The 57564-nt window shown below is 54.0% G+C and carries 56 protein-coding genes, 1 tRNA gene and 1 pseudogene; 33 read left to right on the top strand and 25 right to left on the bottom strand.

The window, feature by feature from the left end; all coding sequences use genetic code 11:
• Positions 1 to 73 (top strand): annotated as a pseudogene (locus tag JUF21_RS07125) (phage gp6-like head-tail connector protein); the annotation flags it as partial.
• 336 nt (positions 74 to 409) lie between these two features.
• On the opposite strand, the gene JUF21_RS07120 reads toward JUF21_RS07125, so the two are convergent.
• The 5 genes from JUF21_RS07120 to JUF21_RS07100 form a co-directional block, all read right to left on the bottom strand.
• On the bottom strand, positions 410 to 550 hold the full coding sequence (locus JUF21_RS07120; RefSeq protein WP_125580446.1) for a hypothetical protein: 141 nt from the start codon (positions 548 to 550) through the stop codon (positions 410 to 412).
• A 14-nt stretch (positions 551 to 564) separates the two neighbouring features.
• The gene (locus JUF21_RS07115) at positions 565 to 813 is read right to left on the bottom strand and encodes a GlsB/YeaQ/YmgE family stress response membrane protein (protein WP_125580448.1); all 249 of its coding nucleotides are present in this window, start codon (positions 811 to 813) and stop codon (positions 565 to 567) included.
• Between the two features lie 108 nt (positions 814 to 921).
• On the bottom strand, positions 922 to 1290 hold the full coding sequence (mscL, locus tag JUF21_RS07110; RefSeq protein ID WP_125580450.1) for a large-conductance mechanosensitive channel protein MscL: 369 nt from the start codon (positions 1288 to 1290) through the stop codon (positions 922 to 924).
• Between the two features lie 242 nt (positions 1291 to 1532).
• Positions 1533 to 1605: transfer RNA gene (locus JUF21_RS07105), tRNA-Lys, on the bottom strand.
• A 166-nt stretch (positions 1606 to 1771) separates the two neighbouring features.
• Positions 1772 to 2713: a ribose-phosphate pyrophosphokinase gene (locus JUF21_RS07100; RefSeq protein ID WP_125756827.1), complete on the bottom strand. Its 942-nt coding sequence runs from the start codon at positions 2711 to 2713 to the stop codon at positions 1772 to 1774.
• Between the two features lie 202 nt (positions 2714 to 2915).
• Here JUF21_RS07100 and JUF21_RS07095 point away from each other — a divergent pair, with 202 nt between their 5' ends.
• From JUF21_RS07095 to JUF21_RS07070, 6 genes are all read left to right on the top strand, one after another.
• Positions 2916 to 3698: a tyrosine-protein phosphatase gene (locus tag JUF21_RS07095; protein WP_203663704.1), complete on the top strand. Its 783-nt coding sequence runs from the start codon at positions 2916 to 2918 to the stop codon at positions 3696 to 3698.
• A gap of 148 nt (positions 3699 to 3846) precedes the next feature.
• Positions 3847 to 4554, top strand: a complete 708-nt coding sequence (nagB, locus tag JUF21_RS07090; protein ID WP_125756831.1) for a glucosamine-6-phosphate deaminase — start codon at positions 3847 to 3849, stop codon at positions 4552 to 4554.
• A 90-nt stretch (positions 4555 to 4644) separates the two neighbouring features.
• Entirely contained in the window at positions 4645 to 5430 is a 786-nt protein-coding gene (locus JUF21_RS07085) for a Cof-type HAD-IIB family hydrolase (RefSeq protein ID WP_203624161.1), read from the top strand.
• A gap of 606 nt (positions 5431 to 6036) precedes the next feature.
• The gene (locus tag JUF21_RS07080; RefSeq protein WP_125756836.1) at positions 6037 to 6294 is read left to right on the top strand and encodes a hypothetical protein; all 258 of its coding nucleotides are present in this window, start codon (positions 6037 to 6039) and stop codon (positions 6292 to 6294) included.
• 16 nt (positions 6295 to 6310) lie between these two features.
• Complete coding sequence (locus JUF21_RS07075; RefSeq protein WP_203624162.1) at positions 6311 to 6487, top strand: hypothetical protein; 177 nt, start codon at positions 6311 to 6313, stop codon at positions 6485 to 6487.
• Positions 6488 to 6718: 231 nt separating this feature from the next.
• A complete protein-coding gene (locus JUF21_RS07070) occupies positions 6719 to 7423 on the top strand; it encodes a deoxynucleoside kinase (RefSeq protein ID WP_203624163.1) in 705 nt (234 codons plus the stop codon).
• A 58-nt stretch (positions 7424 to 7481) separates the two neighbouring features.
• On the opposite strand, the gene mnmG is transcribed toward JUF21_RS07070, so the two are convergent.
• The 6 genes from mnmG to rpmH form a co-directional block, all read right to left on the bottom strand.
• Positions 7482 to 9398, bottom strand: coding sequence for a tRNA uridine-5-carboxymethylaminomethyl(34) synthesis enzyme MnmG (mnmG, locus tag JUF21_RS07065; protein ID WP_203624164.1), 1917 nt, complete (start codon positions 9396 to 9398; stop codon positions 7482 to 7484).
• Between the two features lie 38 nt (positions 9399 to 9436).
• The gene (gene mnmE / locus JUF21_RS07060; protein ID WP_203663702.1) at positions 9437 to 10825 is read right to left on the bottom strand and encodes a tRNA uridine-5-carboxymethylaminomethyl(34) synthesis GTPase MnmE; all 1389 of its coding nucleotides are present in this window, start codon (positions 10823 to 10825) and stop codon (positions 9437 to 9439) included.
• A 392-nt stretch (positions 10826 to 11217) separates the two neighbouring features.
• Entirely contained in the window at positions 11218 to 11955 is a 738-nt protein-coding gene (gene jag / locus JUF21_RS07055) for an RNA-binding cell elongation regulator Jag/EloR (protein ID WP_203624166.1), read from the bottom strand.
• A gap of 13 nt (positions 11956 to 11968) precedes the next feature.
• Positions 11969 to 12796 (bottom strand): membrane protein insertase YidC, encoded by an 828-nt coding sequence (gene yidC, locus JUF21_RS07050; RefSeq protein ID WP_239061372.1) that lies wholly within the window; start codon positions 12794 to 12796, stop codon positions 11969 to 11971.
• 29 nt (positions 12797 to 12825) lie between these two features.
• Positions 12826 to 13185: a ribonuclease P protein component gene (rnpA, locus tag JUF21_RS07045; protein ID WP_125756848.1), complete on the bottom strand. Its 360-nt coding sequence runs from the start codon at positions 13183 to 13185 to the stop codon at positions 12826 to 12828.
• Positions 13186 to 13626: 441 nt separating this feature from the next.
• A complete protein-coding gene (gene rpmH / locus JUF21_RS07040) occupies positions 13627 to 13767 on the bottom strand; it encodes a 50S ribosomal protein L34 (protein ID WP_003568442.1) in 141 nt (46 codons plus the stop codon).
• A 583-nt stretch (positions 13768 to 14350) separates the two neighbouring features.
• Here rpmH and dnaA point away from each other — a divergent pair.
• From dnaA to JUF21_RS06965, 15 genes are all read left to right on the top strand, one after another.
• Positions 14351 to 15712: a chromosomal replication initiator protein DnaA gene (dnaA, locus tag JUF21_RS07035; protein ID WP_203624167.1), complete on the top strand. Its 1362-nt coding sequence runs from the start codon at positions 14351 to 14353 to the stop codon at positions 15710 to 15712.
• Positions 15713 to 15882: 170 nt separating this feature from the next.
• Positions 15883 to 17022 carry a DNA polymerase III subunit beta gene (gene dnaN, locus JUF21_RS07030; protein ID WP_203624168.1) on the top strand — a complete coding sequence of 380 codons (1140 nt, stop codon included), beginning with the start codon at positions 15883 to 15885 and terminating at the stop codon, positions 17020 to 17022.
• 83 nt (positions 17023 to 17105) lie between these two features.
• Positions 17106 to 18488, top strand: a complete 1383-nt coding sequence (locus JUF21_RS07025) for a hypothetical protein (RefSeq protein WP_203624169.1) — start codon at positions 17106 to 17108, stop codon at positions 18486 to 18488.
• A gap of 216 nt (positions 18489 to 18704) precedes the next feature.
• A complete protein-coding gene (gene yaaA, locus JUF21_RS07020) occupies positions 18705 to 18932 on the top strand; it encodes a S4 domain-containing protein YaaA (RefSeq protein WP_203663699.1) in 228 nt (75 codons plus the stop codon).
• Positions 18929 to 20056 (top strand): DNA replication/repair protein RecF, encoded by a 1128-nt coding sequence (gene recF, locus JUF21_RS07015; RefSeq protein WP_203663685.1) that lies wholly within the window; start codon positions 18929 to 18931, stop codon positions 20054 to 20056. The genes yaaA and recF overlap by 4 nt, the downstream gene beginning before the upstream one ends.
• A gap of 12 nt (positions 20057 to 20068) precedes the next feature.
• A complete protein-coding gene (gene gyrB, locus JUF21_RS07010; protein ID WP_203624172.1) occupies positions 20069 to 22042 on the top strand; it encodes a DNA topoisomerase (ATP-hydrolyzing) subunit B in 1974 nt (657 codons plus the stop codon).
• A gap of 316 nt (positions 22043 to 22358) precedes the next feature.
• Positions 22359 to 25031, top strand: coding sequence for a DNA gyrase subunit A (gene gyrA / locus JUF21_RS07005; protein WP_203624173.1), 2673 nt, complete (start codon positions 22359 to 22361; stop codon positions 25029 to 25031).
• A gap of 73 nt (positions 25032 to 25104) precedes the next feature.
• Positions 25105 to 25809: an MgtC/SapB family protein gene (locus JUF21_RS07000; RefSeq protein ID WP_203624174.1), complete on the top strand. Its 705-nt coding sequence runs from the start codon at positions 25105 to 25107 to the stop codon at positions 25807 to 25809.
• Positions 25810 to 26174: 365 nt separating this feature from the next.
• The gene (gene rpsF, locus JUF21_RS06995) at positions 26175 to 26471 is read left to right on the top strand and encodes a 30S ribosomal protein S6 (protein WP_054662810.1); all 297 of its coding nucleotides are present in this window, start codon (positions 26175 to 26177) and stop codon (positions 26469 to 26471) included.
• A 23-nt stretch (positions 26472 to 26494) separates the two neighbouring features.
• Positions 26495 to 27073: a single-stranded DNA-binding protein gene (gene ssb / locus JUF21_RS06990; RefSeq protein WP_203624175.1), complete on the top strand. Its 579-nt coding sequence runs from the start codon at positions 26495 to 26497 to the stop codon at positions 27071 to 27073.
• Positions 27074 to 27131: 58 nt separating this feature from the next.
• Positions 27132 to 27368 (top strand): 30S ribosomal protein S18, encoded by a 237-nt coding sequence (gene rpsR, locus JUF21_RS06985; protein ID WP_054662813.1) that lies wholly within the window; start codon positions 27132 to 27134, stop codon positions 27366 to 27368.
• Between the two features lie 213 nt (positions 27369 to 27581).
• Entirely contained in the window at positions 27582 to 28115 is a 534-nt protein-coding gene (locus JUF21_RS06980) for a ClbS/DfsB family four-helix bundle protein (RefSeq protein ID WP_203663683.1), read from the top strand.
• A 53-nt stretch (positions 28116 to 28168) separates the two neighbouring features.
• Entirely contained in the window at positions 28169 to 28903 is a 735-nt protein-coding gene (locus tag JUF21_RS06975; protein ID WP_203624177.1) for a hypothetical protein, read from the top strand.
• A gap of 227 nt (positions 28904 to 29130) precedes the next feature.
• Positions 29131 to 29445: a helix-turn-helix domain-containing protein gene (locus JUF21_RS06970; RefSeq protein WP_203624178.1), complete on the top strand. Its 315-nt coding sequence runs from the start codon at positions 29131 to 29133 to the stop codon at positions 29443 to 29445.
• A 64-nt stretch (positions 29446 to 29509) separates the two neighbouring features.
• Positions 29510 to 30061: an AAA family ATPase gene (locus tag JUF21_RS06965; protein ID WP_203624179.1), complete on the top strand. Its 552-nt coding sequence runs from the start codon at positions 29510 to 29512 to the stop codon at positions 30059 to 30061.
• Between the two features lie 97 nt (positions 30062 to 30158).
• Here the strand turns inward: JUF21_RS06965 and JUF21_RS06960 are convergent, their stop codons facing one another.
• The 3 genes from JUF21_RS06960 to JUF21_RS06950 form a co-directional block, all read right to left on the bottom strand.
• Positions 30159 to 30650 (bottom strand): GNAT family N-acetyltransferase, encoded by a 492-nt coding sequence (locus JUF21_RS06960; protein ID WP_203624180.1) that lies wholly within the window; start codon positions 30648 to 30650, stop codon positions 30159 to 30161.
• Entirely contained in the window at positions 30637 to 31767 is a 1131-nt protein-coding gene (locus JUF21_RS06955) for an Mbeg1-like protein (RefSeq protein ID WP_203663681.1), read from the bottom strand. Before JUF21_RS06955 ends, JUF21_RS06960 begins: the two co-directional genes overlap by 14 nt.
• 87 nt (positions 31768 to 31854) lie before the next feature.
• Complete coding sequence (locus tag JUF21_RS06950) at positions 31855 to 32031, bottom strand: hypothetical protein (RefSeq protein WP_203624182.1); 177 nt, start codon at positions 32029 to 32031, stop codon at positions 31855 to 31857.
• A 134-nt stretch (positions 32032 to 32165) separates the two neighbouring features.
• On the opposite strand from JUF21_RS06950, the gene JUF21_RS06945 reads away from it, so the two are divergent.
• Positions 32166 to 33704 (top strand): multicopper oxidase family protein, encoded by a 1539-nt coding sequence (locus JUF21_RS06945; RefSeq protein WP_203624183.1) that lies wholly within the window; start codon positions 32166 to 32168, stop codon positions 33702 to 33704.
• A gap of 75 nt (positions 33705 to 33779) precedes the next feature.
• On the opposite strand, the gene JUF21_RS06940 is transcribed toward JUF21_RS06945, so the two are convergent.
• Entirely contained in the window at positions 33780 to 34241 is a 462-nt protein-coding gene (locus JUF21_RS06940; protein ID WP_203663679.1) for a hypothetical protein, read from the bottom strand.
• Between the two features lie 189 nt (positions 34242 to 34430).
• On the opposite strand from JUF21_RS06940, the gene JUF21_RS06935 reads away from it, so the two are divergent.
• Both JUF21_RS06935 and JUF21_RS06930 read left to right on the top strand, forming a co-directional pair.
• Positions 34431 to 34754, top strand: a complete 324-nt coding sequence (locus JUF21_RS06935) for a cupin domain-containing protein (protein WP_203624185.1) — start codon at positions 34431 to 34433, stop codon at positions 34752 to 34754.
• Positions 34751 to 35092 (top strand): cupin domain-containing protein, encoded by a 342-nt coding sequence (locus JUF21_RS06930; protein WP_203624186.1) that lies wholly within the window; start codon positions 34751 to 34753, stop codon positions 35090 to 35092. The genes JUF21_RS06935 and JUF21_RS06930 overlap by 4 nt, the downstream gene beginning before the upstream one ends.
• 74 nt (positions 35093 to 35166) lie before the next feature.
• Here JUF21_RS06930 and JUF21_RS06925 read toward each other — a convergent pair whose 3' ends face one another.
• On the bottom strand, positions 35167 to 35823 hold the full coding sequence (locus tag JUF21_RS06925; RefSeq protein ID WP_203663677.1) for a MarR family transcriptional regulator: 657 nt from the start codon (positions 35821 to 35823) through the stop codon (positions 35167 to 35169).
• Positions 35824 to 36066: 243 nt separating this feature from the next.
• Here JUF21_RS06925 and JUF21_RS06920 point away from each other — a divergent pair, with 243 nt between their 5' ends.
• The 5 genes from JUF21_RS06920 (at position 36067) to JUF21_RS06900 (ending at position 41071) form a co-directional block, all read left to right on the top strand.
• Positions 36067 to 37989, top strand: a complete 1923-nt coding sequence (locus tag JUF21_RS06920) for a heavy metal translocating P-type ATPase (protein ID WP_203624188.1) — start codon at positions 36067 to 36069, stop codon at positions 37987 to 37989.
• A 48-nt stretch (positions 37990 to 38037) separates the two neighbouring features.
• Positions 38038 to 38271: a heavy-metal-associated domain-containing protein gene (locus tag JUF21_RS06915; RefSeq protein ID WP_125757636.1), complete on the top strand. Its 234-nt coding sequence runs from the start codon at positions 38038 to 38040 to the stop codon at positions 38269 to 38271.
• 12 nt (positions 38272 to 38283) lie between these two features.
• Complete coding sequence (locus JUF21_RS06910) at positions 38284 to 38832, top strand: ferritin-like domain-containing protein (RefSeq protein WP_203624189.1); 549 nt, start codon at positions 38284 to 38286, stop codon at positions 38830 to 38832.
• 164 nt (positions 38833 to 38996) lie between these two features.
• Positions 38997 to 39578: a hypothetical protein gene (locus tag JUF21_RS06905; protein ID WP_203663675.1), complete on the top strand. Its 582-nt coding sequence runs from the start codon at positions 38997 to 38999 to the stop codon at positions 39576 to 39578.
• 461 nt (positions 39579 to 40039) lie between these two features.
• Positions 40040 to 41071 (top strand): hypothetical protein, encoded by a 1032-nt coding sequence (locus tag JUF21_RS06900; RefSeq protein ID WP_203624191.1) that lies wholly within the window; start codon positions 40040 to 40042, stop codon positions 41069 to 41071.
• Between the two features lie 78 nt (positions 41072 to 41149).
• On the opposite strand, the gene JUF21_RS06895 is transcribed toward JUF21_RS06900, so the two are convergent.
• The 9 genes from JUF21_RS06895 to JUF21_RS06855 form a co-directional block, all read right to left on the bottom strand.
• Positions 41150 to 41677: a TetR/AcrR family transcriptional regulator gene (locus tag JUF21_RS06895; RefSeq protein ID WP_203624192.1), complete on the bottom strand. Its 528-nt coding sequence runs from the start codon at positions 41675 to 41677 to the stop codon at positions 41150 to 41152.
• A 184-nt stretch (positions 41678 to 41861) separates the two neighbouring features.
• Positions 41862 to 43316, bottom strand: a complete 1455-nt coding sequence (locus JUF21_RS06890; protein ID WP_203663673.1) for a glycoside hydrolase family 1 protein — start codon at positions 43314 to 43316, stop codon at positions 41862 to 41864.
• Between the two features lie 176 nt (positions 43317 to 43492).
• Entirely contained in the window at positions 43493 to 45859 is a 2367-nt protein-coding gene (locus JUF21_RS06885; protein ID WP_203663671.1) for a phosphoketolase, read from the bottom strand.
• Positions 45860 to 46065: 206 nt separating this feature from the next.
• Positions 46066 to 47550 (bottom strand): glycoside hydrolase family 1 protein, encoded by a 1485-nt coding sequence (locus JUF21_RS06880; protein WP_203663669.1) that lies wholly within the window; start codon positions 47548 to 47550, stop codon positions 46066 to 46068.
• Positions 47551 to 49020 carry a glycoside hydrolase family 1 protein gene (locus tag JUF21_RS06875; protein WP_203663667.1) on the bottom strand — a complete coding sequence of 490 codons (1470 nt, stop codon included), beginning with the start codon at positions 49018 to 49020 and terminating at the stop codon, positions 47551 to 47553. It abuts the gene before it with no gap.
• A gap of 29 nt (positions 49021 to 49049) precedes the next feature.
• Entirely contained in the window at positions 49050 to 50504 is a 1455-nt protein-coding gene (locus JUF21_RS06870; RefSeq protein WP_203624196.1) for a PTS transporter subunit EIIC, read from the bottom strand.
• A gap of 100 nt (positions 50505 to 50604) precedes the next feature.
• A complete protein-coding gene (locus JUF21_RS06865; protein WP_203663665.1) occupies positions 50605 to 51435 on the bottom strand; it encodes a PRD domain-containing protein in 831 nt (276 codons plus the stop codon).
• Positions 51436 to 51451: 16 nt separating this feature from the next.
• On the bottom strand, positions 51452 to 51937 hold the full coding sequence (locus JUF21_RS06860; RefSeq protein WP_203663658.1) for a PTS glucose transporter subunit IIA: 486 nt from the start codon (positions 51935 to 51937) through the stop codon (positions 51452 to 51454).
• A gap of 243 nt (positions 51938 to 52180) precedes the next feature.
• Positions 52181 to 53188: an AraC family transcriptional regulator gene (locus JUF21_RS06855; protein ID WP_203663656.1), complete on the bottom strand. Its 1008-nt coding sequence runs from the start codon at positions 53186 to 53188 to the stop codon at positions 52181 to 52183.
• Between the two features lie 189 nt (positions 53189 to 53377).
• Here JUF21_RS06855 and JUF21_RS06850 point away from each other — a divergent pair, with 189 nt between their 5' ends.
• The 3 genes from JUF21_RS06850 to JUF21_RS06840 are packed head-to-tail and all read left to right on the top strand — an operon-like array spanning position 53378 to position 57511.
• The gene (locus JUF21_RS06850; RefSeq protein WP_203663654.1) at positions 53378 to 54949 is read left to right on the top strand and encodes an alpha-rhamnosidase; all 1572 of its coding nucleotides are present in this window, start codon (positions 53378 to 53380) and stop codon (positions 54947 to 54949) included.
• A gap of 31 nt (positions 54950 to 54980) precedes the next feature.
• Positions 54981 to 56306 carry a PTS sugar transporter subunit IIC gene (locus JUF21_RS06845; protein ID WP_203663652.1) on the top strand — a complete coding sequence of 442 codons (1326 nt, stop codon included), beginning with the start codon at positions 54981 to 54983 and terminating at the stop codon, positions 56304 to 56306.
• Positions 56303 to 57511, top strand: a complete 1209-nt coding sequence (locus JUF21_RS06840) for a glycoside hydrolase family 1 protein (RefSeq protein ID WP_203663650.1) — start codon at positions 56303 to 56305, stop codon at positions 57509 to 57511. The genes JUF21_RS06845 and JUF21_RS06840 overlap by 4 nt, the downstream gene beginning before the upstream one ends.
• Positions 57512 to 57564: the final 53 nt, after the last annotated feature.

The following is a 57564-nucleotide window of genomic DNA, read 5'->3' as shown; positions in this document are numbered from 1 at the left end:
GAGTCAAGAACCACCGTATTCAGTGGTCAGCATGATCCAGCAGCTACGTGGCTTGTTCGCAGCAGACGTATAGTATCTATAACCAATAGATTATGATATAATTAAGATAGTCCTAGGCGATAAGCGGGTAGATCCGTTTTAACCGACGCACGGCATAGCTAACCGGTGGCGCATTTTATAGACCAGGTTACTTTTTGCCTCGCTGAAATCCAGGCAGTGTTTAAATCATTTACACAAGTTTTGTCATGAGGCGGGCAGAGATGCCCGTTTTTTTGTGCTGACAGACACGTTCTAACACAATTTCAACGACTGCTCCTTGAGGTACGGTCGTGGCTGCACTAGACAACGAATATCAGAACCAGTTACTGGCACAAAAATAGCCGTCCATGATGGACGGCCAGAACACCTATCAATCGTGAATCGAATCTTGCAATTTATCTCCAGCCTTGTCGATCCCCTTAGCTGCCCAAATTGTACCAGCTACCAAGACACCACCAACAAGAAAAGTGCTTGCTACCATGAACTTAAAAACCGATTTTAATGCGTCCATAGTCCGACCTCCCGTCAGTCTTTAGATCTGCCAACAAAGAAAGATACAACAGCGACAATAATAACTGCTCCGACTATCGATGGAATTATGGCCATTCCAGCCAACTGAGGACCCCAGTGCCCAAGGAGTGCTTCCCCTAAAGAGGAACCGACAAGGCCAGCAACGATATTTGCAATCCAGCCCATAGACTTGCCCTTGCTTGTAATCGCACCTGCAATAGCGCCGATTATTGCGCCAACAATTAGTGACCAAATGAAGTGCATATAAATCCCTCCTATAAAAGATAGACTCTGTTACTGATTATAAGTGTACAGGTTCAATGAAGAAAAGAAAAGAAAAAAACCTCAGCCGCATCAGACCAGCCGCCCGGACTAATGCTGTTCACGTAACAAGTCGCGAATTTGAGTGAGCAAAAGTTCCTCTTTTGACACAACAGGCAAATCGGACTTCTTTGGTGGCATAATTTTGTTTACCGCCTTGACGATAAGAAAGACAACAAAAGCAGTAATCAAGAAGTTAATGACGTCGTTGAGAAAGCTACCATACGTAAATTTTGCGTTCAAAATTGTGAAATATAGCTTACTTAAGTCGGCCTTACCTACAAACATAGAAATAATTGGGTTGATTAAGTTTTTGGTAAGGGAAGTAACAACAGCGGTGAACGCGCCGCCAATAATGACACCAACAGCCAGATCCAGAACATTACCACGCATAATAAAGTCACGAAACTCTTTAATCATTTTGTTCGCCTCCATAAAGTGTGAAACGCACCATATTATAGCAGACAGCCCGATTTTCTGAAAGCAAAAAATAGCCACCTCATATTGAAGTGGCCACCGCCTGCCTAGCAGAATGAATCTCGTGGTTTTCTCGTGGTTTTCTTTTATTGATAATCTATAACAACCAGTGACACTCAAGAAAAAACAAAAACCAGTAACGACGCTGTTTTGACAACGTTTGCTACTGGTTGATAACGCTATTCTGGGTGGTCAGGGGATCGAACCCTGGACCCACGGATTAAGAGTCCGTTGCTCTGCCAGCTGAGCTAACCACCCATGAATCGCTGTCGTCATCACTTGACGACTTAAATATATTATCATGCAAGCCTTACTGGCGCAACACCTTTTGCCAAAAAAGTCCAAATAATGCGCGAAAGCCAGCGATAAATGCCCGCGCCCACATAAAAACGCCAGACATCTTTGCCTGACGTTTCGCATTCATTTAGTCGTTATGAACTTCGAAGAGCGGGTGGATCGACTGGTTCGTCGAGATCAGCTTGATAGCCTCGGCCAGCATCGGACCCACAGACAGGATCTTCATGTTCGGCAGGTGCTTTTCGGCCGGCAAATTAATGGTGTCGGTCAACACGATCTGCTTGAGATCCAGCTTGCTGAGCTTGGTGGCTGCGCCGCGCGAGAGCACCGCGTGCGTTGCGGCCGCGTAAACATCGAGGGCCCCTGCTTTACGCAGTGCCTCAGTCGCGTCGATCACGCGCTCGCCGGTGTCGATCATGTCATCGATGATGATGGTGTGCTGGCCGCGCACATGGCCGATGACCCCGACTTCGCCGTTATCCGTCCGCTTGTCGACGATGGCGATCGGCGTGTTGAGCAGCTCGGCCAGCGCGCGGGCGTGCTTCGTGCCGCTGTGGTCAGGCGCGACCACGACAACGTTTTCCGCACCAAGGTTCAAACCCTTGAAGTACTTAGCAAAAAGCGTCATGGCGCGCAGGTGGTCAACTGGCAGGTCGAAGAATCCCTGCAGCTGATCGGCGTGCAGGTCGATGGCAACGAAGCGGTCAATGCCGTCCATTGTCAAGAGGTTTGCCACCAGCTTAGCCGTGATCGGCTCGCGCGACCGCGCCTTGCGATCCGCGCGCGCATAGCCGTAGTATGGCACGACAACGTTAATCGCGTGTGCCGAAGCCCGGCGCAGTGCATCAACCATGATGAGCAGTTCCATCAGGTTCTCGTTGACCGGATCGGAAATCGGCTGGATCACGTAGACATCCGCCCCACGGACAGAATCGTCAAGGTCGATCGCGATTTCGCCGTCGGCAAAGTGCTTCACAGACGCAGGCGCCAGCGGCACCCCGAGTTCTTGAGAGATTTTTTGCGCCAGCGGCACATTGCCGTTGAGCGTGAACAGTTTGATTCCTGCCATGATTCGCTCCTTTATTTGCGTGCTTGTCGCCTTCGATTATACGCGAAATCCGCGGTTCTGGCTATTCTTAGGCCACGGGGTTTCAGAAAATCACTCGAGTAATGATGAAAACGCCTCAACCCCGGCGTTTACCCGGCCTTTTCGCCCGGCGCCGGCCTCACTGGTCTATAATGAAGGCAACGTGTTGAACGGAGGCGGTATCATGGTCGAGCGTTTGCTCTCTTTGAAAAATAGTGTCAACTTGCGCGAGCTCGGCGATTACCCGGCAGCGGACGGCAAGGTCATTGCCCCGCACAAACTGCTGCGCTCCGGCAGTCTGTCGGAGCTGACACCGGAAAATGCCGTCTGGCTGCGCAACTACGGGCTCAATGTCGTCGTCGACCTGCGTTCGGACAGCGAGGTCGCCATGAGCCCGGACGTGCTGGCACCGGGGGTCACATACAAGCACCTGTCCGTTTATCCCCTCGACAACAATGGTCTGGTCCAAAAAATCGGTCGGCACCTGCGCGCGCATTTTGATCACCGCATGGATCCGATGGCAGAAGTTTACCTGAAAATGCTCACGGATCCGCACGCCAACAACGTATACCGCGAACTGTTCAGCCTGCTGCTGGGCAATCCGGAGCCCGGCCGCTCAGTCCTGTTTCACTGTGCGGCGGGCAAGGACCGCACGGGCATCGGCGCGATGATGATCGAAGGCGCACTGGGTGTGCCTGAGGCCACCATCCGCGAGGACTACCTGCTGACTAACGCCGTGTTCTTCGCACCGACGGAAGAGGTCCAGGCAGCGCTGAAAACCGGCGCGAGTGCCCTGGTCGACCGGATGAATCAAAATGCCGCCGAGGCTTCCTGCTATGTGGCCGTGAAAGATCTGATCGACAACGACTACGGCGACTGGCCGCATTACGTCATGCAGCAGCTGGGCTTTTCGGCGACAGACCTCAAAGATTTGCGCCGGCTGTATCTGACCGATTCGCATCAGTAGGCAAAACACCCCTATCTTCGTATAATGAAAGCGGTTCTAAGGCATCTACGCCGGCGCCGCTTTTTTTGGTGGAAAATCTGTATAGACCGGTTGACATTTTCTCCTGTACGTTCGATAATGGACTAGACCAAAACAAGGAGGAACAGACATGAAAGTCATTACTGTTAAAGATAAAAACGAGGGCGGCAAAAAGGCCTTCGAGCTGATCAAGCAAGGCATCGACAACGGTGCCAAGGTGCTGGGGCTGGCGACCGGCTCCACGCCGATCCCGCTGTACCAAGAAATGATCGCCAGCGACCTCGACTTTTCGAACATGACCTCTGTCAACCTCGACGAGTATGTGGGCCTGCCGGAAGACAACCCGCAAAGCTACCACCAGTTCATGAAGGACAACCTGTTCAATAAGAAGCCGTTCAAGCACTCCTATGTGCCAAATGGTAACGCGGCAGACATCGAGCAGGCAGCCAAGGACTACGACCAAATCATCGCGGACAACCCGATCGACATTCAGATCCTGGGTATCGGCCGCAACGGTCACATCGGCTTCAACGAGCCGGGCTCAAGCTTTGACTCCACCACGCACAAGGTGCAGCTGACCGAATCCACGATCGAAGCCAACAAGCGTTTCTTCGATGATGAAAAGGACGTGCCGCGGTACGCCATCTCCATGGGCATCGGCTCGATCATGAAGGGCAAGCAGATCATCCTGATGGCTTACGGCGAAAACAAGGCCGACGCCATCAAGGCCACGATCGAAGGCCCGGTCACCGACCACGTGCCGGCTTCCGTGCTGCAGAACCACAAGGACGCCATCATCATCATTGATGAAGCGGCCGCTTCCAAGCTCAGCAAGTAATTCCCGTTTGACGGCCGCGAGCACGAGCTCGCGGCCGTTTTTGTATGCAGCTATGGTAGAATAGCCCTATTAAGCTTGTTGGAGGATCACATGACCAAAGCAGTTTGTTTTTTTGATCTCGATGGCACGTTGCTGAACAAAGAAAAGCAGGTCCCTAAGGAAAACCTGGACGCAATCAAACGCATGCAAGCCAACGATGTCCTGCCGGTGATTTGCACCGGCCGCAACCGCTGGGAACTCGCCGATCTGGTCGCGCAAACCGGCGTTGACACCCTGATCTGCGGCAACGGCGCGGATGTCTTTTATAAGGGTCAGCACCTGTTCCAAAGCCCGATCGGCGCCCCGCAGCTCGCCCGGTTTGTCGCCCAAGCAGACAAAGACAACGTGGCAATCAGCTTTTATAACGACTTGCACGTCGCGGCCACACACCATGACGATAACATCGAAGGCAATTACAAGCTCGTACATCAAGCCAAGCCGCAGGTCGATCATGACTTCTACCGGCGCGAGCCGACGGTGATGATGTTGCTGTTCACCCCGAACACAGACGCAGGACGGGCAGTGGGTGCCCAGTACGTGGCCGCCTTTCCAGAACTGGCCTTTTTCCGCAATGGCCCCTTTGCGCTGGACGTAGTGAACGCCGGCATTAATAAGGCCACTGGTATCGATATTCTGACCGACCGGCCCGAATTTGCCCGCATCCCCACTTACGCGTTTGGCGACGGCAACAACGACATCCCGATGCTTAAGCGCGCCACTGTAGGTGTCGCAATGGGCAACGCGCTGCCACAAGTGGCGGCCATTGCCGACTACCAAACGACCGACTATCAAAAAGGCGGAATCGTCGACGCCTTGACCCACTTCAACCTGATCTAACATCACCCGGGAAATAATTGAACTTAGCGGTCCGCGTCACTGGCGCGGACTTTTTCTTGCCTCACTTGACGACAGTAAAATAACACGGTCAGCAGAATCGGTGCTGACCGCTTTGGAGAAAACACCGGATCCACACCGCCCAGACGATACCCTCACTCCGTTGGCCTAAATCCGAGACGATTCAACTAGAAAGTCGCTCTTTGCCCGCCATTAGGAAACTTATTTTCGACTGCCGTGTATTCAGCGTTGACTTTGCAAACGTGTGTTCGTATACTTGGTGTCAGTGAGAGAAGTAGCACCGACTTTGTGAAATTTACGTCTGTGAGTGGCCAAGTAAAAATATTTTTTTCGTGGCTGGTCAGAGCGTACCATGATATGCTTTCATCCTTGTTTCAATGCTGGTTCGCCGATTTTGGGACTTGACAGCCTGCCCCTTACGGCCACGCCAAATTGGACGCTTGTGAAAGTTGGTTCACGAAATTTCACGAACTAATTTTACCTGGCCGGCGGCCCTTACTCTGCTATAATTAATGTCACAGCGATTACCTGTTTGCACATTCCGGAAGGCAGGCCATCGGCTCGATCTGGAATTTGGAGGAAATGGCAATGTTGGATCAATCTGTTGTTAAACCGATCGTCGCGCTTGACGATCACAGGTACATCGCAATCATCCCAGACGCCGAATACAATCTCGAGGTGTGGGAGAAAAAGAACGGCCGGTCGCACCGGATGGGCCGGATGGACTACAAATTTCACCGTGACACGTTTGCCGGTTTCATCTACCGACTGATGCCGTCGGTTAATTTGGTCCAGATCCACGACCTGCAAAAGCAGATCAATCCCTACTTTGATTTAGAAGTTTAACTTGCGGAGGCGGCTTATGGATGCATTGGTAACCAAATTACTGATCATGGGGATCGTGGCGCTAGTGGCAACGCTCTGCCTGATCTTCGCAGAATGGCGGACGAAACAGCTCTCCTGGCGTGCGACTGGCCCGAAAGGCATCGTTGCAGTCATTGTTACCGGCGTCATCATTAGCCTGCTGACGGTACGTTAGAGGCCGTCTCTTGCTTGCTTAAAAATGACTAGACCCAGTGCCGGGTGATGCGGATCGCCGCGGTGCTGGGTTTTCTTTTTGGCCAATCACCAGGCCTGACGCCTATCTTGTGGGTGCTTTGCAAACGGCCACCCACATCTGGCCCATTTTGAGCTGTTAAGCCGGCTGATTTCGCGTATAATGTAAAACGTTATTGTTTTGACACTACTGGTCACAGAAAGAAGCAGACGCATGATCTATATCCTCGGAAGTATCGGTGCGGGTAAAACCTCCCTCACAAAAATCCTGTCACAGGATCTCAATTCCTCGGCCTTTTATGAGGACGTCGAAGGCAACGGCATGATCGCCAACATGTTGCAGAAGTTCTACTCCGCCGGCGAAGATAGTCGCAAAACCACTGGCACCATTTTGCAGATTGCCTTTCTGACGTTCCGTTATCAGCAGCTCAAGAAAGCCATCCTGCAAGAAAACGCCGTGATGGACTCCTCACTGGAATCCGATTTCGTCATGGCCAGCCAGCTGCACAAACACGGCGAGATCGATGACATCGACTTCAACGTCTACGTCACTTTGTCCCAGGAAATGCAGGCCAACGTCAACGGCAGTCCCTGGAATGGCATGCCCGACCTGGCTGTCTACCTGAAGATCGACCCGGAGCATGAGATTGACGAGATCCAGGGCCGTGGCCGCGAAATGGAAGACATTCGCCAAAAGCCGGAACTGATTGACTACTACCACCGCGTCAACCAAGCCTACCGCGACTGGTCCAAGGGTTACACCCGCTCCACGCTGCTGACCATTGACCGCGACAAGTACGATTTTGTCAACGATCATGACGATCGCAACGCCGTGCTGGACCAAATTGAAAGCAAGCTGGTCGAACTGGGCAAGCTCCCACCGGCCGAATACAAGCAGATTCAGCAAAAGCGTGCCTAACGTGCGCTGCCCGAAACGCAAACCGGCACTGACCGCAATGGTCAGTGCCGGTTTTTCGTTAGGCGCCAGGCGCCACTTTCGCGATTCGGCCTTGCTCGACATAAACGGACAGGATTGCCACATCGGCGGGGTTAACCCCGCTGATGCGGCTGGCCTGAGCCAGCGTCTGCGGCTGGATCTTGGTTAGCTTCTGCCGCGCCTCGGTGGCCAGTCCGTTGATGGCACTGTAGTCGATCCGCTCCGGGATCTTCTTGGCTTCCATCCGCTCTAACTTGGCGATGCTTTGGTTTTCCTTTTCGATGTAGCCGGCGTACTTCAGGGAGATTTCCACTTCCTCAGTAATGTAGTGATCCAGCGGCATTTCCCGGGGAATAAATTGCATCAAGTCCTGATAGGACACTTCCGGCCGCCGCAGGAAGTCGCTCGCCAGCACACCGTCCTTCAAAGGCGCGGCATTGATGCTGGCTAGCCAGTCGTTGACCTGGCTCGGCTTAAGGCGAGTCGTCTCGAGGCGCTTGATCTCCTCCTCGATCGCCGCCTTCTTAGCCTGGAACTTGGCGTAGCGAGCGTCAGAGATGAGACCCAGTTGGTGCCCCATTTCGGTCAGGCGCAGATCTGCGTTATCGTGGCGCAGAATCAGGCGGTACTCGGCGCGGCTTGTCAGCAGCCGATACGGCTCATTGGTGCCCTTGGTGACCAAGTCGTCGATCATCACCCCGATATAGGCGTCGGAGCGCTTCAGGGTGAAGCCAGGCTTGTCCTGGGCGCGCAAAGCGGCATTGATGCCCGCCATGATGCCCTGACCGGCTGCCTCTTCGTAGCCGCTGGTGCCGTTCATCTGGCCGGCGGTGAAGAGATTCTTGACGATTTTCGTCTCCATGGTTGCGGTCAGCTGCCACGGCTCGATCACGTCGTACTCGATGGCGTAACCGGGGCGCATCAGTTCGGCGTGCTGCAGGCCGGCGACGGAATGCAGCATTTTCAGCTGGATCTCTTCGGGCATGGACGTCGAAAAGTCACCGACGTAATATTCCTCGGTGTCGCGGCCCTCGGGCTCCAGGAACAGCTGGTGGCGCGGCTTATCGGCAAAGCGCACGACCTTGTCCTCGATGGACGGGCAGTAGCGCGGACCGACGCCCTTGATCACGCCGGAGAACATCGGCGCGCGGTCGAGGTTCGCGCGAATGATCGTGTGCGTCGTCTCGTTGGTGTAAGTCATCCAGCAAGACATCTGGTCCTTCAGATACACAGAATCCGGCGTTTCGTAGGAAAAAGCGTGCGGCGTGGTGTCGCCCGGCTGCTCCTCGGTTTGAGAAAAGTCGATCGAGTTGCCATCCACGCGCGGCGGCGTGCCGGTCTTGAAGCGGCGCAGCTTGAAGCCCTGGCGCTCCAGGTCTTCCGACAACTTGATGGAAGGCAGCGAGTTGTTCGGCCCTGACGAGTACATCAGCTCGCCGATGATGATCTTGCCGCGGGAAGACGTGCCGGCAGTCAGCACGACGCTCTTAGCGCGGTAACGCGCACCGGTGGCCGCAACGACACCCACGCAGGTGCCATCTTCGACCAACAGGCGCTCAACCAGTCCCTGACGCAGGTCGAGGTTGTCCTCTTTTTCAATCGTGTCCTTCATTGAGCGGTGGTAGGCAGCCTTGTCTGCCTGCGCTCGCAGCGCCCGAACGGCCGGACCCTTGCCAGTGTTCAGCATCCGCATCTGGACGTAGGTCTTGTCGATGTTGCGGCCCATTTCGCCGCCCAGCGCGTCGATTTCGCGCACCACGACACCCTTGGCCGGCCCGCCGACCGAGGGGTTGCACGGCATGAAGGCGAGCATTTCCAGGCTGATGGTGATCAGCAGCGTCTTTTGCCCCATCCGCGCGGCGGCTAACGCGGCCTCGCAGCCGGCATGCCCGGCGCCGACGACCACGACGTCGTAGGTGCCGGCCTCGTATTCACGTACTTTTGGATCTGCAGTCATAGTTGTGCCCCTTTTTAATTGAAAATTGCGTTCCTCGGTTACTTGCCAAGGCAGAATTGCGAAAACAGCTGGGTGATCAGCTCGTCCGGAGCGGCATCCCCAGTGATTTCACCGAGCTTGTCCCAGGCGGCGGTCATGTCGATCTGAACCAGATCGATCGGCATCCCCGCATCGATCCCGGCCAGCACACTTTTGAGGCTGGCCTTGGCCTGGCGCAGCAACCCGCTCTGCCGGGCGTTGGTGACCATCACGGTGCTTTGGCTGTTTTCAATGCCGCCGAAGAACAGGTTCTTGATCTGCTTGTCCAGTGCGTCCACCCCAGACACGTCCAGCATGCTGGTGCGGATGAGTTGCGCTTCCGGCACCAGGTTGGCCAGCTCCGCCATGTCGAGCTGTTGCGGCAGGTCCTGCTTGTTGAGCACGACAATGCGCTTTTTATCCTTGGTCAGGGTGATCAGCTCGCGGTCCTCAGCGGTCAGCGGCTGGCTGGCGTCCAGCACCAGCAGCACCAGGTCGGCCTGGGTGATCGCCTTGCGCGAGCGTTCAACGCCGATTTTTTCGACCTTGTCCTCAGTCTTGCGAATGCCGGCGGTGTCGACCAGCTTCAGCGGCACGCCGCGCACGTTGACGTACTCTTCCAACACGTCGCGCGTGGTCCCTGGCACGTCGGTGACGATGGCTTTATCCTCCTGCAGCATGTGGTTCAGCAGCGAGGATTTACCGACATTGGGCCTGCCGACGATGGCCGTCGCCAGGCCGTCGCGCAGCACCTTGCCCTGGTTGGCCGTCTGCAGCAGTTCATCGACGCGGCCGAGTACCAACTCCGCCTTTTCGCGAAGCATTTTGGTGGTCATCTCGTCGGTGTCGTACTCCGGATAATCGATGTTGACCTCAACTTGGGCGAGCACCTCGAGAATCTCCTGGCGCAAGTTGGTGATCAGCTTGCGCAGGTCACCGTCCAGCTGATCGACCGCCACCTGCATGGCCCGGTCCGTTTTGGCGCGGATCAGATCCATGACGGACTCAGCCTCGGTCAGATCAACTCGCCCGTTCAAAAAGGCGCGCTTGGTGAACTCGCCTGGCTCGGCCATGCGGGCGCCGGCGCCCAGCACCAGCTGCAGCACACGGTTAGTGCCGACGATGCCGCCGTGACAGTTGATCTCGACGATGTCCTCGCAGGTGTAAGTGCGCGGCGCACGCATCACCGAAGCCATCACTTCATCGACCACCTCACCGGAATCCGGGTCGATGATGTGCCCGTAATTAATGGTGTTGGTCGCGACCTTCGTCAGGTCCTTGCCCTTGAAGAGCTTGTTGGCGGTCTGAACCGCCGTCTCGCCTGACAGGCGCACGATGGAAATCGCCCCTTCGCCAGGCGGTGTTGAAATGGCCGCGATTGTATCGTATTCAGTGACTGTTTGTGCCACGTTAATCGTCCTTTCCTAATCAGGCTCCGGCTTGGCAACGCCCGAGCATCTAGCTACGCCTAACGCCTCGCCGCCAAAACCCAGCGGCAACGCGTCAGGCTAGGCTAGCTGTCGGGCTAAAACCGCCAGCCTGCGCACCTTGACTTAATCGGGCTCCGAGTTCGCAACGCCCGAGCGCTCAGCTACGCCTGAAGGCTCGCCGCCAAAAATCGGCGGCAAACCTTCAAGCTAGGCTGATCGTCGGACTAAGACCGCGAACTCTGCGCACCTTGCACATAAAAAAAGTGCGTCGCCACACTGGTCCCCGGTCTGGGGATCAGTATGGACAAAGCACTTTGACTACTTTATCGCTTATTGAATTGCCTGTATCATACAAAATTGCGGGTGATCTGTCAAAACGTTGGGCGTTTGGGCGTGATCACGACGTAGCGCCGCGGGTCAAGGCCCTCGGAATGGGTGTCAACGTATTCGTTGTCCGCCAAGGTCTGGTGAATCGCCTTGCGTTCAAACGACGGCATCGGATCGAGGTAAATCGCGGTGCCGCGCGCGATTACTTCGCGCGCGGATTTTTCGGCCAGCCGGCGCACTGCGGCGTCGCGGCGTTCACGGTAGTCGCCCACGTTGAGCATGATGGTCCATTTACTTTTACCATAGTGGTTGAACTCGGTTTGGGCCAGGTACTGAATCGCGTTGATGATCTTGCCGTGCTTGCCGATGAGCAGCGCGTCTTTCGGCGTCGTCATCGCATACCAGACGGTGTCACCGCGGCGCTCGCTGTCGATCGTTGTGGGAATCTGCAGCTGGGTGGTGATGTCTTCCAAATAGCTCTGCACCAGCGCAATGGCCGTCTGGTCGTCGCGCACCGGCTGATCGCGGCGCAGGACCTCGGGCAGCTTAGGCTTTGGTAGTGGTGGCCGGTGGTGCGTTTTTGGTTTTGGTTCCGGTTTAGGCGTGGGGCTGGGCTCCGGGTTGATCTGCAGGTTCACGATCGCCGGCTTTTTGCCGATGCCTAAGACGCCCTTTTTGCCTTCTTGCACGACCTCAACAGACACGGCGGCGCGCTCCTGCTTCATTGCTTTCAGACCGGCGTCGATCGCTTTTTGGATCGTGGCTCCTTGGAAAGTGGGCATGATTACCTCCCGATTACTTCTTCAGTGCGCGCTTGTAGGCCTTGCGAACGGCTCTTTCGTGTTCTTTCTCGGCCCGGGCTTTTTCTTCCCGCTCCTTCTTCATCTTGAAGGGGTTTTGAAGCAGGAAGGTCTGAGCCAGTGAAAAGGCGTTGGTGACAACCCAGTAAATCGACAGGGCACTTGGGAAGCTGAACGCCACGACCAAAATCATCAGCGGCGATACCGCGGCCATGATCCAGTTCGTTGAAGTCCGCGTCGGCTGGGCCAGCGTGGAAACGACAGATGTGGCCAGGGTGAACAGCGCAGCCAGGATTGGCATGATGAAGTACGGATCAGGCTTGCCCAGGTTCATCCACAGGAACTGGCCGACTTTCAGGGCCGGGGTGCGGTAAATCGCCTGGTACAGGGCCAGCAGGAACGGCATTTGAACCAGCAGCGGCAGGCAGCCCATGACCGGGTTGACGCCCGCTTCGGCTTGCAGCTTCTGCGTTTCTTCGCGGAGCTTCTGCTGGGTCTCAGTGTCCTTGGAGCTGTATTTCTTCTGCAGTTCCTTGAGCTGCGGCGCGATGGCCTGCGTCTTGCTCATGCTCTTGATCTGGTAGTAACTCAGCGGGAAGATCAGCACCCGGATAATCAGGGTGAAGAGGATGATGCCGACCCCGACGTTGCCGCCGGAGATCTTCGCCAGCCACAAAACAAACTGCGCCGCGTTGTAAATGACGTAGCGGTCCCACGGGTTCGTCGATGCTTTAGTGACGGTCGACGTCCCGCAAGCGCTTAAAACTAGTACCAACGTAATAATGCCAAGACTCAGTAGGAGCCGTTTGGTCGATTTTTTCACGAATAAGTCCTCCAACACAAAACCGTATTCTAGATTGTTGTAACGTCTGACTCAGCGAGCAGGCCAGCCAGCTTCATGACATGGACCAGATTCTTCTTGGTTCCGGCCATATCGAGCTGGTTGGCGCTGCGCCGCGCGATCACGAGAAAATCCGCCTGTGGGTCGATGTCGGGCTTGAGCTCAAGCAGGCTCTGGCGGATGTAACGCTTGATCTGGTTACGCATCACCGCGGTGTGGCCGACTTTCTTGCCGACGCTGATGCCGACGCGAAAATGCTTCTGGTCACGCTTAAGCGTGTAGATCACAAAATTGCGGTTCGCGACTGATGCGCCGTTTTCAAACACGTCTTGAAATTCTGATTCCTTTTTAATGCGGTATGACTTTCGCAAAGCGCTCCCTCACAATCTGCTTACTAGTATACAAGACCAAGCCGCGCCACGCACGGGTTTTTCTGGGGGTGGGGCGGAATCTAACTATAAAAGGCGCGCGGCAGCTAATCGGGCTTTGCAGTCGCAACGCAGGAGTGGCTAGCTACGCTTAGGGCCTCGCCGCCAAAGAGCGACGGCAATGCCCTAAGCTATGATCAGACTGTAGCCGTTCACGGCGTACAGTCTGACATGCGTAGCGGCTACCCATCTCGCTAAGAACGCGAAACCGAAGCACCTTGTTATAATCGGGCTCCGGCTTCGCAACGCGGGAGTGGCTAGCTACGCCCAGGGCCTCGCCGCCAAAGCCCAGCGGCAATGCCCTGGGCTAGGCTACCCATCCCGCTAAAACCGCGAAACCGGAGCACCTTACAAAAAAAACCACCGACAGCGGTCAGTGGTTGGTTAGGCAGATAATACTTTACGTCCCTTAGCGCGGCGACGTGCTAACACTTTGCGGCCGTTCTTTGTGCTCATCCGCTTCATGAAGCCGTGTACGCGTTCGCGGTGACGCTTCTTCGGTTGGAAAGTCCGTTTGGTGGTCATAGGAACACCTCCTGTTATAGTTTGCTTTTTTATGCGTATTGCTACGCCGATTAACTGATTGTCAGTAAACAACTTTTCATTATACGGACTGCCCCGCATCACGTCAAGGATTCCATGAAAAAAATCGCCGCGTGAATTGTCCACAAATTGGCCACTTTGCGCACAAAACTGTGGACAACCTGTCGGCCAATTTTGGCCCAAATGCGATTATCCCCAGGCTAATGACCGGCTTATCTGCAAAATCACAGCCTGTCGAGAAACTTATCCACAGGCGGTTCGCAACCTGTTTAAAACTTGTGAAACACGCACCACGTCAGGCCCCACGTTTCACATTTCCGTGTGCATAACTTGCTTAAACGCTGATTTTTCGCGGTTTATTCACGTGTTGGGGACAAGGTTTTCCCGGCGCTGGGGAAAATTGCTTTACGTGGACGGTCAACATGTGGAAAACTTCTGATTCTGTGGAAAACTCTCCAGGGCAATGCTAAACTGAAAAGTGCGATGTCGCGAATCGATCATCCCCGGGGTAATCAGTTGGCGGCTTGATTTCGACTACATTTTTTCGGTTGCGGAGGGGCAATACGTGCCAAATATCGATGAGTTATGGGCATATTTAGAAGAGAAATTCCGGGCAGAAATGACCCCGGTCAGCTTTAATACCTGGGTCGGGGCGGTCAAACCGCTGACTTTGACCCAAACGACGATCACCGTGGGAGTGCCGTCGCAGCTGCACAAAACCTACTGGGAACAGAACTTAGTGACGAAGGTCGTCGAATGGTGTTACGAGTTCGGCAACCTAGAGATTTCGCCGGTCGTCAAGATCATGGGCGATGACTCGAGCGCCTCGAGCACCCAAGCAGCCGGGGCGCAGCCTGCCCAAGCGCAGCCCAACGCACCGATCCCGACCTACAAGGAGACGTCTCACCTCAATAGTAAGTACACCTTCGAGACCTTCGTCACCGGCAAGGGTAACCAGATGGCCCACGCCGCGGCGCTGGTCGTTTCCGAAGAACCCGGTGTGCTCTACAACCCGCTATTTTTGTACGGCGGAGTGGGGCTGGGCAAGACTCACCTGATGCAGGCAATCGGCCACCAGCTGCTGGAGTATAACCCGCAGGCCAACGTGAAGTATGTAACCTCCGAGGCGTTTGCCAACGACTTCATCAACTCCATCCAGACCAAGAAGCAGGAGGAGTTCCGGCAGGAGTACCGCAATGTTGACCTGCTGCTCGTCGATGATATTCAGTTCTTCGGCGACAAGGAAGCCACCCAGGAAGAGTTCTTCCACACGTTCAACGCTTTATATGAAAACAAAAAGCAGATCGTTCTGACCTCCGACCGCCTGCCCAACGAGATTCCAAAGCTCCAGGAGCGGTTGGTTTCTCGCTTCAAGTGGGGCCTGTCCGTCGATGTGACGCCGCCGGATCTGGAAACCCGGATCGCCATTTTGCGCAACAAGGCGAATGCCGAACACCTCGTCATCCCCGATGATACATTGTCTTACATCGCCGGGCAGATCGATTCCAACGTCCGCGAGCTGGAAGGCGCGCTGGTGCGGGTTCAGGCTTACGCCACCATGGCGCACGAGGACATCACCACCAGCATGGCGGCCGAGGCGCTCAAGAGCTTGAAGCTGTCGGGCAAGGATTCCGAGCTGTCGATTGCCAAAATTCAGGATATCGTCGCCAAATATTACCAAGTCTCCGTTAGCGATCTGAAGGGCAAAAAGCGCGTCAAGCAAATCGTCATGCCGCGGCAAATCGCGATGTACCTGGCCCGCGAAATGACGGACAGCAGTCTGCCGAAAATCGGGCAGGAGTTTGGCGGCAAGGATCACACGACCGTCATTCACGCCCACGAGAAAATCGAGCAGGCCATCAACGATGATTCAACGCTGAAGGATCAGGTCATTGAATTAAAGAACCGGCTGCGCAACCGCGGTTAGGGCTTGTGGAAAACTCTCGGGAAGCACACCGACTTTTGCGCCGAGTTATCCACAGGTGGAAAACTTATCTGTTCGGGTTTCTCAGCATTTTCCCCAAGGTCCACAGCCTCTACTACTATTACTTAAAAAGCGTATTATATAGATAACGCTACGCTTGGGAGGACAGAAAAATGAAATTCACGATCACACGTGCCACGTTCATCAAATCGCTGAATGATGTGTCCAGGGCTATTACCAGCAAGACCACCATTCCAATTCTGACGAACCTGAAGATGGACTTGACTGACAATGCCTTAGTCCTGACCGGCAGTGATGCCGACATCTCCATCGAAAGTAAAATCGACGCCACTAGTGAGCAAAACGACTTGCAGATCGAAGACCCTGGCAGCATTACCGTGCCTGCGCGCTTTTTCACCGAAATCGTTAAGCGTCTGCCGGAAAAAACGATGACCGTGGACGTTCAGGACAACTACCAGACCGTCATCACCAGCGGCAAGTCTGAATTTAAGATCAACGGCTTGGACGCGAACAACTACCCACGCCTGCCGGAAGTATCCGGTGAAGACGCCTTGACCGTGCCGGCCGACGTGCTACGGCAGCTGATCGCCCAAACCGTCATCGCCGTGTCCACGCAGGAAAGCCGGCCCATTCTCACCGGCGTCCACATTCAAATTGAAAAAGGCAAGCTGATTGCCGTGGCGACTGATTCTCATCGCCTGGCGCAGCGCACCCTGGACCTGCCGAGCGCTGGGGATGCCAGCTACGACGTGATTATCCCAGGCAAGAGCCTGACCGAACTTGGCCGGACACTGACTGATGACATCGACAACGTGGAGATTCGTTTTGCGTCAAATCAGGTCCTGTTCATCGCCGGCAACACATTGTTCTATTCCCGGCTGCTGGAAGGCAACTACCCAGACACCAGCCGCCTAATCCCAACCACCAGCACCACGACCATCGAGTTCGATGCGCCAACCCTGCTGTCCGCTATCGGCCGGGCCAGTCTTTTGTCGCACGAAAGCTCCAACAACGTCGTGCGCCTGGACCTGAACACTGCCAAGCAAACCGCGACCATCTACGGCAACTCGCCTGACGTCGGGAATGTCGAAGAAGCGCTCCAGTTCCAGAAGCTGGAAGGCGACGACCTGGAGATTTCCTTCAATCCGGACTACATGAAGGATGCGCTGCAAGGCGTCGGTGCGACCTCGATTGTGCTGGCCTTCACCGCGCCGCTGCGCCCATTCACCCTGGTGCCGACTGAAGACAAAGAACACTTTGTCCAGCTGATCACGCCAGTGCGGACGTTCTAACTGAAATCACCTATTTGCCCCTGCAGCCGATCCTGCAGGGGCTTTTCGTTTGCGTAATCTACGGCTAGAAAGGGGGCCGCAAGATGCGCAAGTGGTGGTTTGCGTTGGCGGTAGTCGTCGGTTTGTGGTGGGGCGGGGGCCAGCGAGTGGAAGCGGCACTGCCGTATCAGGATCTGTTGTTTGAGAATGTAACTTGGTCGCCGGGACAAACTCAGAAAGGAATATTATTTGCACCACCTACTGAATTGTGGGTCAAGGTTGACACGACACTGCCGGTCTATTTTTTCGGAACGGACAATCTTCGCTACGGTACGACAGCTGGATATACAGTGCATGTTAAACGGACTGATAACGACGAGAATGATCCGTCAGTTAAGGATGAGATATCAGGACCAAGGCCTGATTCAGCAATTCTTATCGATGTTAAAACGCTTGGCATCCAGAAGTACGATATCAGTCTTAGCTTCAATGGTGCCATTCTACCAAATCTTACAATGAAACTGATCTTGCACGTCGTGTCTGCACTTCCGCCTAATTTAAAACTGAACGCAGATGACTCACAAATATTTGACTTTGTCCCACTCCAGTTATTTCCGGTTGATGAATATGGGCATAAGTATATTGTGCAAATGTATAACGCGAAGGAAGCAAATCGCGTGGAGCCTCAATACGTTCAGCCAATAGTGACGCAGTCTGGTCGTCAACCCTCGCTGGAAAACAAATCGGTAGCTGTTTATATCAATTACGACTCTGGACCAGGCGTCGCAGGCGGTGTAAGGAGGCAGATTGGAACCTATACAATCGTCCATAAACCTGGCCCAATTACTGTGAATCAACAGGGGTCAGCGAGAGTCAAATTGCCCGTGATTATTCCACCAACCGCGTCGACGTACGTTCAATTCAGGTGGTTGAACCCAGCTAATGAGGCCACAGTATTACCGATTGAAGCAGACGGGACTGTTCAGTTTCAGGATTTGAAACCATCCAGTTTCCCCATGAAATGGCAGATCCAATATAAAAATAGCCCGTTCGCTTCTGTCTCAGATAATGTCTTGCCTAGCAACTTATTCGAGTACGCAGGTGTTCAAGGAAAATTTATTACCTCACAGAATTTAGACTTACCTGCCATCCCACTCCCGCCGCTGTTCTCTGGCACTTATACCCTCTCTCAAATCGCCAATGGCCCGATCGCGGTCGCCCCTGCCTGGCAGCAGTTGGACATCAGCGCAACCGGCCCATGGACACTGCAAATGAGCATCAAGGCGCCGCCAGCTCTGCCGATGCGATTAAGGTTAGGCGTGCAAGACACGGGGACGGGTGAGGCACCAATCGCGATTACTGGCACAGACAGTCAAGCCTTGTCCCTGGCTGAAAGCCGGCTGATGATTCCGAAAATGCGGCTACTTTCACCTGGTGAATATGCGGCAGATATTACCTTTAACCTAATTCGAGGGCCGACGCCCTAAAAAGGTGGCCATTTTCGCCGTAAAACGCGAGAATGGCCATTTTTCGCGTTTTGACCGTTTTGGTCATATTTGTGACCCCTTGACCAGCGTTGATTAAATCCGCCGCAGAACCGCTTAAAACGCCAAATTGGATTGAAGCCAATGCATTATTACGGTATAATATATAGGTAGTAAATTCGCTTATTGCGATAATCCTAACGTCAAAGGAGTGGCAGCATGACGACTGTGACGATCACAACCGCCTTCATCACACTGGGGCAGCTTTTAAAAGATGCCGGTGTCGTGGATAGCGGCGGTGCGGCAAAGTATTTTCTGAAAGAAAATGCGGTGCTGGTCAATGACCAGCCTGAAGACCGGCGCGGGCGCAAGCTTGAAGCCGGCGATACCGTGATTTTGCCGGATCAAACCAGCTTCACCGTGGCGCGCGCGGTGGCGCGCGCGTGAAGCTCGAACACCTAACGCTGCATAATTATCGCAATTATGCGGATGTCGATACCGATTTTTCGCCGCAGATCAACGTGCTGATTGGCGAAAACGCGCAAGGCAAAACCAACTTGCTCGAGGCGGTGTACGTGTTGGCGTTAGCACGGAGCCACCGCACCAATAATGACCGCGAACTGATTCGCTTCGGCGAGGACTTTGCCCGCGTGAATGGGCGCATCGGTCGCAGTAGTGGGCCAATGCAGCTCGAGCTGGTGATCTCGACGCAGGGTAAGCGCGCGCGGGTCAACCAGATTGAGCAACCAAAGCTTTCTCAGTACCTTGGCAAGTTCAACGTCGTGCTGTTTGCGCCGGAAGACCTTGCCATCGTTAAAGGAAGTCCGGCCAATCGCCGCCGCTTCATCAATATGGAATTCGGGCAGATGAGTCCTAAGTACCTGTACAATCTCACCCAGTACCGCACCATGTTGAAGCAGCGCAACGCCTACCTCAAGCAGCTGAAGTATCACCAGGCCAAAGACCTGGTGTACCTATCCGTTTTGTCGGATCAGCTGGCGGCGTACGGCGCTGAGCTGACTGCCGCGCGCGAGCAGTTGCTGCACCAAATGGCGGACTTTGCCGAAGTGATTCATAGCGGCATCACCAAGGGCCAGGAGGAGCTGACGTTCGAGTACCGGACGCAGGTGCCGTCAAGTGCCCGGGGGGATGTTCAAACGGCGTACACGGCGCTTCAGGACCTTTACAGCGAGCACCAAAGTCGAGAGATCGACCAAGGCACTTCGCTGGTCGGCGCCCACCGCGATGACGTCGCGTTCATTGTGAACGGCAAGGACGTGGCCAATTTTGGCAGTCAGGGTCAGCAGCGCACCACCGCGCTGGCCGTGAAGCTCGCCGAAATCGACCTGATGAAGGCTCAAACCGGGGAGTACCCGGTGCTGCTGCTTGACGATGTGCTGTCCGAACTGGATGACACGCGCCAGACTCATTTACTTAAGGCCATCCAAAACAAGGTGCAGACTTTTCTCACTACCACTAGTCTGGATGGTATTGCCCAGGAAATAATTGAGACCCCGGCCGTGTACCACGTGCAAAATGGGGTCCTGACCGCAGACTCTGCGGAAGCGTAAGGAGGAGCATGAATGGCAGAAGATAAAGAAACCAAAGAAGAGCTCGTCAAGGAGAAAGAGGAAAAAGCGGCGGAGTATGATGCCAGCCAGATCCAAGTCCTTGAAGGCCTCGAAGCGGTCCGCAAGCGGCCAGGGATGTACATTGGCACGACCTCGAGTCAAGGCCTGCACCACCTGGTGTGGGAAATTATCGACAACGGGATCGACGAAGCCCTTGCCGGGTTTGCGAGCGAGATCGATGTCGTCGTTGAACCCGACAATTCCATCACCGTCACCGATGACGGCCGTGGCATTCCAGTCGACATTCAAAAGAAAACCGGTCGACCAGCGCTGGAGACCGTTTACACCATCCTGCACGCCGGCGGTAAGTTTGGCGGCGGCGGATACAAGGTGTCCGGCGGCCTGCACGGGGTTGGCGCGTCTGTCGTCAACGCCCTGTCGACCGAGCTGGACGTCGTGGTCACTCGCGGCGGCAAGCGCTACTACATCGACTTCACTCGCGGCAAAGTGAAGACTCCAATGAAAATTATTGGGGATGCGCCGGAGCACGAACACGGCACCAAGGTTCATTTTGTGCCGGATCCGGATATTTTCACCGAGACCACGACCTACGACGACAAAATTCTGGTGCAGCGGATTCGTGAGCTGGCCTTCCTGAACAAGGGCCTGCAGCTGAACTTTACCGACAAGCGCAAGGACACCGCCGAAAAGCTGTCGTTCAAGGCGGAAGGCGGCATTCGTGAGTACGTTGAATTCCTTGATAAGGGGAAGGACAACCTGCTGGAAGAGCCGATTTACGTCGAAGGCCAGTACAAGGGCATCACAGTTGAAGTCGCGCTGCAGTACGCGACCAACGGTTATGCCACCAACCTCCTGACCTTCGCCAACAACATTCACACCATCGAAGGCGGGACCCATGAAACTGGGTTCAAGGCTGCCCTGACGCGCGTGATCAATGACTACGCCCACAAGTCCGGCGCCTTGAAGGAAAATGACGAGCCGCTGTCTGGCGAAGACGTGCGTGAAGGCATGACAGCCGTGGTTTCCGTCAAGCACCCAGATCCGCAGTTTGAGGGCCAGACCAAGACCAAACTCGGCAATGCCGATGCGCGGACGGCCGTGGACCGCATGTTCTCCGAGCACTTCTCCAAGTTCTTGATGGAGCACCCGGCAGAAGGCAAGCAGCTGATCGACAAGGCAATGCTGGCCAACAAGGCCCGCGCCGCTGCCAAGCGCGCACGTGAAGTGACACGCAAAAAGTCAGGACTGGAAATTTCCAACCTGCCAGGCAAGCTGGCGGATAACTCCAGCAAGGACCCGGAAATCTCCGAGCTGTTCATCGTCGAAGGGGATTCCGCGGGCGGTTCCGCGAAGTCCGGCCGCAGTCGTCTGACTCAAGCCATCCTGCCCATTCGGGGGAAGATCCTGAACGTTGAAAAAGCCAGCATGGAGCGGATTTTGGCTAACGAAGAAATTCGAACCTTGTTTACCGCCATGGGCACCGGGTTTGGCGATGACTTCGACGTTTCCAAGGCGCGCTACCACAAGCTGATCATCATGACTGATGCCGATGTCGATGGCGCGCACATTCGCACGCTGCTTCTGACGCTGATTTATCGTTACATGCGGCCGCTGTTGGATGCCGGCTACGTCTACATCGCCCAGCCGCCGCTGTATCGGGTGCGCCAAGGCAAAATGATGAAGTACATCGACTCCGATGAAGAGTTGGAAGAAGTACTGGGACAGCTGCCACCATCACCAAAGCCAGAGATTCAGCGCTACAAAGGGCTTGGTGAAATGGATGCCAGCCAGCTCTGGGAAACTACCATGGATCCGGACAAGCGCCGGCTCCTGCGGGTCTCCCCAGAAGACGCCGAAAACGCCGATGGCATTTTCGAAATGCTGATGGGCGATTCGGTCGGCCCACGCCGCCAATTCATCGAAGACAACGCGGTTTACGTCGACAGCAAGAACATCGACGCTTAATCGGGGGGCCTTGTGACCTACGCCGGGAATGGCTGGAACGTAGCGGACACCGCTTCGAGCCTCGCAAGCGAGTCTCTCAGTCGGGTCTTCTGCTAGGCGGTAAACCGCCAAGCAGAATTTCGCTACTGAGCCATTCCCGGCTCCGGCCACAAGGCGGTATCACCGACGGTTGAGTGTGGCTCAAAGGTGTGCGTACTGCTCTATGAATGCGGCGTCCCGTTGAGTTCTATGAAGGTCGCCCCCGCTGTATCAGTAAATTTTTTAAGTAAAAAGAAGCATCACTAAACAGCACCACTGAGAGGAGCTAAGAATTCACATGGATGATCGTCAAGAAAGCCGGATCACCACCGTTAATCTGGCAAAAACCATGAAGACCTCATTCCTGGAGTACGCGATGAGTGTCATCGTGGCGCGGGCCTTGCCCGATGTCAGAGACGGCCTCAAGCCGGTCCAGCGCCGGATCTTGTACGGCATGAATGAACTCGGGGTCACCCCGGACAAGCCATACAAGAAGTCCGCGCGTATCGTTGGGGATGTCATGGGGAAATACCACCCGCATGGTGACTCATCGATTTACGAAGGCATGGTCCGCATGGCACAGGACTTTTCCTACCGCTACATGCTGGTCGACGGGCACGGGAACTTTGGCTCCGTCGACGGCGACGGCGCTGCCGCGATGCGGTACACCGAAGCCCGCATGAGTAAGATCACGATGGAAATGCTCCGCGACATCAACAAAGACACCATCGACTACCAGGACAACTACGATGGCACCGAAAAAGAGCCGACCGTGCTGCCGGCGCGCTTCCCGAACCTGCTGGTCAACGGCGCGACCGGGATCGCCGTGGGGATGACCACCAACATTCCGCCGCACAACCTGGCGGAAGTCATTTCCGCGCTGCACATCCTGATGGATAATCCGGATGCGACGACGGCGGACTTGATGTCTGCGCTGCCTGGGCCCGATTTTCCGACTGGCGGCCTGGTCATCGGCAAGTCTGGCATTCGTCGGGCTTACGAAACCGGCAAGGGCACGATCATCGTGCGCGCCAAGACGGAGATTCAAACCTCGAAAAACGGTAAGGAACGCATCATCGTCACCGAAATTCCGTACATGGTCAACAAGGCGAAAATGGTTGAACGCATCGCCGAGCTGGCTCGCGAAAAGAAGATCGATGGCATCACCGACCTGAACGATGAGTCCGACCGTGACGGGATGCGCATCGTCATCGATGTGCGCCGCGACATGAGTGCCTCGGTCGTGCTGAACAACCTGTTCAAGCTGACGCCGATGCAGACCGGTTTTTCCTTCAACATGGTCGCCATCGTCAATGGGGCCCCGAAGACCCTCAGCCTGAAAGAGATTCTGCAGTACTACCTGCAGCATCAGGAAGAGGTCATTCGCCGGCGGACCGAGTTCGATCTGAAAAAGGCTCAGGCGCGGGAGCACATCCTGGCCGGGTTGAAGATCGCGCTGGATCACATCGACGAGATCATCAGCATCATCCGCGGCAGTGAAACCGGGGATAAGGCTAAGGTCATCCTGATGGATAAGTTCGGCCTGTCTGATAAGCAAAGCCAGGCCATTCTCGACATGCGGCTGGTTCGCCTGACCGGACTGGAACGCGAGAAGGTCGAAAACGAGTACAAGGACGTGCTGGCTGCCATTGCTGACTACAAGGACATTTTGGCCAAGCCTGAGCGCATCCACCAGATCATTTACGACGAATTGCTCGACATCCAAAAGAAGTTCGGCGACAAGCGCCGCACTGAGCTTTTGGTCGGTGAAGACCTGACCATCGAAGACGAGGACCTCATCGAAGAGGAAAACGTCGTGATCACCCTTACGCACAACGGCTACATCAAGCGTCTCCCAAGCGATGAGTTCAAGGCGCAAAACCGCGGCGGCCGCGGGGTTCAAGGGACCGGCGTGCACGACGATGACTTTGTCGAGCACCTGGTGACGACCTCGACCCACGACATGCTGCTGTTCTTCACCAACACCGGTAAGGTTTACCGGATGAAGGGTTACGAGGTGCCTGAATACAGCCGTACGGCCAAGGGCATCCCGATCATCAACCTGCTGGGCATCGACAACAACGAAAAGATTCAGACGGTGTTGAACGTCAAACGCCATGACACAGACGCGGATGAGGACGCCGAGGCGGCCAGTGATGACTACCTGTTCTTCGTCACCCGCAACGGGGTCGTTAAGCGCACGCCAACGCGGGAGTTCTACAACATCCGCAAGAATGGCCTGATCGCCTTGAACATGAAAGACGGCGATGAGCTGAGCAACGTCATTTCGACCACCGGCGAAAACACTATCTTCATCGGCACGCACCTGGGCTATTCTGTGACCTTTAAGGAACAGGACGTCCGCAGCATGGGCCGTTCTGCCACTGGGGTGCGCGGTGTCCGTCTGCGCGACGGGGACTACGTGGTTGGCTCTGACATTCTCAAGCCGGATTCAGAAGTCTTCGTGATTTCCGAAAAAGGCTACGGGAAGCGGACTGCCGCCTCCGAGTACCCAATTAAAGGGCGCGGTGGTAAAGGCATCAAGACCGCCAACATCACGGAAAAGAACGGGCCGCTGGCCGGCGTCACCACTGTTGATGGCACTGAAGACATCATGGTGATCACCGATGCCGGGGTCATGATCCGCTTCAACATTGACACGGTTTCGCAAACTGGGCGTTCCACGCTTGGCGTGCGGCTGATCAAGGTCGACGATGGCGCCAAGGTCGCCACCATGGCAAAGCTGGCCCCAGAGCCAGATGAGCCGGAACCAACCGATAGCGCGGCAAGTGTTGACGGCAGTGCCGCAGCGACCGGTGACCAGCCTGCAGGCAGTGAAGTAGCAAGCGCCGGCTCCTACGCTGGGGATGCTGATTCACAGGTCAACGAGCTGCTGAAGCGCGCCGAGGACGATCAGAACAATCAATCTGACGGGGATAGCGATAGCGACAACAGTTCAGACGATCAATAATCGTCAGCTTAGATTCGGACCGGGCGGGGTACTTCACCTTCCCGGTCCTTTTTGAAAGAAGTGGGTAAAAACAATGCACTATTCTTTAAGTCTGATAGAGATCATTGGTCGGCTGCTGCTGGCCATGCTGATCTCCGGGGTGATTGGCTACGACCGCGAGCATAAGAACCGGCCAGCGGGCATTAAGACGCATGTGCTGGTCTGTGTAGGTGCCTGCATGATCGCGCTGATGCAAAAAGAGATCGGCTTTAACGCCTTGAACACCGCGCTGGCTGAGCCCAAACTCGCCGGTGTGCTGCGGGCCGACGACGCGCGTCTGATCGCCCAGGTCGTTTCCGGCATCGGGTTCTTGGGCGCGGGCACGATCATCGTGCAGCACCGCACTGTGCGCGGCCTGACCACCGCGGCGAGCCTGTGGGCCGTTGCCGCGATCGGCTTAGCGATTGGGATGGGCAACTACGACATCGCCATTCCCGGGTCCGTGCTGATCATCTTGGTGCTGGTCTTCGCCAAAAATCTGCTGCACGTCAATACGATGAAGCGACTGCTGGTCCAGTACCATCACCGCGTCGAAACCAAGGAGTTCATCCAGCAATACTTTGATGATCACCACATCAAGGTCACCGACGTCAACTTCCGTGTGACCCAGTCGGATACCGATTCTGTTTACACCAACATCTATGAGATCGAGCTTCCTCGCGGGATGAACTACGCGGACATCATCGAGGACATCTCGATGAACAAGAACATCATGCAGATCCAGACCGTGTCAATTTAATAAAAGGTTGGCATTCGGGCGCTTGGTTTGGTGAGCGTCGATGGGTAAAGAAGGGAGCTGGCCGGAGTCGAAATCGGCTCAGCAGTGAAGAAATTGTTGGCGACTTGTCGCCTACAATTTGCCCCGACTGAGAGACTCGCTTGCGAGGCTCGAAGCGGTGGCCACCACTCTAGCTTCGCGTCGCCAGCCGAATTTCGACGGAGGCCAGCTCCCTTTATGGGCCAGTGCAGGCACGCGCCCGAAATAGTTTGAGTAAACCCATTCGGTATGATACACTATTAGCTTGTGAGCATGTGCCCTTTTGGCACGCTTACTCCTTGCCCTAGGGAATAGGGCCAATAGTCCATAAGGAGGTGACATGTCAAATGGCTGAAACTAAGTATGAAGTGACCTACATCATTCGTCCAGATATCGACGAAGAGGCCAAGGCTCAATTAGTTGAACGTTTTGACAATATCTTGAAGGAAAATGGTGCCAGCATCATTGATTCCAAGGATTGGCAGAAGCGTAAGTTTGCCTATGAAATCAAGAATTTCACAGAAGGCACTTACCACATCGTTAACCTGACCGCTAACGATTCCAAGGCGATCGACGAATTCGACCGTCTTGCTAAGATCAGTAGCGAAATTCTTCGCCACATGATCGTTGTCCGCAACGACTAGTTATCGTTAAGGGGGAAACTTGAATGATCAATAATGTATCATTGACCGGGCGTTTAACGCGCGATGTCGACCTACGTTACACCCAAAGTGGGACCGCGGTCGGGTCATTCACCCTGGCTGTTGACCGGCAGTTCACCAATGCCCAAGGCCAGCGCGAGACGGACTTCATTAACTGCGTGATCTGGCGCAAGAGTGCTGAGAATTTCAGCAACTTTACGCGCAAGGGCTCACTGGTCGGCGTCGAGGGGCACATTCAAACGCGCACCTACGACAATGCTCAAGGCCAACGGGTCTACGTCACCGAAGTCGTCGTCGAGAACTTCGCGCTGCTGGAAAGCAAGGCGACCACGCAAGCGCGGCCGTCTGAACCGGCAACCGGCAACAACCAACCACAGGCTGGCGGCTTCGGCCAACAGCCTCAGTCAGGATTTGGTGGCGGGCAGCCTGCACAACAGGCCCCGCAAACACCAAACTTTGGCGCCCCTGCATCATCAGCTGCCAGTGCGAGCCCGCAAAAGCCGGCGCAACCTGACAACAGTGCCGATCCGTTTGCCAACAATGGCAAGACAATCGACATCTCGGATGATGATCTGCCGTTTTAATCCAATCAAGTTCGCTTAGGTGAGTTTGAATCAATCAATGAGTAAAGGAGTGACATCCATGGCACAACAGCGTCGTGGTGGCCGTCGTCGTCGTAAAGTCGACTTCATCGCCGCAAACCACATCGATTACATCGATTACAAAGACACCAATTTGTTGGAACGGTTCATCTCTGAACGGGGCAAGATCTTGCCTCGTCGGGTGACCGGTACCAGCGCCAAAAACCAGCGTAAGCTGACGATCGCGATCAAGCGGTCACGCATCATGGGTCTTCTGCCATTTGTCGTTGAAGACTAGTCCCACCAGCCCTCTGCAGAGATGCAAAGGGCTTTTTTTATCGGTTTGGTGATGCACAAAAGCCGGCTATGCATTCGCTTTCTGTTATATTTTCAAATATTTCTTTGTAAATTCTAATGACCGGTCTTGAAAATTTCCTCGTTTAGGCCCACCATAGAGAGTGGAGACAGTGTTGAATGCGTTTATCTCAAATCCCTCAGGAGGCGATTAAACTTGGCAGAGCCACATTCACGGCAGTCATTGATTTTGGCGACGTACGAGCGGCACGATAAGCTCGATCAGATTTTAAGCGGTATGTCAGATGAAGAATTGAACGGGACCTTCCCGTTCAAAGGCCGCGATCGTAACGTTCGCGACGTATTGGTCCAGCTGGCAGCTTGGCAGAAAATGTACCTGGATTGGAGCAAAGCAAACCTGGCTGGGACCGCAAAGCGGTTCATGCCGAAACCGTACAGTTGGAAGAATAGCGGCAAGCTGAGCCGCAAGATCTGGCAGGCCAACCAGAAGACCACGTTGGCAGAGGCCAAAAAAGCCTTCGAAAGTTTGTACAACGATCTGATGGACCAGTTCGAGCAAGGCAACAACGAGGAAATGTTCCTCAGGGGCTTTTACCCTTGGACCGGCAGCATGTCACTCGGCGAATTTGCGACGATGGTGGCATCCACGCACTGCGCTTGGGCGATCAAAGTCCTGACGCAGTACCTGAAGGCCACCCGGAAGTCGAAGCCGCTCGAGCAAGCAAAGTAATTTCAACGAAAGGCGACCACCCGGGCCGCTTTTTTTATCCCAAGGAGAAAATGATGAAACTGACGATCACAATGACTATGACAGACACCGAGACGCGGCTGGACCTGGGTGAAGGCCTGGGCACGATGCGATTAACGTCGAACCTAGAGCAGCCCGTCCCAGCCAATGATGTTCGCCTGGCAACGGCCACCCACGCGTTGATTGGCGCCGGTGACGTGCCCGCCAATGCGGACGGCGTCATTATCCTAGGCGTGCCGGACAGTGTTGACGGGGTCAAGGTCCAGCGCTTTTTTGAGCAGCTGATCGCCGAGGGCAGCGCCACAGCCACCGGGGAAGCATTGCAGAAGCTGCTGGAGACGCAGATGCGGGTCCTGGTTCGCCTGGGCATTCAACTCCAGGCTGCGACTCCTGCCAAGAAGCGACCCGCCAAGGCGCGTCACCGCTTCGACAAGACGCTGAAGGCCCATGCGTTCCACGTGAAACGCGGCGGCAGTGAGGCGACAGTGTACTGGACCGGGGCCAAGGAAATGACCATCGCACCAGGCGCCAAGCTCGTGCGCGAGCCGCTGCTGAATCGCGACGGGTCGCAGAGCTATGGCACCAAGTACGGGGACAAGCTGCGGGCAGACAACGCTGATAAAATCGCTGACTTTACGACGACTGCCCCGGTGACACTGCGCAGCGTGAACGAGGTCGGCCTCTTCCTGTATTACGGCGATACCAACGGCTGGCTGGAGCTAGTCGACGCAGATGGCAAGACGCTGGACGAGCTGACGCGCGTGGATTAGGTCACTGATGAAGAGACTATTCTTCATTAGCGTAAAAAAATATTCCTAAATTTAAGTTTTTTATTTTCGGATTAAAAGCGTAATTTTCAAAGCCGCCGCGGCTTTCATATTTTTATTTTCTCTGGAAACTGTTATTTTTATTTTGCGCGGCTTTTAAGCTCTTTAACTGGAACCGTTTTTCTTCTACCGTGTAGGCTAGTTAAGTGTGAATAGGAGCTGAGCGGCGATTGAAAAATATTAGTCGACTGGTGCGCGCGCAACGCAAAAAGCTCGGCTTGACGATCGAACAACTAGCGGAGAAGGCTGGCGTTTCGGTCAGTCTGCTGTCCCGAGTGGAACGCGGCGACGTGGATAACATCAGCATTAAAAAGTTAACGGAAATCGGTGAAGCCTTGGGGCTGCAACTGGCGGACTTTTTTGTGGGCGACCAGTTTGCGGACGTTAACACGCTGGCCCTGCTGAACTACCTCAAGACTTTGCCAGAGGCGAAGCGTCAGGAAGTGTCAGCGGCCCTGTTGGCCTTGTTGCAGTCTATGGATTAAAAAGGCGATAATGAAGTCGCGGTGCGCTTTGAGCATGCCGCGACTTTTTAGTGGGGGCGAGGCAATGAAAGTGATGCTGATTGGGGCACCAGGCAGTGGCAAATCGACGCTGGCGCGGCAACTGGCCCGCCAGACCGGCTGGCCACTGTTGGCGTTGGACCGGGTGTGGCACGCGATGGATTACTCCGCTGCGGCCAAGCAGCGATTCATTGCCGAGCAGACGCGATTCATGGCGACGCATCGCGACTGGTTGATCGATGGCAACTTCACCAGCACCGTCCCCTTGCGGCTGGCCCAAGCCTATCTGGTGGTGTGGCTGCGAGTCCCAAGCCTGGTGGCCCCGGTGCGACTGATGCGCCGCTCACTGGCTTTTCACCGCAACCCGGCGACGCGCCCAGACATGGCGCCAGGGTTTCAGGAACATTTGGACCGCGATTACCTGGATTTTTTAACTTACGCGCTGACTTTTCGCAAGGCGGTTGAACCACGCCTGGCCGCGCTGCTGGCGACTGCCCCAGCACAGACCGATATCCGCATCATTCAAAGTACCAGCGGCAAGTCGGCCCTCATCGGTGAGCTGACTGAGTTGTCCCGGCGCGGGCGTGAAGCCGACTAAAGGCGCAGGGCGTGGGCACTGATCGCTGCTGTTCCACGTGAAACACCCTGAGCAGGCAGACAAAAGCAGCGCTGAGCATCGGCTCGGCGCTGTTTGCTTACGCGCCCACGTACAGCGCGTACTGATATTCGTCCTGCCACTGCTCGGCGAGCCAAAACTCGCGGCGGTGGTGGGCTTCCTGGGTCATGCCCAGATGCTCGTAAAAGCCGATGGCGGCCGTGTTACTGGCAAGAACGCGGAAGCTGATTTTCCCGATGGCTTGTGTTGCTGCGGCCGTTTTGACCGCTTCGATCAGCGCCCGGCCAACCCCTTGGCCTTGAGCCTGCTTGCTGACGGCGAGACCGGCGACCCACTGGCGGCGCATGCTGGGGTAGGGGCCGGCGACGTGGCACGTGATGTAGCCGCAGACCTGACCGGCCTCATTGCAGGCGACCAGCGTCAGCGCGGCATGGTGCAACAGGTCAGTTTTAAACCCCTCGTACTCATCCGGCTGCATCATGTGCGGCGTTTTGGTTTCATCCATCTCGCCGGTTTCAATTTGCCAAACGGTGGCCATATCGGCTTCGGTGGCGGTTCTAATGTTGATCATTTGAAGAGTTCTCCTTTTCTTGCGGTGAATCCGTGCTGGTCCAGGGCCAATCGACCGCCGGCAGGTGCGGCTTGGGCAGGCTTGCGCGCAGGGCGATGATCAGCTGCCCAATCGCCAACTGCCACTGCTGGTGCGCCATAGGATCGCCGTGTCTGAGTCCTGAGAAAATAATTTTGGCGTTTTGCGGCCAGTTGCGCTTGAGCTCGGCAAAGCTTGTCGCATCGGTGCGCGTCACCAGCGCGTATGCAGCATCCAGGCAGGCCTGCTTAGTTTCATCAGACAGGCTGGCGGTCCAGTTCGCGATGGTGTCCTGCGCCAGCTGCGAGAGCAAGTCGGTTTTTGGCAGCGAGGCGAAGTCTTCCCCGGCAACTTCCCAGGAAAAAGGATCGTGCTGGCGGAAACCATGGGCGCGGCTTTGCACCACGGAAAAGCCGGAGTCGGGGTCAAAGAGCGTGCCAATCAGGCTGGTTTGCGGCACCAGCTTGTGGACGCGCGGCGCAAGCGCGGTCGGCACCGGCTTACCGATACCCGGCCCGTCGGCGTTGAACACGGCCTGCACCTGGTCCTGCAGCGCGCCGGGGGCTTCGGCAAAGGCGTAGGTCGCCAGCGTCCCACCCTTGGAATGCCCGCCTAGGAAATATGGCCCGGGATAGGTGGCGGCGATGCGCTGAAAATAGGCCAGCGCGGCCTTTTGGGAGGGAATGGCCTGCATGTAAGCCATGTTAAAGTCTTCCTTCCAGTCGACAAAGTCCGCTCGGGTGCCGCGAAAGGCGATAAACTGGCCGTGCGGTAGGGTGAGCGTCAGCGCTGAGAACTGCTTTTGCGCCTCGACGTCGAGCTGGGCGACCTGATCGTGCCAGGCAATCGTCTGATAGCGCGGCGCGTGGGTCATCAGCTTGAGTAGCGCGAGGTTCTCAGCCGGCCGCCAGGTGTGCTCGGTCAAGGCCTTCAGGTCGGCACTTTTGCGCAGCGCGTGGAGCGTGCCGCTGGTCACTGGTAATCGGGCAAAATCAAAGTAAGCCAGCTGCGACAATAGCACGCCGTCGATCGGCCCCAGCGGCACGGCGCTGAACGGTTCCTGCGCATAACTTCGCGCATAATCTAGCATGTTGGGCATCTGGCTCACCTCCTGTGCTTATTATGCCATACGTGTGAAGTAATTTTTGGCAAATGAAAAGGCCGAAGCCACGCCCGGCCTAAATACTTATTTCTTGCGGTACATCATGTAAAGCGACATGATTGAATCAGCCAGCATGATGATGGCCATGAGCCACATAGCGTGTTCCATGTTGACCATGTTCATGCTGATGTTGGTCCCGAAGACCATCCACACGAGGACCGCATTGGCGGCAAACATTAACCAAGTAAACAGCTTAGACATTTTACACCCCTCCAGATCTATCCACTATTTATAACGATTCTATTCTACACTGTTTTTGGCGTGGAAGCGTGTTAAAATGGAATCGGACTTAGGTGAGGCACAATTTCCTTGCCAGTAATGAAAGGGGAAATATTATGACACAGCATGTGTATGATGATTACTTTTTCGATGAACCGGCGTACAACACCCACGATGGCGGCTATGTGCCGCTGGAAGTCGCGGACGCGCCGGAGTCCCAGCTGGCAATTCCGCCGCTGCTGAAGCCCGACAAAGAGACTGACACCGACGCCTGGTATACCCTGGAAGCGCAAAAGGGCGAGACCCAGATCCTGCCTGGTGCCAAAACCAAGACCTGGGGCTACAACGCCCCACTGCTGGGCACGACGCTGGCCTTTGAAGTGGGCAAGCACATTCATGTCACCTTGAAAAACTCGCTCGATGAGTTGACCACGTTCCACTGGCACGGCCTGTCCGTGTCCGGCCCGTACGTTGACGGCGGCTGCCACGCGCCGGTTTATCCGGGCGAAAGCAAGGAAATCGACTTCACGCTGGATCAGCCGGCCGCGACGACCTGGCTGCACGCGCACCCGTGTCCGTCGACCGCTGAGCAAGTCTGGCATGGCCTGGCTGCGATGGTGCTGGTGCGCGATCAGCACGAGGCCAGCCTGCCGCTGCCGCGGACTTACGGCGTTGACGACATTCCGCTGGTCCTGCAAGACCGTCGCTTCCACGAAAATAATCAGTGGGACTACCACGCCGATTACGATCCGGATGGCGTTCAGGGCCCAACGGCGATGATCAACGGCACCGTCAACCCGGTCTTCGATGTCACCACACAAAAGCTGCGCCTGCGCATCCTTGATGGGGCCAACCGGCGCGAATGGCGGTTGCATTTTTCCGATGATCTGCAATTCACCCAGATCGCCAGCGACTCCAGCTTGCTCCCGGAGCCGGTGCAGCTGACCCACCTGATGCTGACCTGCGCCGAGCGGGCAGAGATCATTGTCGACTTTAAGAACTATAAGGAAGGCGACACGGTCACCCTGTTCTCCGACGATGTACCGATCGTGAAGTTCCGCGTTCACGCCTTTAAGCCAGATAACAGCGTGCTGCCGGATCACCTGATCGACATTCACGCGCCTGAAGTGCTGCCAACCACGCCGGTTCGCAAGATCGTCATGTCGGGGATGGATGAGCAGGTTGCCATCGACGGCAAGAAGTTCAACATGCAGCGCATCGATGCCACTCAGCCAATTGGTCTGGCGCAGTACTGGGATGTCACCAACACCAACTCGATGAACGGCGGCATGGTTCACCCGTTCCACGTGCATGGCACGCAGTTCCTGGTCATTTCGCGCAATGGCGGCGCGCCTTACCCGAATGAGCACGGCTACAAGGATACCGTCGGCGTCAACCCAGGCGAGACCGTTCGCCTGCTTGTGCGGTTCGATCTGCCAGGCGTCTACATGTATCACTGCCACATCATCGAGCACGAAGACGGCGGCATGATGGCGCAAATTCAGACCTATGATCCAAACAAGCCGATGCCAAAGTACAAACTCATGGATATGGAGACCTTAACGCAGGCCTTCGCCAAGGAGCGCGGCGTCGATCCGGACACCATGTGGATGGCCGGCATGGATTCATACAAGAAAATGGGCATGAAGATGTAGTCTGATCTTTTCCCGGGAAATAGCGAAGTGGTTCAACTCACACGCATTTTGCGTGGTGCTGGACCACTTTTTCTATCACCCGGGAAATACGCGATGCAACAACGCGGTGGCTACGGGCCGCACGACCAGGCCGCGAATGATGTAGGCCAAGGCGAAGGAGCGCACCCAAGTGAAAAGCAGGGCTGATACAGGGAGGCCTGGCAGCACGCCGGCAGTCACCAGGCCCCAGGTCGACATGCTCAGGCACATGATGAGAATAGTTGCCCACTGGTGAATTTGTTGCGCCCAGTCGGGATCAAGGCTCTGCTGCTGGGTGGTGGCGAATACGCTGATCAGCAGGTTGGTAACCGGCGCGGCAACTGCCAGATTCCACGCGAAGGCGACTAAGATGGTGGGCGCCCAGCCGCTGAGAAATGTGGTCAAGGCGGCTGCAGTAAAGCCCAGCTGGAAAAGGATGTTGAGGCCGCTCATGAGCGACCCCATGCCCAGACACATTTCAGCGGTGAAGAACAACTGTTGCTTAGTGTAGGTATACATGTCGATAGCCTCCCTTCCAGCCCGGTGAGTGGCTGCTGGCCAGTCTTGTGGTTTGTGTATGACTGGGCATCTGGTCGGGCAACTGATTCGCCTTGGTGCTGGGGTGGCCACTAGTCCAGGCCTTCTCACGGTATCAATTTTAGAGCGTGCTGGGTTATGATTAATGTAATGAATAGTGGAGGTAACACGATGGCAGAAACTAAGCTTGACCTGACGACCTTGGTCCCGTATCGCAACCACCAAATTGCCAGTCGCTCACTGTCGCGCCGCCTGGGCATCACCTTGCCGCTAGCCGTTTACGCGATGGCGGCAGGCGAAACAATCAGCACCGAAACCGCCAGTCGGACACGCCTTTTGCAGTGCCTGGAGGGGGAGCTGACCGTCATTTTTACGGATCACCGGACCACTGTCGAACCCGGGACAATGCTGGTAGTCCCAGCTGGCACAGCTCATGCGTTGAGCGCTGAGCAGCCGTGTAAGTTTATGCAGATTGAAAGCGAGGTTCGTCAATGACATATATCGATAAAATTCCGCAGGCCACTGTCGTCGATCTCAAGCAGTTGATCGATTTAGCCGATGATGAAGTCACCAGTCGTACGCTGGTCCAGCGGCCCGATTTGACGTTGACCCTGTTTGCGGTGGGCACCGGCGAAGAAATCGGTGGCCACGAAGCCGCTGGCGATGCCATGGTGAATGTCTTAAGCGGTGTGGCGGAGATCACCATTGCCGATCAGACATACACGGTGGCGGCTGGTCAGACCATTGTGATCCCCGCCGGGCAGCGCCACTCTCTGTATGCCAAGGAGGGGTTTCAAATGCTGCTGACCGTTGTGAAACCGGCCCGGTCTTGAGTGAACCGCTTTGCCGTGACCAAAAGGGCGCTACTCCACGTGAGAGTAGCGCCCCTTTTTGTACGCTGGTACGTTTAGTTGTCGGCCTGATCGTCAGGGTGCAAGCCAGGCCCACCGCCTTGAGGACCGTGAGGACGGCCGCCAAACTCAGGCCGGCCATCATGGCCGCCAAAGCCGCGGCGGAGACCGCCGCCCCATTCCTGCCGGTAGCCGTGATGGCCGTGGTGGCGGCGCGGCCCAAACTGGCCGAGCTTTTCAAAGTAGGCGTCAACGGCCTCGTCCTGGTCGCCATTTTCCAAGCTGCCGATAAGCTTTAACATCAAGCCGGTCAGCTGCGCCTGTTCTTCCGCGGTCAGGCCGGCAAACATTTTATCTGCCAGCTGGTCCTTGTCGTCGCGGGCACTTTCAATAAAAGTTTTGCCATCATCGGTGAGTGAAATCAGCTGCACGCGGCCGTCTTCATCAGAGGGGGTGCGGGAGACCAGGCCGGCGTCCTCGAGCTTTGCCACCATGGCGCTGGCGGAGCTGGGCCGGATGTCGAGCGCCTCAACGATGTCGGCGTTGGTCAGGCGGTCGTGCTGCGCAATCAGCCGCAGCACGCGCATCTGGCCTCGCGGGGCGGCTCCTTCGCGGTGGTCAGAATGCAGCGTCCACATCGCGCTTTGCGCAAAGCCGCGCTGCGTGAACAGGCGACCAAAGAGTCTGAGCAATTGTTGGGTATCTTGGGTCATGAGCGATTACCTCCAAGGATTTTATTTAGCTAGTCACACATATAGACTAACTAACGAAAAGAGTTTAATCCCTTAGTTAGTTTTTGTCAACAAAAGCTAACTAAAAAAGATTTTCGGCTTTTTTTCCGCGAACTTGATGCCGGTCAAGTCGGATTTTTCCGTTCGGCCTTAAGCTGAACTTGTCAATCAGGAAAGGTCATTCGGCAGGCGTCGAAAAGGCCGCCTACAAGGAGAGTGGAAAATATGAAATTTCAACTATGGATCGAAAAACACACGACGCAGCTGACCGCCGTTTCGGCAATCCTCATCGTGCTGGGGTACGCAGGCAAATACCTGCTGAATGCACCGCTGGTTTACACGATCACCCTGGCGACAGCGTCGATCGTCGCCGGCGTTCCGATTTTCCTGCATGCCTACCAGGCGTTGCGCGTGAAGGTCATCAGCATTGAACTGCTGGTCACCATCGCGGTGATCGGGGCGTTCATCATCGGTGAGTACAACGAAAGCGCGATTGTCACGTTCCTCTTCCTGTTCGGGAACTTCCTGGAACAGAAAACCCTCGCCAAGACGCGCCAGTCGATTAAGAGTCTGACCGAAATGGCGCCGACCAGCGCGGAACTGATCCACGATGACGGGACGATCGAAGAGGTCGACGTTGATGACCTCGATGTCGGCGACGTGGTCCAAGTCAAAACCGGTGGCTCGATCCCAGTCGACGGGGAAATCGTCGACGGGCAAGGGTACGCCGATGAAGCTGCCGTGACCGGCGAGTCGCGCGCCGTCACCAAGAACGCTGGGGACAAAGTATTCTCTGGCACGCTGCTCAGCGACGGGTACGTGAAGATCAAGGCGACCAAGGTCGGGGACGACACGACGTTTGCCAAGATCATCGAATTGGTCGAAGACGCGCAAGACACCAAGTCCCACGCCGAGAAGTTCATCGACCGCTTCGCCAAGTATTACACCCCCGCGGTGCTGGTCATCGCGCTGATAGTCGGCCTGGTCTCTCGCGACTTCAAGCTTGCCATCACGGTCCTGGTGCTTGGGTGCCCTGGGGCTTTGGTCATCGGCGCGCCGGTTTCCAACGTTGCCGGCATCGGCAATGGCGCCAAGCGCGGCATTCTCGTCAAGGGCGGGTCTGCAATGGATACCTTCTCGAAAGTCGACACGTTTGTTTTTGATAAAACCGGCACGCTGACGACGGGCAAAACCGCGCTGGCCGACAGCAAAGTTTACGGTCCAGACGCCAATCAGGCGCTGCAGCTGACCGCCGCCGTCGAGGCGCTTTCCGACCACCCGCTGGGCCGTGCGCTGACCCAGGCCGCAGATGATGCGCACCTGGATTACAAGGCTTTGGCGATCGAAAACAGCAGCACCATCAAGGGCCAAGGCATTACGGCTACCGTCGCGGGTCACACCGTATGCGCCGGCAACCGCAAGCTGCTTGAGGCGCATGACGTCCAGCTCTCTGCCGAACAGGCCGAGACGCTGAGCCAGTTCCAGGCGACCGGCAGTTCGATCGTCATTGTGGCCATCGATGCGAAGGTCGCGGCAATTTACGCCATCGCGGACACCATTCGCGAGGGTCTCAAGGACGAGTTAGCCGAGCTGAAAAAGGCCGGGGCCAAGCACCTGGTCATGCTGACCGGTGATAACACGCAAACCGCCAATTACGTCGCGAACCAGCTGGGGATCGATGAGGTCCACGCCGACTTGCTGCCCCAGGACAAAGTCACTTATGTGAAGCAGTTTGAAGACGAAGGCCGCACCGTCGCCTTCGTTGGGGATGGCATCAACGACAGTCCGTCGCTGGCGACCGCTGACATCGGCATCGCAATGGGCTCAGGCACCGACGTTGCGATTGAAACCTCTGACATTGTCTTGATGCAGTCCAGCTTTGCGGCTTTGGACCACGCTTACAAGCTGGCCAAGAAGACGGTGCTGAACACCCGTGAGAATATCTTCATCTCCATCGCTGTGGTCGCCTTCCTGCTGCTGGGCCTGATCGCCGGCTTCATCTACATGGCTAGCGGCATGTTCGTTCACGAAGCCTCTATCCTGGTCGTCATTTTCAACGCGATGCGCCTGATCAACTACGGCAAGCATGACGACAAAAAAATCTCAGAAAATGTCGCGAACTTGACCGCGGTCAATTCCGCCAAGTGAGCAACTCGATAGAATGTAGTTGTAAATAAGCGAAAGGGAGTCTTTCAAATGAGTAAAAAAATCACAATGCAACTGGATCAGCTGACCTGCCCGTCTTGCTTGACCAAGATTGAAGGGGCCGTAAAGCAGCAGCCCGGCGTTTCCAACGTCAAAGTGCTCTTCAATGCTGGCAAGGTGAAGGCCGACTTTGACGACAGCCAGACCTCAGCCGACCAGTTGTCGGACGTGGTCACCAAGCTGGGCTACGAAGTCAAAAAAGTGCGCGTGAAGGACAATGAGTAGGGGGAACATTTCATGACAATCGATGAACAATACGCAGTAGAAGTGAAGCAAGCAGACTTGGATCACCACAAGCCGACCGCCGGGGCTATGACCGGCCACATTGTCGCCAACTTGTTCGTGATGAACGTCAAGCTGCACCAGGTCGCCTGGTACGTCAAAGGCGAGCAAAGCCTGGCCGTTGCTGATTTTTACCAGCAGCTGATTGCGCAGAACCGTCGGCAGATCGACGAGCTGGGTGAGGTGTTGCTGGATGAAAACCAGATTGTGCCCAGCACCACCGCTGAGTTTGCGCAGTACACCGGGCTGCAGGAAGACGGCCGCCTGAAGTACGACACTGCGGCCAACATGGTCGCCCAAACCGCCAAGGACTTCACCACTGAGGATATGTACGTCGACCGCGCCATCAAGCTCGCCGAGCGTGAGGAACGCCCAGCCATGGCGGCTTACCTCACGAAGTTGCGCGGTGAGAATAACCAGGCCGTTCGCAGGTTGCAGAGTTTTCTGGGCAAAACGGCCTGGGAGGACCTCGTCGAAGTGGACGACGATGATGATGAAGATTAGCCTATATTAACGTCAACCTATGCCACCTCTAAAATAACTGCCTTGTGCCGAGCTGTTCTCGGCGCCGGGCAGTTATTTATTTTCTTCTTGTATTTTATTGCCAGGGTGTTAAGCTGGTCTCCAGTTAAGTTTCAATTACACCTAAATAGAAAGGCATGATCAATATGGATGACATTACCGCAATCGAACAAGTTGTTGCCGCAGAGCGCCAGTACCGGGTTCGCGGGGCTAACGACGCGCTGACCAGCGTTTACTGGCCGGACGCTACCGTGCACACCAGCTGGCAAAGCGGGCCCATCAGCTCATTTATCGGCAAGGGTACAGCCGAGATGAACAGCACGATCATCACCCGCGTGTCGACGCCGGTGGTCCACCAGCTGAGCGCCACACGCGCCTACGTCGAAATGCCGAACCTCTCCGACTACTGGGAGCAGCTGCACGGCGTTGAGGTTGTCCTCGAAGAGTTCATGCGCCTGATCTACCGCGTAGAAAAACGCGATGGCGAGTGGCGCATCGCCGATATGCTGTCGATTTACGAGGCCGACAAGCTGACTCCGGCGATTCCAGGCACTGACCTGAAGATCGATCCGGCCGATGTCAAAGACTTACGCCTGCCGTACCGCTGGATGGCGTACACGCGCACTCAGGACGGCGGCACAATTAGCCAGGATCTGCTGGGCGTTGACCAAAAAGACAAGGTCGCCAAGGTTTACGCAGACGCCGAAGCATGGGCGAAGCAAGGCTAACGAAAAGCACTCACTTTTGGTAAATCCGAAAGTGGGTGTTTTTGTGTGAGATCAATGACTTAACCAAGGCTGCCAGAAGTTCGCTCAAAAATCACGTAAACCCTGATATAACAGCCTACAATCAAGGAAAAAACGCAATTTGGCACGGCACCCTAAAAACACGCAAAAAAAGAAACGTTGATACACCGGCTCTTAACGTTTGAAAAAACGCGCTTTTTGGTCGGTTAACCAAACCAATCAGCTTCAGGTATTTTGTCTAAAGGACCTGGTCAGCGACTTACCATATTCGGAGTTGTGGTAATTGTTTTTCAATAGTCGGGTGCATAGACTAGAGGTGGTAGATAATAATTAGAAAGCGCAGTCTTTTTGGAAAGGAGCCAACCGATCGTCATATTTATTATCACAATATAATCTTTTATAACAGACGTTCCGGGAAAGCAAAAATTTGGAGGGACTTAAACATGGCTAAATTCAAAGTGATTGTTTGGGGCTTGGGGAATGTTGGTCGGGCTGCGATTAGGATGATTCAAAGCAAAGAAAGCCTGCAACTTGTTGCCGCGGTTGATTCTGATCCGGCCAAGGTTGGGCAAGATGCCGGTGAGGTGTTTGGCTTTCCCAAGACGGGCGTGCAAGTCACTGATGATATTAACGGCGCGGTCAAACTGGATGCTGATGTGGTACTCGCCTACGTCCCGCTACGGCGCGGCGAGGGGAATGTGTACGATCCCAGTATTGATGACATGATGATCCCACTGACCGCCGGCAAGAATGTGATCACCACGATCCCGCTGTATTATATGCAGATCCTTGACCCCAAAAATTACGCGCGGCTTGATCAATGTGCCAAAGACCATCACGTCTCATTTTTGCCTACGGGACTGCTGCCAGGCGCCTATGCGTCATATCTGCCAACGGTCTTGGCTGGGCTCATGGGCCGGGTCGATAACATTTTGGTCCAAAGCGGCGAAGACGATCAGGAAAACACGGCGGCCTGGGTCAAGGTCTTTAATTACGGCGGTGATCCTACCACCTTCCCGTCAGATATGCTGAAAGATATTATCACTCGGTATTATGTTGGCGCGGTGTATGAGATTGGTGATCGGCTCGGGCTTAAATTCGATCGGGTCGACAGTACCCACGAGTTATTTACGGCCCCTGAGGACCTTAAATTTGTGAATGGGATCGCTAAGAAAGGAACCATTAGTGGTCACCGCTTCGAGATGAGTGGCATCATCAATGGTCAGAAAAAAGTGACGCTGCGTTACGTTCATAAGATTTGTGACGATAAAAACCCTGAGCCGGACATCACCAACTTGATCCATATTGAAGGGCTGCCGAGCACCCTGGATGCGCGGATCGATGGCTTGATGCCGCTGGATGAATCCTTTGTGACCAGCACAGCCCCGTCGATTAACGCGATTCCACAAGTGGTTAGCGCCAAAGCTGGTGTGGTCTACGCGCTTGATCTGCCAACCATCGTTCCAGTGCGCTGATTACTGGGGGTTGGCCAAACTAAAGACCCTTCCCATTTTTGGAAAGGGTCTTTTTGGCACCTAGTGGGACGACACAGGTCAGGCGTGTGCAGTTGTCGTAGTTTGGAGCGTGCTGTCCACGCCTTTGTGGATGAGGTCTGAGATGATCGTCGCGAGTTCTTCCTGCGTAATCGCGGATTCTGAACTGAGCCAGGTGCGATAAGTATAGAAAATACTGTTGATGATAAAATTGGCAGTGATTTCGGCGCACAGATCCTGACCACCGTTTAGCCGCTTGATGTCGTCCTTGATGGCAATCACGTAGCGGCGGCGCACGCCTTCATAAATCCAGGCGTAACTTGGATCACAGATCAGCTTTTTTTGCAGTGGGGGATCAGAGGCAATGATAGCCGTGAATTCCTGGGTCAGGAAATACTCATCTACCGAGTTGCGCCGCATCAGGTGCTGCTTTGTCCCTTTCAGCATCTGGTGAAAGATCTCATCTTGCAAGGTTAGGAACAGATCGTGCAGCGTGGGGTAGTACAGGTAAAACGTTTTGCGGTTAATGCCGAGACGCCCAGTCAGTGCTTTCACGGTGATTTTGTTGTAATCCATTTCCAGAATCATCAACTTTAGCTCATTCAAAATGCGTTGCTTCGTGGGCAGACGACCATTTGCTGTGGCACGCTTGTTGTTAGTTGATGACATGGGTTGAAAAGTTGTCGTTAACTGCCTGTTTTTCATGACTCACACATTCTTTTTCCTAGTGAAATCGCTAAACCACGCGCTTTATCAATTGAAAAAACGCGTTTTAGTAGTCAAGGTGATCAGTGCTCAAGTCAACACCGTTTGATGCAATTACCTGCTTGTACCAGTAGAAAGATTTCTTCTTGGAGCGGGCGAGGGTGCCGTGGCCCTGGTCATCCATGTCAACGTAGATAAAGCCGTAGCGCTTGCTCATTTCGCCAGTTGAAAGGGAAACCAGGTCGATGCAGCCCCATGGGGTGTAGCCCATGACGGGGACACCGTCGTCGATTGCGCCCTGGATTGCTTCGATGTGTGACTTCAGGTAATCGATGCGGTAATCGTCGTTGATCTTGCCATCGGGTTCCACCGTGTCGGCAGCACCGAGGCCGTTTTCGACGATGAACAGCGGGACCTGGTAACGGTCGTAGAGCCGGTTTAGTCCAACGCGCAGGCCGACTGGATCGATCTGCCAGCCCCATTCGCTTTCCTTCAAGAACGGGTTTTTGAGGCCGCCCAGGATGTTGCCAGCGGTTTTTTCGTTCACTTTGCCGGTGACTTCAGTGACGCTAGACATGTAGTAGGAGAAAGACAGGAAGTCGACGTGGTACTTTTTGAGCAGGGCGAGCTCCTCCGGCGTGCGGTCGAGGTCGGCGCCGGTGAAGCCGTACTGTTTATACAGCGACTCACTGTAGGCCGGGTATTCGCCGCGGACTTGCACATCGGTGGTGTAGTAGTTGAAGCCTTGGTCGAACTTCAGCGCGGCCAGCTGGTTGACCGGGTTGGCGTCGTACGCGTAATTGGTGGCGTAGACGATCATGTTGCCGACCTGGCTGTCAGGGTTCTTCTCGTGCGCCGCCTTGACCGCGTAAGCTGAGCCGACGAACTGGTTGTGCCAAGCCTGATAGACATTGCGCTTGTCGTCAGCCCCGGTCTTGGCGATCATGCCTTGGCTGGAGAAGGGAAAGCTGGCCGCCGAGTTGATTTCGTTGAACGTCAGCCAGTATTTGACCTGGTCGCCGAAGCGGTCAATCACGGTGTCGGCATAGTGCTTGAAAAAGCCGATTAGCTGTTTGTTCTTCCAGCCGCCGTAGTGCTCGGCGAGATACAGGGGCAGTTCGTAGTGGGAAATGGTGATGACTGGCTCAATGCCGTACTTCAGGCACTCGTCGATGACATTTTGGTAGAAGGTCAGGCCCTTTTCGTTGGGCTGCTCCTCATCGCCTTGCGGAAAAATCCGGCTCCAGCTGATGGAGAAGCGGTAGGCCTTGAAGCCCATCTCTGCGAACAGCGCGATGTCTTCTTTGTAGTGGTGGTAAAAGTCGATGCCTTCGTGGTTCGGGTACGTGTACTTGGGGTTGGGCTGCCAGTCAAAATCGGGACTCTTGATGATTTTCATGCGGTCCTTGCCGCCTGGTGCGATGTCGTCGATTGACGGCCCGCGCCCGTCGATGTCGTATGCCCCTTCAAGTTGGTTAGCAGCTGTGGCACCGCCCCAGAGAAAGTTTTTGGGAAAACTCATATATGATTCCTTCTTTCATTCAGCATGATACGGTGAAACCGCATCCATCGTTTATTATACAGGACTGCAGCGGGTACCGTCGCGTTCCACGTGAAACATAATGACCTGGGTAGGCAAAAGAAAAAACGTGCAGTCCGACTGGGGACTACACGTTTCTCAAACTGATGTTGAATGCCTTACTTGATCGGTTTCCATACCCAGTTTTGGACTTCTGGGAGGTCTTCACCGGTATCGCGGATGTAATCGTAGTGGTACTGCAGGGTGTCATCCATCTTCTGAACGAACGCCGCGCCTTTTGCCGCGTAACCTGGGACGTGTTCAACGACGTCCTTGGCCAGGTGGAAGCGGTCGAGCTGGTTCAGGACCCGCATGTCGAACGGCGTCGTGATGGCACCTTCCTCGCGGTAGCCGTGAACGAACAGATTGTGATTGTGGCGATCGAAGAAGATGTCCTTAATCAGATCTTCAAAGCCGTGGAACTGGAAGAAGACTGGCTTGTCCTTGGTGAAGTACGAGTCGAATTCTTCGTCGCTCAGGCCGCGTGGATCGTCCTTCTTCAGCTTCAGAAGATCCAGTACGTTGACGAAGCGGATCTTGAGGTCAGGGAACTGATCGTGCAGCAGGGTGATGGCAGCGAGGCTTTCCAGGTTCGGCTCGGTACCGGCTGCGGCGAGCACGACATCCGGTTCTACGCCATCGTCGTTAGACGCCCAGTCGATGCGCTTCAGGCCATTATTGGCCAGGACCGTCGCTTCTTCGATGGAGTAGAACTGCGGCCGCGGCTGCTTGGAAGTGATCAGCAGGTTGATGGTGTTTTCGCTGCTAAAGACCTTTGGGGAGATGGCCAGCAGGGAGTTGGCGTCGGCCGGCAAGTACTCGCGAATGAATTCGCCTTTCTTTTCGGCCAGGTGAGTCAAAATGCCTGGGTCTTGGTGCGTGTAGCCGTTGTGGTCCTGCTGGAACGAGGTCGAAGTGGAGACGACGTTCAGTGACGGATACGGGCGGTGCCACGGCTCGTCGGCGGCTTCGCGGATCCACTTGAAGTACTGGGTCAGCATGGAGTCCACGACGCGCAGAAACGCCTCGTAGGACGTGAACACGCCGTGGCGACCGGTGAGCGTGTAGCCTTCAAGGAAGCCTTCCGCCTGGTGCTCAGACAGCTGGGAGTCGATGATCCGGCCGGACGCGTTCATGTCCTCGTCGGAGCCGTTATCGGAAATGCGTTCTAACCACTGACGGTTGGTCGTGTCGAACAAGCCGTACAGACGGTTCGACATGGTTTCGTCAGGGCCGAAGACGCGGAAGTTATCCGGGTTCAGCTTGATGAGGTCGCGCAGGTAATCAGACCAGATCAGCATATCCTGGCGCACATTTTTGCCGCGCTCGGTGTTGTCGAGGGCGTACTGGTGGAAGTCAGGCAGGACCAGCGGCTTGGTGTGGTTGCCCATGTTGGTGATTGGGTTGTCCGCCATGCGCTTGGTGCCGGTCGGAGCCATCGCCTTGAGTTCCGGCTTCAAGACACCGTTGTCGTCAAACAGTTCCTCAGGCTTGTAGGACTTGAGCCAGGCGGTCAGGGCGTCAGCGTGTTCCATGTGGTCGCGGGATACCGGGATCGGGATCTGGTGGGCACGGAACGAGCCTTCGATTTTATCGCCATCCCAGCTCTTCGGGCCGGTCCAGCCTTTTGGCGTGCGGACGATGACCACCGGCCAGTGCGGCATCGTGGTGTCGCCGGTCTCACGGGCGTGCTTTTGGATGGCCTTGATTTCCTCAATGGCGGTGTCAAAGACCTGCGCCATCTCGGGGTTCAGCTTGTCCGGGTCGTCGCCTTCGACGAAGTAAGGCTTCCAGCCCATGCCGCCGTAGTATTCGGTCAGCTCTTCGTCCGTCTTGCGGGACAGGATGGTCGGGTTGGAGATCTTGAATCCGTTCATGTTGATGATCGGCAAAACCGCGCCATCGGTAATTGGGTTGATGAACGTGTTGGAGAACCAGCTGGCTGCAAGCGGGCCGGTTTCACTTTCGCCGTCGCCGATGACGGTGGCCGCAATCACGTCCGGGTTATCGAGAATCGCGCCGGTGGCGTGGCTCAGCGCGTAGCCGAGTTCGCCGCCTTCGTGAATGGAACCGGGGATCTGCGCGTTGGCGTGACTGGCGGCACCACCAGGGAACGAGAAGCGCTTGAAGAGAATCCTCATGCCTTTTTCGTCTTGGGTGATGTTCGGGTAGGTCTCGGTGTAGGTGCCGTCGAGGTAGGCGTTCGAAATCATGACCTGACCACCGTGACCTGGGCCTTCAATGTAAAACATGTTCAGGTCGTACTTGTTGATCAGGCGGTTGAGGTGCGCGTAAATGAAGTTCTGACTGGCGATGGTGCCCCAGTGGCCCAGCGGGTTCACTTTCACGTCGCTGGACGCCAGCGGCCGCTTCAGCAGCGGGTTGTCGCGCAGGTACAGTTGGCCCACGGAGACATAGTTTGCGGCCCGCCAGTACGCGGTGAGCTTGTCAAAATATTCTTTGGAAGAGTAATCGACTTCGGACATTCAGATCCCTACTTTCTATGACTTAATGACTTAAGTATAGCACGAGTGACGCGGGAATGCTTAAAACTGCTTAATTATGCTTAAAATGTCGTCAAGTATTTCAGGTGGATAGATTGCTGATGGCAACCGAAAAGGCCCAGCAGCGATATTATCGCCGTTGGGCCTTACTAGTATTTCATTGACGGATCGAGTTAATCGTGATGTCATTACTTGCTGAGATCTTCACCGTTAGACGCAATGACTTTCTTGTACCAGTAGAAAAAGTCCTTCCGTAGTCGCTTCAGCGAACCGGTTCCCTCATCGTTCTGGTCAACATAGATATAGCCATACCGCTTCCGCATCTCGCCTGTTCCGGCAGAGACTAGATCGATGCAGCCCCAGCTGGTGTAGCCCATCAGATCAATGCCATCTAGCGTTACCGCATCGCGCATTGACTTTATGTTTTGCTGCAGATAATCGATGCGGTAGTCATCGTGGATCTTACCGTCAGCTTCGACCTTGTCGAGCGCGCCGAGGCCGTTTTCAACGATCCACAGCGGCTTGCGGTAACGGTCATACAAGGTGTTCAGCGCCATTCTCAGCACGTCAGGATCATTTGCCCAGCCCCAGTCGGAAGTTGTCAGGTATGGGTTCTTCACACCTTGCATCAGGTTACCGCCAGCCTCCGCTTCGTCTTCGTGAGTGGTCAAGACATTCGAGGTATAGCAAGAAAAGCTAAGGAAGTCCGCCGGGTATTTAGCCAGTAGGTCATAGTCTTCAGGCCGGTCATCCAACTTAATACCTTGCCGCTGGTAACTGGCCAGGCGCGAAGCGGGGTAGTGACCACCAGTTTGCACATCTGAATAGAAAAGGTTGTCGTCCATCGCCTTGAGGGCTTTCAGCTGATCCGCTGGATCTGCGGTTAGCGGGTAAAACTGACTGTAGGCCAGCATCTGGCCAATGCGGTAATTGGAATCGATTTCGTGTCCTGCCTTAACGGCGAGGGCAGAAGCAACGAACTGGTTGTGTGCCCCTTGGGCCCGGTTTTGCGCACTGCCGTCAATCAGCCCACCGGCAACAAACGGCATCATGTCCATGCAGTTGATTTCGTTAAAGGTCAGCCAGTAGCGAACTTTACCGGTGTAGCGCTTGAACACAGTGGTGGCATACTTCACGTAGAAGTCGATCAGATCACGGCTTGCCCAGCCGTTGTACTTGATGGCAAGGTGCAGCGGCGTCTCATAGTGGGACAACGTGACGAGGGGCTCGATGTGATGGGCGTTGAGTTCGTCAAAAACGTGGTCGTAAAATTCCAGCCCAGCTTCATTTGGGGTTTCGTCATCGCCGTTCGGAAAGATGCGGGACCAGTTGATACTCATACGGAAGGTTTTGAAGCCCATTTCCGCCATCAAGGCAATGTCTTCCTTGTAGTGGTGGTAGAAATCGGAAGCCACGTGGCTGGGGTAAAATTCACCTGGCAGAATCGCCGGCTCGGCGCCTTCGGGAGCAACTCGCTTACCCCCAAAGCCCAATTCAGAATAGCCAGTTTCACCCGTTTCTCGATTGATCCAAGTGATGTGGCGAGGCTGTTTGTTTGAGCCTGCAGTCATCACATCCGAAGTGCTTAGGCCTTTACCATCAGCATCAAAGCCGCCTTCGACCTGGTTCGCTGCGGTCGCGCCGCCCCATAGAAAATCTTTGTTGAATGCCATTTATTTTGCCTCCTGAATGGTTAAATCTGTGCCGTTTGACTTGGTGCACTTCTGGTACCAGAAGTAAGAGTCTTTCTTATACCGGTCGTAGGTCCCTTGGGCGTTGTCATCAGCGTCGACATAAATGATGCCGTAACGTTTACTCATCTGCCCGGTGCTTGCAGCGGTGAGGTCGATGATGCCCCATGGCATGTAGCCAATCAGATCCACCCCGTCGGTGATTGCATCCGCCATGGCCTCAACGTGTTGCTTCATGTAGTTGATGCGGTAAGGGTCGTGGATTTTACCGTCAGGCGTCAACGTGTCTTCGGCACCTAGCCCATTTTCGGTGACCATGAGAGGCTTTTGATAGCGCCGGTAAAACTCATTAAGGAAGAAACGCAGGCCCATTGGATCGATCGGCCAGCCCCACTGACTTTCCTTCAGGTAGGGGTTCGGGGCCCCAAACGCTCCAGCGGCACCGTCATGCCCTTTGCTCTTGTCAGTAGTGACACATCCGGTGGCGTAGTAGCTGAAGGTTACGAAATCGACGGTGCCATTCTTCAGAATCTGATCATCGCTCGGTTGCGTTTCAATTGCGATTCCATTGTCGCGAAAGAACCGTTTCATGTAGTACGGATAAGCACCGTTGGCTTGTACATCAGGACAGAAGAACAGGCCGGTTTGCAGCTGTTGTTGCCAAGCCAACATGTCCTCAGGCTTTGGCGTGAGGGGATAAGAAGTTAGTCCGGCAATCATGCAGCCAATCTTGTTTTCCGGATCGATGGCGTGTCCGAGATTCACGACACGGGCACTGGCAAGAAACTGGTTGTGCAGCGCGGTGTAACGCTTACTCTTATCTTTTGCGGTTTCCTCAAAATCTGGGAGCATCCCATGGCCGCCGGCAATTGACAGAATGCCACCGTCGAAGTACCCACCACCTGGCATCGTCATCGCGTTGATCTCGTTGAACGTTAACCAGTAGTGAACCAGACCCTTATATTCAGACATCACGGTATTAACGTAGTGCACATAGAAGTCGATGACCTTGCGGTTGTACCAGCCATCGTATTTTTCCGCCAGTCCGTAAGGCATCTCGTAATGCGATAGGGTCACAAGAGGCTCGATGCCGTATTTCTGAAGCTCAGTAAAAACATTGCGATAAAAGGCGATTCCTTCAGGGTTTGGTTGGTTCTCATCGCCCATTGGGAAAATGCGCGACCAAGCGATCGACATTCGAAACATCTTCAGGCCTGCGCCTGCCAAGAGCTTGATGTCCTCCTTGTAGTGGTGGTAGAAGTCAGACCCTTTGTGTGACGGATAGATGTACTTGTCATCGATTGGCTTCACGAATTTACGATCTTCGGTCTTGGTCCCTGTGGTGAGATAGTCTTCAGTCGCGGGACCCTTCCCATCCTCGTTCCAACCACCTTCAAATTGATTAGCGGCAGTGGCACCGCCCCAGAAGAAACCTTTTGGAAATTCTGCCATGTGTGTGTGCTCCTTTTCTAGACGACGAATTAAGCTTGTTTAACGTGTACAGCTGAAGCATTGTCTTTTGTCTTATCAGTTGAAGTGGTCGTTTCCTTATCACTGGCTGGCTCATTGTAAAGAATCATTGTTGCGATAAAGGTAATAACCATGCCAATGGTCATGCCGACCAAAGCCCAAACGAAGCTCATGATGGTTTGACCAATGAATATGGGGGTGCCAAGCAAACCCGCACTACCAGCCATAGCATAGGCCTTAACTCCCATCAATCCTGCAAACGCACCACCGAAGAAGCTACCAACCATTGCGCCGTACATAGGCTTCTTCAGTTTCAAATTGATCCCGAACATAGCGGGCTCAGTAACACCAGCAAGAATCGCAGTGACCGCGCAAGAAAATGCGGTTGAACGAAGCTTCTCATTGTGGCGCGTCTTGACGCCCACTGCCAGAGATGCAGCGCCCTGGTCAAGGTTATTTATGAAGCTGGAAATGAACACAATTGGTTCATAACCGACTGTCGCGAAAGTCTGGAGTGCATAAGGGCCCAAAGCAGTATGCATGCCGGTCATGACTAGCCAAGGCATTAGTGATGCTAGTAGACCAACGCCGACAAACCCAATGGTGTTGTAGATCCCGAGAACCGCCTTGGTCAGGTAAGTGCCCAAGAACGCGCCAGCTGGAGCCAGTACCCACAAAGTGATGGGTGCCATCACCAAAATGGTGAAGAACGGTACAATCAGCGACTTCAGTGAATCAGGGGTCCAGCGCGTGAAGAAACGCTCAACGTAAGACATCACGAACACGGCTAGAATACTTGGGAAGATCATGTTGCCGTATGTTGCGCTGTAAATTGGGATGCCCATCAGTGACAGGGCTTTGCCCGCAGTGACGGCGCTTACAAAATTGGGATGAATAAGCATTGCGCCGAGGAACATGCCCAATCCTTGGTTAGCACCGAACTTCTTCGCCGCGGTCGCACCAACAAAGACAGGCATGAAGTAGAATGTTGCATCACCGATAAAGTTTAGGACAGTATATGAGGGACTCTTCGTCGTGAGGACCCCCGCCATGGTCAGAACCAGCAGGAGAACCTTGACCATCCCACCACCAATCGAAACGGGGATCAGTGGGATAATGCTGCCGGCGATCGCGTCGAGCACATTGTTGAATGAGAACTTCTTCTTTGGCGCATCGTCATCATCAGCAGGGACTTCACCGTCGCCTTTGAGGTCGTTATCTGCTAAGACCTCGTTGTAGGCAGTGCCGACATCTTGGCCAACAATGGCTTGAAACTGTTCCCCGGACCACTGGGCACCGATCACTTTATCAAGGTTTTCGATGGCGTCCTGATTGACCAGGGTCTTGTCTTTCACGTTAAAGCGCAGCCGGGTGACGCAGTGGGTGAAGAAGACGATGTTGTCCTTACCACCCAATAGCCCAACGATATTTTGGGCAATATCTTCGTATTTCTGTTTCTTTGCCATGGTTATTTCCTCCTATTTTTTCCAATGAAAAACCCTTCAACAAGCGGACGTAGACTGGTCGTGTCTGCGCCTTGCTGTTGAAGGGTAATGCCCGCGTAGGTTACAAGCCTTCTTTTGCACAAAGTCGATTAACATGCATCATTAAGTATAATTTCTCTTCATCCTCAAGGGTGAAGCCGCGCTGCTGCTGGAGATACTCGGCAATTTGGTCCACGCATTCGGCGACCTTCGGATAATTCTTACGCGCATCTGCGTACATTTGCTGGTTATCTGTGTTGAGTGATTTGCCTTGCGTTTCTCGTTTAAGCAAGTACTGCATATGGGTGACAAACCTTGAATAATTGAAGTCGTGCTTGTCGATGTAGAGTGAGAAGAACCCCGCGATGATGTCGGTAATTTCGGATATCAGATCACTGTTCTCCTCGTTTTTGAGCGGCGCTTCCGACATGTTTTTGGCATTGATGATGTGAAGCGCCAAGTTACTGGCCTCTTCGGTGGGTAGATGAGCTTTTAGCCGTTTATTGAAGATAGCCAGGGCCTTTTCGCCTAACTCGTACTCGTCTGAGTAGAGGTTCTCGATGTCGTACCGCATCGGGGCGGCAATCACCATGCCGGTTTTGCGGCGCTGAATGGCAAAGTGGATGTGGTCGGCCAGGGTAAAGACTAGGTTGGAACTGATTGGCACGTTGACGTTCATTCGGATCATATCGACGACTTCAGCGGAGGCATCGATGATGTCCTCAGGAATCTCCTTGGCAAGACCCACGTACATCGAATCGACGTTGTAGAAAGTCCGTCTTATTGAAGAGAGGTCTGTAATCTCATATGGCATCTCCGGGAAACCAAGGCCACGGCCAATCGCGATGAGCTCATGATTCTCGTTGTCCAAACAGACCGCGACATTGTTGTTGATTTTCTTGATTGCCTTCATAGATGCCCTCCAATAGTTATGATTTCTTGGTTGAAACGACTGCGGTTTCCCCAGCCTTGACCTCCTTAACGTCGTTGACTGTGACGTCTAAGTCCGCGCTGTTCGTGACCAGTAACATAGTGATTAAATTATAGCCTTCCTTTTCGATCGCCGCACGGTCGAGCTGGATAATTGGATCACCTGCGTGAACCTTGTCGTCGGCCTTAGCCAGTGCGCGGAACCCGCTGCCTTTCAGATTGACCGTGTCGATCCCGATGTGAACTAGAATCTCGGAACCGTTGGCGGTCGTGATTCCGAATGCGTGCTTGGTCGTCGGCATCATGGTAATTTTGCCATCGGCGGGGGCATAGACGGTATCGCCAGTGAAGTTAAAGGCGAGGCCTTTACCCATCATACCGGAAGCGAACACCTTATCCGGGACCTCGCTGAGTGTTACGGCATTGCCGGTGACCGGTGCGACCAACGTTGCGTCGGTCACCTTTTTCTTAAAAATGTTAAGCATGAGCATTCCTCCTTCAAGACTAATAAAAAAGCCCGGAAAGTGTGCGCCTCTAAAGTGTGCTGACGGCACAGCACTTTCTTTAGAAGGTAACACCTCCCGAGGAGTAATGATCCTTCACGAGTTATATTAGCGCTGGTGAATTTAGAATGCAAGGGCTTTCTTGAATTCTAGGAGACAGTTCGACATGGACGATACACAACAGTGTAGACACCAAAAAATCTTTCTGTGTTAGCGCATGATACGTTAGCTTTCCAATGTTCTACTAATTCTGGGGACATCAAGTACATGGCGACGCTGGCGAAAAACACCGGGGGTATAGCCAATTTGCTTGCTGAAAAGTTTTGACAGAGAGCTTGCATTAGAGAAGCCGACTTCCGAAGCGATCCGAGCGATTGGGTAATCTGTCTCCGCTAATAGTTGCTTGGCAAGCGACACTCTTTTCCGATTAACTAATGATTGAAAGGAGAACCCGGTTTCAGCCTTAATTTTATTGCCGATATAGTTGCTGTTATAGCCGAAGTGGCGGCCGATGCCGGCCAGGCTGACGGTTTGAAAATGCTGATCGATATATTGCAGAATCTGGAGCAAATCGTCAGTCCCACTCTCAAAGTTGTGCGTTTCCGCCTCGATTGAGTGAGATAGCTCGTTGAGTAGGAGTGACAGGAGTAGATTGACCTCGCGGGCGTTGCTGCCATCATTGCCGAGTCCTCTGATAATTAAGCTGTCTATGAGGTGCTGGGCCACCTCGTTTTTTTGCGCATCGAACAGAATGTAGTTGTTGTGGATGGCATGGACCTTCGACGCGTTGACCAGAAATTGAGTCACCAGGCTGGTCGATTGAGCAAGTGTGTTAAGGACATTGGCAAGAATTGAGTCATCCTTGATTAGAATATTGATCAAGATGTCGCTCTCGCCGACATAATCGATTTTCTGAACGATGTCCTTGTCCATGAGGATAACGTTACCGGCATGGAGTGCGACGGGCTCGTCATTAATATATTGGCGGCAATGTCCAGAATACATGTAGTTTAGTTCGATAAAGTCATGAGTATGCGCCGGCATGTACGAGTATCGATGATGCTTGTTGATAAAAATGTTACTGTTCTGGAAATAGCGCTGACTAGGGATCTGCGGCGTTTGACCTGAATTAAAGTCGATGTGAACATCGTTGACGTTTTTGCCCGTCTCTTTTTGCAGTTTTTCTACTGGATCTTCCTTAAATAAAAGCCGATCAAGAACCTTGGAATGCATGAGAAGCCTCCTTGATGACCTGTACTTTGGACAACAATGTATGTAATGAAACAATTGTAAGCGCTTGTTTTCCTGCTAATATTTAATTGTTAAGTGGATGGCGCCTAGCTTAACGCAAAAATTTTGGTTGCTACCGGTTCCATTATAAAAGTGGAATTTGGCAATATCAACGAGTTGGGAGAGAGGAGATTGGGATTCACATTTCAAATTAACCACGAGGTCGACTTTACTCACGACTCTGGCATGCTTTCAGAGGCAGATCAATCACGGCCAAAATTAATCAGCCAAACGGTCCATGCAAATTATGTTGTCACCATTGGCCGGGCGAAAAAGGAGGGGAAGCACGCCACACCCACTCAAATACAAGACATCAGTGCCCTTGCTGCAAGTAGCTACGGAAGAAGCCAAAGCGTCATTCTCGACTTTGGGCAACACTATGTGGGATATTTTTCCGTCAATATCTCTGCGGTTGGGTCGCCGATGGATGCGCCATTATATCTGCATATCAGGTTTGCAGAGGTTGCTGACGAGTTGGCTCAGAAGCCTGAGGATTACAACGGTTGGTTGAGTCGGTCTTGGATTCAGGAGGAGTATGTTCATTTAGATGAATTACCTGCGACGTTGAGCATGCCGCGCCGGTACAGTTTTCGATACGTTGAGTTAACTGTGATTGATTCTTCCCCTAAGTGGCAAGCCCAATTCGAGAATCCGACGGTAAGAGCGGTTAGTTCAGCGGACGATGCACGGCTGCCAAAGCTTGCGACCGCTGATACAGAACTAAAGCAGATATATTCTGTGAGTGTCAGAACATTGCATGAATGCATGCAGACCGTGTTTGAAGATGGACCGAAACGAGATCGACGCCTTTGGCTAGGCGATCTACATCTGGCTGCGCTTGCGGATTATGCCACATATAATCAGACCGATTTAGTTCGGCGTTGCCTGTTTTTGTTCGCGGGGTTGGCTGCTACCGATGGCCGGATACCCGCCAATATTTTTACCGGCAAAGAGCCTGAGGCAGACGATACATTCCTTTTCGACTATAGTATGTTTTTTGTTTCCACGCTAAGCGACTACTACAAGCACACGAGAGATCACGAAACTTTAGATCGGTTGTTACCAGCCGCGCAAACGCAGATTGATCTTGCGTTGCAGTATGTAGACGAGCAGGGTCAGCTGAATCTTCCCGACAACTGGCCGGTCTTCATAGACTGGTCAGACAAGTTTGATAAGAGTAGCTGTGCACAGCTGATACTGATATATACGCTCAAGCAATTTATTGGTCTTTTGCAAGAGTGCAAGCAAAGTACAGAGAGCTACAGGAATTATGTAGATATATTGAGCCAGTATGTCTTGGTGTCTCGACGCGACTCCAAGACGGGTCTGATCACTTCAGGATCTAAGTCGGAAGTCAACGTTGCAACACAGGCGTGGACGGTTCTAGCAGGAGTTCTGCCTAGAATTGACGCGGCGAAATTAATGCGTCAAACAATCAATCAGCTGTTTCCAGTACGCGGTATTGCAACGCCATATATGTATCATTTCATTGTTCAGGCACTGTTTGAGGCAGGCCTAAGGGATGAAGCAATTGCTGAGATGAAACGCTACTGGGGGAAAATGGTTGAACTCGGGGCGGATACGTTCTGGGAAGCCTTCGATCCAGACGACTGGTTCTACTCACCATATGGGAATTCAATTATTAGCAGTTATTGCCACGTCTGGAGTTGTACCCCTGCATACTTAATTCACAAGTATTGCTAAATTTAAGTGTTCAACTTATTGGAGGATAAACATGAATAATGCCGTATTTGATAGATTGACTAAGGTCTTAAATCCAATTAGTCAAAAAATTGCTGGTGAACCTCACATTGCCGCAATTGCGGCAGGTGTTGTCGCCACCTTGCCTTTCACCATGGCTGGTGCGGTTGTCAGCATTATTAAGAGTCTGACGTTCTTACCGGAGAGTTTCCGGAACCTTTTGAACGTCCCATATAACATGACAATGGGTGTCATCGCGGTAGTCGTGGCCTTTTCTGTTGCCTATCAATTTTCACAACGGGCTGATGTAGATACGTTTACATCACCGCTGACTTCAGTGATTATGTTTCTCATGGTTGCAGCGCCGCAGAGCTCTGCGATCTTCACTACTGATTTTGTTGCCGGGAAGGCGCTCAAGGGCCAGACAATCTCCGATGTGATCAGCTTTACCTATCTCGGTGCTCGAGGAATGTTTCTGGCCATTATCATTGCGTTGGTTTCTGTCGAAATAACCGTCTTTTGTAAGAAGCATCATCTAGTGATCAAGATGCCGGAGTCTGTACCACCGTATGTTTCCAAATCGTTCAGTGCGGTCATTCCGGTTGTTCTAAACATGATTATCTTTTACGCACTGAGTCTTCTGGCAAGTTCAACGCTTGGGTTGACCATTCCTCAAGTAATTGACAAGGTTCTCACTCCCGCCCTGAATATTGTTGGCTCGATCTGGGGGATTATCTTACTGACAATCTTTGCGCAACTGCTTTGGTTGCTTGGCCTACATGGCGATAATTTGATGTACGCCGCCACTGTTTATCCGATGTCGATTCAGGCAATTCTGTTGAATGGTCAGCTTGCTGCTGCTGGGAAGCCACTACAGTACACGCCAGCGTTGACGTTTATCTTCCACTCCTATGGTGGCGCGGGTGCAACCATTGGTTTGGCGTTCTGGCTACTATTTGCCCGTTCCAAGCAGTTAAAGACAATGGGTAAGATCGGAATCGTTCCCGCAATCTTCAACATCAACGAACCTCTTACTTATGGGATTCCGATTATGTTAAACCCGACGTTGGCGATTCCATTTATTATTTGCCCGATTCTCTCAGTTCTAATTGCTCACTTTGCCTGGATTACCGGCTTTATGCCGCTGCCAAGTCACATGTCAGGTGGGCTACCGCTGATCATCAATGAATTCGTCTATGGCGGGGGCGCTTGGCAATACGTTGTCGTTGGGCTACTGATTGTTGTGATGTCGCTGATTATCTATTACCCGTTCTTCAAGATTTATGACAATCAACTTCTAGCGAAGGAAAAGGCTAGCGAGACAGCTGATGACGCTAAGGGTCAAGGTGATTCTCTATGAAGATGAAGGATGGCTTTCTCTGGGGTGGCGCGTTTGCGGCGAATCAGATTGAAGGGGCCTGGGATGTTGCAGGTAAGGGAGCCACAATTTCTGATTTTCTCACTGCTGCAACAAAGGATCACGACCGTGAAGTGATTTTAGACAAAGACTCAGATGCGTATTTTCCGAATCGTGAAGCTATCGACTTTTATGATCATTATCGGGAAGACATTGCACTATTAGCCGAAATGGGTATCAAAGCGTTACGGCTATCCTTCACTTGGACTAGAATCTATCCAACCGGGGAGGAGAGTACGCCCAATGAAGCTGGCTTGAGTTTTTATGACAGAGTTCTCGACGAGCTAGAGCGCTATAATATTGAGCCAATTGTGACCCTGTCCCACTATGACTGCCCTTATGCTCTGTCCCAAAAATACAATGGTTGGGCTAATCGAAAGATGATTGGTTGTTACACCAAATATTGTGAGACGCTTTTCCGTCGTTATCACGATCGCGTTAAATACTGGCTCACGTTTAACGAAATCAATATTATGACATTACTGAGTGCGCATCGATTGCTTGATGGCGGGGGAATTTTGCAGGTGCCAGATGGCAAACTTGCTCAGACGGCTTATCAGGCTTTGCATCATCAGTTTGTGGCAAGTGCTAAGGTTGTGCAGTTAGGCAAGGCGATTGACCCGGGAATGAAGTTTGGTTGTATGATTGCTCATCTAACAACGTATCCAAGCTCCAGTGACCCAGAGGACGTCATCGCTACTCAGCAAATGGACCAAATGAATAATCAGTTTTGTGCTGATGTGCAAGTGTTGGGCCGGTATCCATACTTTGCGGACCGATATTTTTCGGAGCACAACGTGCACTTAGAGATTCAACCAGGTGACTTAGAAACGATTATGCGGGGGAAAGTTGATTTTTACAGCTTCAGTTATTATTCCTCCGGCTGCCTGAGTGCGAAGAATCTAGGTGAAGTTGTTCATGGAAACTTAGGTGACACATTTAGAAATCCGAAACTTAAGCTCACCCCGTGGGGATGGCAAATGGACCCGCTAGGCCTGAGATATACGCTAAATCACATCTACAACAAGTACCATGTGCCCGTTATGATTGTTGAGAACGGCCTTGGGACTAATGATGTTTTGACAGCTGATAACCAAATCCACGACAGCTATCGGGTGGAGTATCTAGTGGATACTGAATATTTGTAAGTGCCTTGTTTTCATGGGAACCGTTCCGTTACTGTCGTATAATGAATGCAGAG

Origin of the sequence: Lacticaseibacillus sp. 53-4 (genome assembly GCF_016861805.1) — a bacterium.
Lineage (GTDB): Bacteria > Bacillota > Bacilli > Lactobacillales > Lactobacillaceae > Lacticaseibacillus.
This window is presented reverse-complemented; position numbering and strand designations above follow the sequence as displayed.

Bases quoted from the DNA above. Each gene is read 5' to 3' on its own strand.
- JUF21_RS07120 (WP_125580446.1), bottom strand. From the start codon at position 550: ATGGACGCATTAAAATCGGTTTTTAAGTTCATGGTAGCAAGCACTTTT.
- JUF21_RS07115 (WP_125580448.1), bottom strand. From the start codon at position 813: ATGCACTTCATTTGGTCACTAATTGTTGGCGCAATAATCGGCGCTATT.
- mscL (WP_125580450.1), bottom strand. From the start codon at position 1,290: ATGATTAAAGAGTTTCGTGACTTTATTATGCGTGGTAATGTTCTGGAT.
- JUF21_RS07100 (WP_125756827.1), bottom strand. From the start codon at position 2,713: ATGGCAGGAATCAAACTGTTCACGCTCAACGGCAATGTGCCGCTGGCG.
- JUF21_RS07095 (WP_203663704.1), top strand. From the start codon at position 2,916: ATGGTCGAGCGTTTGCTCTCTTTGAAAAATAGTGTCAACTTGCGCGAG.
- nagB (WP_125756831.1), top strand. From the start codon at position 3,847: ATGAAAGTCATTACTGTTAAAGATAAAAACGAGGGCGGCAAAAAGGCC.
- JUF21_RS07085 (WP_203624161.1), top strand. From the start codon at position 4,645: ATGACCAAAGCAGTTTGTTTTTTTGATCTCGATGGCACGTTGCTGAAC.
- JUF21_RS07080 (WP_125756836.1), top strand. From the start codon at position 6,037: ATGTTGGATCAATCTGTTGTTAAACCGATCGTCGCGCTTGACGATCAC.
- JUF21_RS07075 (WP_203624162.1), top strand. From the start codon at position 6,311: ATGGATGCATTGGTAACCAAATTACTGATCATGGGGATCGTGGCGCTA.
- JUF21_RS07070 (WP_203624163.1), top strand. From the start codon at position 6,719: ATGATCTATATCCTCGGAAGTATCGGTGCGGGTAAAACCTCCCTCACA.
- mnmG (WP_203624164.1), bottom strand. From the start codon at position 9,398: ATGACTGCAGATCCAAAAGTACGTGAATACGAGGCCGGCACCTACGAC.
- jag (WP_203624166.1), bottom strand. From the start codon at position 11,955: ATGCCCACTTTCCAAGGAGCCACGATCCAAAAAGCGATCGACGCCGGT.
- rpmH (WP_003568442.1), bottom strand. From the start codon at position 13,767: ATGACCACCAAACGGACTTTCCAACCGAAGAAGCGTCACCGCGAACGC.
- dnaN (WP_203624168.1), top strand. From the start codon at position 15,883: ATGAAATTCACGATCACACGTGCCACGTTCATCAAATCGCTGAATGAT.
- JUF21_RS07025 (WP_203624169.1), top strand. From the start codon at position 17,106: ATGCGCAAGTGGTGGTTTGCGTTGGCGGTAGTCGTCGGTTTGTGGTGG.
- yaaA (WP_203663699.1), top strand. From the start codon at position 18,705: ATGACGACTGTGACGATCACAACCGCCTTCATCACACTGGGGCAGCTT.
- gyrB (WP_203624172.1), top strand. From the start codon at position 20,069: ATGGCAGAAGATAAAGAAACCAAAGAAGAGCTCGTCAAGGAGAAAGAG.
- gyrA (WP_203624173.1), top strand. From the start codon at position 22,359: ATGGATGATCGTCAAGAAAGCCGGATCACCACCGTTAATCTGGCAAAA.
- JUF21_RS07000 (WP_203624174.1), top strand. From the start codon at position 25,105: ATGCACTATTCTTTAAGTCTGATAGAGATCATTGGTCGGCTGCTGCTG.
- rpsF (WP_054662810.1), top strand. From the start codon at position 26,175: ATGGCTGAAACTAAGTATGAAGTGACCTACATCATTCGTCCAGATATC.
- ssb (WP_203624175.1), top strand. From the start codon at position 26,495: ATGATCAATAATGTATCATTGACCGGGCGTTTAACGCGCGATGTCGAC.
- rpsR (WP_054662813.1), top strand. From the start codon at position 27,132: ATGGCACAACAGCGTCGTGGTGGCCGTCGTCGTCGTAAAGTCGACTTC.
- JUF21_RS06975 (WP_203624177.1), top strand. From the start codon at position 28,169: ATGAAACTGACGATCACAATGACTATGACAGACACCGAGACGCGGCTG.
- JUF21_RS06965 (WP_203624179.1), top strand. From the start codon at position 29,510: ATGAAAGTGATGCTGATTGGGGCACCAGGCAGTGGCAAATCGACGCTG.
- JUF21_RS06960 (WP_203624180.1), bottom strand. From the start codon at position 30,650: ATGATCAACATTAGAACCGCCACCGAAGCCGATATGGCCACCGTTTGG.
- JUF21_RS06955 (WP_203663681.1), bottom strand. From the start codon at position 31,767: ATGCCCAACATGCTAGATTATGCGCGAAGTTATGCGCAGGAACCGTTC.
- JUF21_RS06950 (WP_203624182.1), bottom strand. From the start codon at position 32,031: ATGTCTAAGCTGTTTACTTGGTTAATGTTTGCCGCCAATGCGGTCCTC.
- JUF21_RS06945 (WP_203624183.1), top strand. From the start codon at position 32,166: ATGACACAGCATGTGTATGATGATTACTTTTTCGATGAACCGGCGTAC.
- JUF21_RS06940 (WP_203663679.1), bottom strand. From the start codon at position 34,241: ATGTATACCTACACTAAGCAACAGTTGTTCTTCACCGCTGAAATGTGT.
- JUF21_RS06935 (WP_203624185.1), top strand. From the start codon at position 34,431: ATGGCAGAAACTAAGCTTGACCTGACGACCTTGGTCCCGTATCGCAAC.
- JUF21_RS06930 (WP_203624186.1), top strand. From the start codon at position 34,751: ATGACATATATCGATAAAATTCCGCAGGCCACTGTCGTCGATCTCAAG.
- JUF21_RS06925 (WP_203663677.1), bottom strand. From the start codon at position 35,823: ATGACCCAAGATACCCAACAATTGCTCAGACTCTTTGGTCGCCTGTTC.
- JUF21_RS06920 (WP_203624188.1), top strand. From the start codon at position 36,067: ATGAAATTTCAACTATGGATCGAAAAACACACGACGCAGCTGACCGCC.
- JUF21_RS06915 (WP_125757636.1), top strand. From the start codon at position 38,038: ATGAGTAAAAAAATCACAATGCAACTGGATCAGCTGACCTGCCCGTCT.
- JUF21_RS06910 (WP_203624189.1), top strand. From the start codon at position 38,284: ATGACAATCGATGAACAATACGCAGTAGAAGTGAAGCAAGCAGACTTG.
- JUF21_RS06905 (WP_203663675.1), top strand. From the start codon at position 38,997: ATGGATGACATTACCGCAATCGAACAAGTTGTTGCCGCAGAGCGCCAG.
- JUF21_RS06900 (WP_203624191.1), top strand. From the start codon at position 40,040: ATGGCTAAATTCAAAGTGATTGTTTGGGGCTTGGGGAATGTTGGTCGG.
- JUF21_RS06895 (WP_203624192.1), bottom strand. From the start codon at position 41,677: ATGATTCTGGAAATGGATTACAACAAAATCACCGTGAAAGCACTGACT.
- JUF21_RS06890 (WP_203663673.1), bottom strand. From the start codon at position 43,316: ATGAGTTTTCCCAAAAACTTTCTCTGGGGCGGTGCCACAGCTGCTAAC.
- JUF21_RS06885 (WP_203663671.1), bottom strand. From the start codon at position 45,859: ATGTCCGAAGTCGATTACTCTTCCAAAGAATATTTTGACAAGCTCACC.
- JUF21_RS06880 (WP_203663669.1), bottom strand. From the start codon at position 47,550: ATGGCATTCAACAAAGATTTTCTATGGGGCGGCGCGACCGCAGCGAAC.
- JUF21_RS06875 (WP_203663667.1), bottom strand. From the start codon at position 49,020: ATGGCAGAATTTCCAAAAGGTTTCTTCTGGGGCGGTGCCACTGCCGCT.
- JUF21_RS06870 (WP_203624196.1), bottom strand. From the start codon at position 50,504: ATGGCAAAGAAACAGAAATACGAAGATATTGCCCAAAATATCGTTGGG.
- JUF21_RS06865 (WP_203663665.1), bottom strand. From the start codon at position 51,435: ATGAAGGCAATCAAGAAAATCAACAACAATGTCGCGGTCTGTTTGGAC.
- JUF21_RS06860 (WP_203663658.1), bottom strand. From the start codon at position 51,937: ATGCTTAACATTTTTAAGAAAAAGGTGACCGACGCAACGTTGGTCGCA.
- JUF21_RS06855 (WP_203663656.1), bottom strand. From the start codon at position 53,188: ATGCATTCCAAGGTTCTTGATCGGCTTTTATTTAAGGAAGATCCAGTA.
- JUF21_RS06845 (WP_203663652.1), top strand. From the start codon at position 54,981: ATGAATAATGCCGTATTTGATAGATTGACTAAGGTCTTAAATCCAATT.
- JUF21_RS06840 (WP_203663650.1), top strand. From the start codon at position 56,303: ATGAAGATGAAGGATGGCTTTCTCTGGGGTGGCGCGTTTGCGGCGAAT.